Source organism: Ruegeria sp. HKCCD6647-2, from assembly GCF_057221075.1.
On the sequence record NZ_JBWVBD010000003.1, the window covers coordinates 457,750 to 498,317 of the forward strand.

The 40,568-nt window shown below is 53.6% G+C and carries 42 protein-coding genes (1 of these 42 running past the window's edge); 25 read left to right on the forward strand and 17 right to left on the reverse strand.

Features of this window, described 5'->3' with window-relative positions:
* The 4 genes in view from AC2TDJ_RS11205 to AC2TDJ_RS11220 are tightly spaced (at most 57 nt apart) and all read left to right on the forward strand, a layout consistent with a single transcriptional unit that may run on beyond the window.
* A protein-coding gene (locus AC2TDJ_RS11205; RefSeq protein ID WP_480842166.1) for an ArsR/SmtB family transcription factor crosses the window boundary here: on the forward strand, positions 1 to 303 show its 3' portion. It extends 21 nt beyond the left edge of the window; the window shows 303 of its 324 coding nt (coding positions 22–324); its start codon lies off the left edge, out of view; it ends in the stop codon at positions 301 to 303.
* Positions 293 to 763 (forward strand): SRPBCC family protein, encoded by a 471-nt coding sequence (locus AC2TDJ_RS11210; RefSeq protein WP_480842168.1) that lies wholly within the window; start codon positions 293 to 295, stop codon positions 761 to 763. Before AC2TDJ_RS11205 ends, AC2TDJ_RS11210 begins: the two co-directional genes overlap by 11 nt.
* On the forward strand, positions 756 to 1,157 hold the full coding sequence (locus tag AC2TDJ_RS11215) for a GFA family protein (protein WP_480842170.1): 402 nt from the start codon (positions 756 to 758) through the stop codon (positions 1,155 to 1,157). The genes AC2TDJ_RS11210 and AC2TDJ_RS11215 overlap by 8 nt, the downstream gene beginning before the upstream one ends.
* Positions 1,158 to 1,214: 57 nt before the next feature.
* A complete protein-coding gene (locus AC2TDJ_RS11220; RefSeq protein ID WP_480842172.1) occupies positions 1,215 to 1,595 on the forward strand; it encodes a YybH family protein in 381 nt (126 codons plus the stop codon).
* Positions 1,596 to 1,746: 151 nt separating this feature from the next.
* On the opposite strand, the gene pth2 is transcribed toward AC2TDJ_RS11220, so the two are convergent.
* From pth2 to AC2TDJ_RS11245, 5 genes are all read right to left on the reverse strand, one after another.
* Positions 1,747 to 2,085, reverse strand: a complete 339-nt coding sequence (gene pth2, locus AC2TDJ_RS11225; protein ID WP_480842174.1) for a peptidyl-tRNA hydrolase Pth2 — start codon at positions 2,083 to 2,085, stop codon at positions 1,747 to 1,749.
* 280 nt (positions 2,086 to 2,365) lie between these two features.
* Positions 2,366 to 3,010: a hypothetical protein gene (locus tag AC2TDJ_RS11230; protein ID WP_480842176.1), complete on the reverse strand. Its 645-nt coding sequence runs from the start codon at positions 3,008 to 3,010 to the stop codon at positions 2,366 to 2,368.
* A gap of 197 nt (positions 3,011 to 3,207) precedes the next feature.
* Positions 3,208 to 3,954 (reverse strand): hypothetical protein, encoded by a 747-nt coding sequence (locus AC2TDJ_RS11235; RefSeq protein WP_480842178.1) that lies wholly within the window; start codon positions 3,952 to 3,954, stop codon positions 3,208 to 3,210.
* A 68-nt stretch (positions 3,955 to 4,022) separates the two neighbouring features.
* Positions 4,023 to 5,663, reverse strand: a complete 1,641-nt coding sequence (locus tag AC2TDJ_RS11240) for a sulfatase-like hydrolase/transferase (RefSeq protein ID WP_480842180.1) — start codon at positions 5,661 to 5,663, stop codon at positions 4,023 to 4,025.
* A gap of 23 nt (positions 5,664 to 5,686) precedes the next feature.
* Positions 5,687 to 5,929 carry a hypothetical protein gene (locus AC2TDJ_RS11245; RefSeq protein ID WP_480842182.1) on the reverse strand — a complete coding sequence of 81 codons (243 nt, stop codon included), beginning with the start codon at positions 5,927 to 5,929 and terminating at the stop codon, positions 5,687 to 5,689.
* A 116-nt stretch (positions 5,930 to 6,045) separates the two neighbouring features.
* On the opposite strand from AC2TDJ_RS11245, the gene AC2TDJ_RS11250 reads away from it, so the two are divergent.
* Entirely contained in the window at positions 6,046 to 7,410 is a 1,365-nt protein-coding gene (locus tag AC2TDJ_RS11250) for a tetratricopeptide repeat protein (protein ID WP_480842184.1), read from the forward strand.
* A gap of 254 nt (positions 7,411 to 7,664) precedes the next feature.
* Here AC2TDJ_RS11250 and AC2TDJ_RS11255 read toward each other — a convergent pair whose 3' ends face one another.
* The 3 genes from AC2TDJ_RS11255 to AC2TDJ_RS11265 all read right to left on the reverse strand — a co-directional run bounded on the left by AC2TDJ_RS11255 (position 7,665) and on the right by AC2TDJ_RS11265 (position 11,987).
* Positions 7,665 to 10,217 carry a vWA domain-containing protein gene (locus AC2TDJ_RS11255; RefSeq protein WP_480842186.1) on the reverse strand — a complete coding sequence of 851 codons (2,553 nt, stop codon included), beginning with the start codon at positions 10,215 to 10,217 and terminating at the stop codon, positions 7,665 to 7,667.
* A gap of 139 nt (positions 10,218 to 10,356) precedes the next feature.
* A complete protein-coding gene (locus AC2TDJ_RS11260; RefSeq protein WP_480842188.1) occupies positions 10,357 to 10,812 on the reverse strand; it encodes a hypothetical protein in 456 nt (151 codons plus the stop codon).
* Between the two features lie 92 nt (positions 10,813 to 10,904).
* Positions 10,905 to 11,987 (reverse strand): class I SAM-dependent methyltransferase, encoded by a 1,083-nt coding sequence (locus AC2TDJ_RS11265; RefSeq protein ID WP_480842190.1) that lies wholly within the window; start codon positions 11,985 to 11,987, stop codon positions 10,905 to 10,907.
* Positions 11,988 to 12,275: 288 nt separating this feature from the next.
* Here AC2TDJ_RS11265 and AC2TDJ_RS11270 point away from each other — a divergent pair, with 288 nt between their 5' ends.
* A complete protein-coding gene (locus AC2TDJ_RS11270; RefSeq protein ID WP_480842191.1) occupies positions 12,276 to 12,605 on the forward strand; it encodes a hypothetical protein in 330 nt (109 codons plus the stop codon).
* Between the two features lie 293 nt (positions 12,606 to 12,898).
* Here AC2TDJ_RS11270 and AC2TDJ_RS11275 read toward each other — a convergent pair whose 3' ends face one another.
* Together AC2TDJ_RS11275 and AC2TDJ_RS11280 are read right to left on the reverse strand one after the other, a co-directional pair.
* Positions 12,899 to 13,312 (reverse strand): VOC family protein, encoded by a 414-nt coding sequence (locus tag AC2TDJ_RS11275; protein ID WP_480842192.1) that lies wholly within the window; start codon positions 13,310 to 13,312, stop codon positions 12,899 to 12,901.
* 181 nt (positions 13,313 to 13,493) lie between these two features.
* Positions 13,494 to 13,874, reverse strand: coding sequence for a VOC family protein (locus AC2TDJ_RS11280; protein WP_480842194.1), 381 nt, complete (start codon positions 13,872 to 13,874; stop codon positions 13,494 to 13,496).
* 583 nt (positions 13,875 to 14,457) lie between these two features.
* On the opposite strand from AC2TDJ_RS11280, the gene AC2TDJ_RS11285 reads away from it, so the two are divergent.
* Positions 14,458 to 15,801, forward strand: coding sequence for a multidrug effflux MFS transporter (locus AC2TDJ_RS11285; RefSeq protein WP_480842196.1), 1,344 nt, complete (start codon positions 14,458 to 14,460; stop codon positions 15,799 to 15,801).
* 422 nt (positions 15,802 to 16,223) lie between these two features.
* On the opposite strand, the gene AC2TDJ_RS11290 is transcribed toward AC2TDJ_RS11285, so the two are convergent.
* Positions 16,224 to 16,403, reverse strand: coding sequence for a hypothetical protein (locus AC2TDJ_RS11290; RefSeq protein WP_480842198.1), 180 nt, complete (start codon positions 16,401 to 16,403; stop codon positions 16,224 to 16,226).
* A gap of 36 nt (positions 16,404 to 16,439) precedes the next feature.
* Here AC2TDJ_RS11290 and AC2TDJ_RS11295 point away from each other — a divergent pair, with 36 nt between their 5' ends.
* The 9 genes from AC2TDJ_RS11295 to AC2TDJ_RS11335 all read left to right on the forward strand — a co-directional run bounded on the left by AC2TDJ_RS11295 (position 16,440) and on the right by AC2TDJ_RS11335 (position 26,762).
* A complete protein-coding gene (locus tag AC2TDJ_RS11295) occupies positions 16,440 to 16,742 on the forward strand; it encodes a hypothetical protein (protein WP_480842200.1) in 303 nt (100 codons plus the stop codon).
* Between the two features lie 515 nt (positions 16,743 to 17,257).
* On the forward strand, positions 17,258 to 17,923 hold the full coding sequence (locus AC2TDJ_RS11300; RefSeq protein ID WP_480842202.1) for a hypothetical protein: 666 nt from the start codon (positions 17,258 to 17,260) through the stop codon (positions 17,921 to 17,923).
* A 160-nt stretch (positions 17,924 to 18,083) separates the two neighbouring features.
* Positions 18,084 to 18,764 carry a hypothetical protein gene (locus AC2TDJ_RS11305; protein ID WP_480842204.1) on the forward strand — a complete coding sequence of 227 codons (681 nt, stop codon included), beginning with the start codon at positions 18,084 to 18,086 and terminating at the stop codon, positions 18,762 to 18,764.
* Complete coding sequence (locus AC2TDJ_RS11310; protein ID WP_480842206.1) at positions 18,751 to 19,074, forward strand: DUF5983 family protein; 324 nt, start codon at positions 18,751 to 18,753, stop codon at positions 19,072 to 19,074. The genes AC2TDJ_RS11305 and AC2TDJ_RS11310 overlap by 14 nt, the downstream gene beginning before the upstream one ends.
* Before the next feature lie 635 nt (positions 19,075 to 19,709).
* Complete coding sequence (locus tag AC2TDJ_RS11315; RefSeq protein ID WP_480842208.1) at positions 19,710 to 21,248, forward strand: hypothetical protein; 1,539 nt, start codon at positions 19,710 to 19,712, stop codon at positions 21,246 to 21,248.
* Complete coding sequence (locus tag AC2TDJ_RS11320) at positions 21,215 to 21,745, forward strand: hypothetical protein (RefSeq protein WP_480842210.1); 531 nt, start codon at positions 21,215 to 21,217, stop codon at positions 21,743 to 21,745. Before AC2TDJ_RS11315 ends, AC2TDJ_RS11320 begins: the two co-directional genes overlap by 34 nt.
* Positions 21,746 to 21,834: 89 nt before the next feature.
* The gene (locus tag AC2TDJ_RS11325) at positions 21,835 to 23,706 is read left to right on the forward strand and encodes an Eco57I restriction-modification methylase domain-containing protein (protein WP_480842212.1); all 1,872 of its coding nucleotides are present in this window, start codon (positions 21,835 to 21,837) and stop codon (positions 23,704 to 23,706) included.
* A 2,043-nt stretch (positions 23,707 to 25,749) separates the two neighbouring features.
* The gene (locus tag AC2TDJ_RS11330; protein ID WP_170670427.1) at positions 25,750 to 26,439 is read left to right on the forward strand and encodes a hypothetical protein; all 690 of its coding nucleotides are present in this window, start codon (positions 25,750 to 25,752) and stop codon (positions 26,437 to 26,439) included.
* A gap of 74 nt (positions 26,440 to 26,513) precedes the next feature.
* Positions 26,514 to 26,762 carry a ParB N-terminal domain-containing protein gene (locus tag AC2TDJ_RS11335; RefSeq protein WP_480473583.1) on the forward strand — a complete coding sequence of 83 codons (249 nt, stop codon included), beginning with the start codon at positions 26,514 to 26,516 and terminating at the stop codon, positions 26,760 to 26,762.
* On the opposite strand, the gene AC2TDJ_RS11340 is transcribed toward AC2TDJ_RS11335, so the two are convergent.
* The gene (locus AC2TDJ_RS11340) at positions 26,754 to 27,767 is read right to left on the reverse strand and encodes a fatty acid desaturase (protein WP_480731923.1); all 1,014 of its coding nucleotides are present in this window, start codon (positions 27,765 to 27,767) and stop codon (positions 26,754 to 26,756) included. The genes AC2TDJ_RS11335 and AC2TDJ_RS11340 overlap by 9 nt on opposite strands.
* A gap of 72 nt (positions 27,768 to 27,839) precedes the next feature.
* Entirely contained in the window at positions 27,840 to 28,046 is a 207-nt protein-coding gene (locus AC2TDJ_RS11345) for a cold-shock protein (protein WP_170328727.1), read from the reverse strand.
* Positions 28,047 to 28,381: 335 nt separating this feature from the next.
* On the opposite strand from AC2TDJ_RS11345, the gene AC2TDJ_RS11350 reads away from it, so the two are divergent.
* From AC2TDJ_RS11350 to AC2TDJ_RS11375, 6 genes are all read left to right on the forward strand, one after another.
* Positions 28,382 to 29,014 carry a tyrosine-type recombinase/integrase gene (locus AC2TDJ_RS11350; RefSeq protein WP_480534992.1) on the forward strand — a complete coding sequence of 211 codons (633 nt, stop codon included), beginning with the start codon at positions 28,382 to 28,384 and terminating at the stop codon, positions 29,012 to 29,014.
* 163 nt (positions 29,015 to 29,177) lie between these two features.
* Complete coding sequence (locus AC2TDJ_RS11355; RefSeq protein ID WP_480534990.1) at positions 29,178 to 30,221, forward strand: NAD-dependent epimerase/dehydratase family protein; 1,044 nt, start codon at positions 29,178 to 29,180, stop codon at positions 30,219 to 30,221.
* Positions 30,222 to 30,850: 629 nt separating this feature from the next.
* Positions 30,851 to 31,618, forward strand: a complete 768-nt coding sequence (locus tag AC2TDJ_RS11360) for a hypothetical protein (RefSeq protein ID WP_480842215.1) — start codon at positions 30,851 to 30,853, stop codon at positions 31,616 to 31,618.
* Positions 31,619 to 31,773: 155 nt separating this feature from the next.
* Entirely contained in the window at positions 31,774 to 32,568 is a 795-nt protein-coding gene (locus AC2TDJ_RS11365; protein WP_480842217.1) for an HNH endonuclease, read from the forward strand.
* Positions 32,569 to 33,186: 618 nt separating this feature from the next.
* On the forward strand, positions 33,187 to 34,299 hold the full coding sequence (locus AC2TDJ_RS11370) for a hypothetical protein (protein ID WP_480842219.1): 1,113 nt from the start codon (positions 33,187 to 33,189) through the stop codon (positions 34,297 to 34,299).
* A 172-nt stretch (positions 34,300 to 34,471) separates the two neighbouring features.
* Entirely contained in the window at positions 34,472 to 35,248 is a 777-nt protein-coding gene (locus tag AC2TDJ_RS11375; RefSeq protein WP_480842221.1) for a hypothetical protein, read from the forward strand.
* 188 nt (positions 35,249 to 35,436) lie between these two features.
* On the opposite strand, the gene AC2TDJ_RS11380 is transcribed toward AC2TDJ_RS11375, so the two are convergent.
* Complete coding sequence (locus AC2TDJ_RS11380) at positions 35,437 to 35,649, reverse strand: hypothetical protein (RefSeq protein WP_480842223.1); 213 nt, start codon at positions 35,647 to 35,649, stop codon at positions 35,437 to 35,439.
* A gap of 70 nt (positions 35,650 to 35,719) precedes the next feature.
* Between AC2TDJ_RS11380 and AC2TDJ_RS11385 the strand changes: the two genes are divergently transcribed.
* Positions 35,720 to 35,995 carry a hypothetical protein gene (locus tag AC2TDJ_RS11385; protein WP_480842225.1) on the forward strand — a complete coding sequence of 92 codons (276 nt, stop codon included), beginning with the start codon at positions 35,720 to 35,722 and terminating at the stop codon, positions 35,993 to 35,995.
* A 411-nt stretch (positions 35,996 to 36,406) separates the two neighbouring features.
* Here the strand turns inward: AC2TDJ_RS11385 and AC2TDJ_RS11390 are convergent, their stop codons facing one another.
* The 3 genes from AC2TDJ_RS11390 to AC2TDJ_RS11400 all read right to left on the reverse strand — a co-directional run bounded on the left by AC2TDJ_RS11390 (position 36,407) and on the right by AC2TDJ_RS11400 (position 39,030).
* Positions 36,407 to 37,273 carry a replication initiation protein gene (locus AC2TDJ_RS11390; protein WP_170378670.1) on the reverse strand — a complete coding sequence of 289 codons (867 nt, stop codon included), beginning with the start codon at positions 37,271 to 37,273 and terminating at the stop codon, positions 36,407 to 36,409.
* A 708-nt stretch (positions 37,274 to 37,981) separates the two neighbouring features.
* Complete coding sequence (locus AC2TDJ_RS11395) at positions 37,982 to 38,359, reverse strand: hypothetical protein (protein WP_480842227.1); 378 nt, start codon at positions 38,357 to 38,359, stop codon at positions 37,982 to 37,984.
* Positions 38,356 to 39,030, reverse strand: coding sequence for a ParA family protein (locus AC2TDJ_RS11400; RefSeq protein ID WP_480842230.1), 675 nt, complete (start codon positions 39,028 to 39,030; stop codon positions 38,356 to 38,358). Before AC2TDJ_RS11400 ends, AC2TDJ_RS11395 begins: the two co-directional genes overlap by 4 nt.
* A gap of 343 nt (positions 39,031 to 39,373) precedes the next feature.
* On the opposite strand from AC2TDJ_RS11400, the gene AC2TDJ_RS11405 reads away from it, so the two are divergent.
* Both AC2TDJ_RS11405 and AC2TDJ_RS11410 read left to right on the forward strand, forming a co-directional pair.
* The gene (locus AC2TDJ_RS11405) at positions 39,374 to 39,625 is read left to right on the forward strand and encodes a type II toxin-antitoxin system Phd/YefM family antitoxin (protein ID WP_480842232.1); all 252 of its coding nucleotides are present in this window, start codon (positions 39,374 to 39,376) and stop codon (positions 39,623 to 39,625) included.
* Positions 39,622 to 39,888 carry a Txe/YoeB family addiction module toxin gene (locus AC2TDJ_RS11410; RefSeq protein ID WP_480842234.1) on the forward strand — a complete coding sequence of 89 codons (267 nt, stop codon included), beginning with the start codon at positions 39,622 to 39,624 and terminating at the stop codon, positions 39,886 to 39,888. Before AC2TDJ_RS11405 ends, AC2TDJ_RS11410 begins: the two co-directional genes overlap by 4 nt.
* Positions 39,889 to 40,568 lie beyond the last annotated feature (680 nt).

Sequence of the window (40,568 nt, forward strand, 5' to 3'; positions counted from 1 at the left end):
TCAGCACTCGCACACCCTGTCAGGCGTCAGATGCTGGATAGACTTCTGGATGGGCCATCTACGGTGGGTCAGCTCGGCGAAAATCATGGCATATCTCCGGGAGCGATTTCCCAACACCTAAGAGTGCTTGAGCAGGCAGCCATGATCCGAAGAACGTTGAAGGGTCGGCAGCACCACATCGAACTGGACGAACGAGGCTTCCAACCCGTTTTAACTTGGGCAGAACGGTATGGAGCTTTCTGGGGTGCCAATCTGGAGTCGTTGGGAGAGTTCCTAATGCGCGAGAAGTCCGATGAGCAGTGACGCTGCATCTGATGTCGATGAGGTCAAAGTATCAGCCTGGTACGCGGTGGGTGTTCGCCAGGCATTCTCTGCTTGGGCTAACCCCGGCAAAATTGAGAAATGGTTTGGCCCCGAAGGTTTTCGCGCCGAAGTCCTTGAGATGGATTTCAAGATTGGCGGTCGCTGGCGCTTCAAGATGATCTCGCAGTCCGGAGATGTCTCACATCATCACGGTCGATATCTGGCGATTGAACCTGGCAAACTGCTGTCGTTCACTTGTGAAAGCGAAGAAGACGGTGACCTGACAGAAGGGTGCGAAACGCGCGTTAGTGTTCGTTTCCGCGCCGAGGCGGGTGGCTCGCGAGTGACGTTGGTGCACGAACGACTTCCCACGCTCAAGGCAAAGCAGGTTCTCCAATCTGGATGGTCAAGTGGCATGCCGAAACTTCGACGACTTTTGGAAGGGAAGCGGGATGACTGATGTTATTCGCGGAGGCTGTGCCTGTGGCGCCGTCAGGTATGAAGTTCGCGCTGAAATTGAGTTCGCGTTCAATTGTCATTGTCGCAAGTGCCAGAGAGCAACTGGCGCTGGTCATTCTTCAGCATTCGCGGTCCCGAAGGATGCGTTCAAATGCTCGGGGACGATTAGGGAATTTGCTTCCTCAAGTGACAACGGTGCAATCACCCACGCCGGTTTCTGTCCAAAATGCGGTTCGCCGATGACCAGCCGCACCGAGAGGTTTCCTGAGCGCATATACATACATGCTGCCACAATGGACGAACCTTCCAGTTTTAAACCGGCGTTCGTTGTTTTTGGTGATGCGGCGCAACCTTGGGACCTACCGGATGATCAACTGGCGAATGCCCCACAATAGCTCGAGCAAATTGAAGCAAAAAAAACAGTAATCGACAGCGGATCAGGATGACTAGCATTGGAAGCAACAGTGTGCGCCAAATCCTTTGTGAGAGAATATGAACAAGCTCTCGGCACTCAAGATTGGAGCGCCATTGCGCCGCTCATCAGCGACGACGCGATAGTGATCTTTTCGAATGGCTCCTTGCATGCGGGGAAAGAGGCGATCAGGGTGGCGTACCAACACAACTTCAATACGATAAAGGGTGAAGAGTACCGGATCGAGAACGTTCACTGGCTGGCGGACACGGCGGACGCCGCCGCTTACAGTTTCGAATTTCATTGGACTGGCGAAATTGAAGGAAGGGAAGCTTCAGGTTCGGGACGTGGCACTGCGGTATTGGTTCGCAATGATGACCGTTGGCTGCTCGCTAGAGAGCAGTTGGGGCCAAAGTCGTAGCAGCGGAGAGCTTTCTTCAGCTTTGCAGCATTTGATAAGTCTAGGCTCGCTGCCGACCTTAGCTGCACGGCGTTCGGATGGCGAAAGGGCGGACAAAGCGGACACATGCACGTGACGCACAATCTGTCGTTCTGGCGAAGTCTTGACTGGATCAAAGAAGGGCCATGTCACCAGTTAGAGTGTCAATTTCAGCGTCCGTCGCCGGGCCAATACCCAAGCAAGTGATTGTTCCTTGTGCAAGAAGCGTCTTACCCGCATCTCGAATGAGGCAGACAGGCAATGACTTGGTTTGCGCTTCGGAATGCAATTCCTCCAACTCCAGTTCCGAAGCGCATTTGAGCACAATTTTTGGCATTCCGCGTTCAAGCCATTCTTCCCGCATACTTTCAGTTGCTGCAAGAAAAGCCGATACTGAGGCATGCGCAACCTGTGCCGAGAGCTTGCCTTTAGGCAATCTCAGCGCATTGTTCACGACAATAACCTGTTTCATTGAAACACAGTGCCCGCATTCCAGAGGCGCGACAACTCGATTGACCGCTTTGGAGTCGATAGGTCACTATCAGACTTTCAATGACCACTGGGGGCTCCCTACAGACCTCGACGCAGACGCAGCATTGGCCCCTGCCCAACTTGCCACTACCTTGCCATCGGCCCATTCCGGACTTTCACCGACCAACCAAAATGCCGCGGTCGCAGCCGGCTTTGCGGTCATTCGCCGCATGTGCAAAGTTACGTGCACGCTGGTGGCCAGGAGCGCAATAAAGCTGAGCTTAGAAGAAAAACTTGATGCCAAAGTAAGGCCCGTGCTGGTCGACGTCATAGGCGAATTCTCCGGAACTCAGCGTATCGCTATAGTCGACGCTGAAATAGCGATACCCAAATGTGAGCGCAGTATTCTCCCAAGGTTGGTAATCGAACCCTACATTCGCACCAATCTGGAGGTCATTCCCGCCTGCTCCGAACCCACCAAGCTCCAAAGAAGCAATCCCATTCCATTTATTGTTCAATCGCCACATTCCACGTGCGCCGACTACAGGTTCGATCCAATCCTGATCACCGCCTAGTGCAGGTGGATTTCCCGGACCTGTAGTTGTTATGTCGATTTCCTGACGAATGGAATTGTACCTCAGACCGCCTTGAAGATCGATTGCGTATCGCTGGCTGCTGCCGCCATATACGCCATCTGCAACACGGTAAGCACCCAGCACACCAAACCATTTTTGACGAACGTCGACGTTAACCCCGGCACCCAGAGTGCCGGGCAAAGTAGTATCTTGTTCGATGCCGACATAATTCGCATCCACGATGATCCCAAAATCCCCGTTCCATACCTCGTACCGGCCGGCTGCCGCAAAATCGAGCACATCAAGTACGTCACCAAGGGCCAGATCCAGATCTGCGGATTGTCCAGCCACGGTTGACGTTCCCTTGGTTCGCAGGGGTGTGAACAGATAGAAGGAGGCTCCATGACGCCAACCGGTTTCGTCTTGACCAGGCGCCGGTAATGATTGAGCAAATACAAACGCTGGCAGAGCCGCAAGGCTTATCGCAGGTATCATGACCCTGCGTGATGCGGTATGGGGCATGACTGCTTCCTTTAGGAAATCGCGACTTAATAATTGAACCTAAGACCGACCCCGGCGCCTTGGTCATAGGGGCGATCAGCACCAATCCCGATCAACACATCTGCATAGAGGGCTACTCCGGGGCTCAGGTTCTTTCCGATCTGGAATTCTGCGGTCGCGGGCCAGTCGTCATTCTCCCAATCATAGGGCGCTTTAATATCTGCTTTGACCCAATACCCCTCACCAAATGGCTGAAGCGCAATTAGGCGCATCGCGGTTTGACTGACATCGGTCGGTCCATTGTAAGATGCGAAATGCTGGATCAGAGGGATCAGTGTCAGCCCACTGTTTGTGTTTGCAAAGGCGAAGCCTCCGAAAGGAGCGATTTGATCAGACCCGGTGCCAATGCCTTCATCGGGGTCACCGAAATCAAGTATCCACTCCAAACCAAGCGCGGACTTGACGCTCCATGTGTCATTCAAGGGTTTTTGGGATGGGAAGTAGATCAGCTTGAAGCTGGTCTTTTCGAACCCATTGAACCTCTCTCCGGTCGCATCAGTCGAATTGTAGTGTAGCTCGTACTTTAGTTTAAGATCGGGGCGCAGCATGTATGCACCATCAATGAACATGTCCTGACGGTCTGCCCCCCCTTCCAGATCAAAATACTGATAGCGAATGTCCGTGTTGTTAACTGCCGCTAGCGGATTTGACGCGTTTTCTTCGGCTTTGGTGGCAGAAGCCATCACAAGCAACGCCAAGGTTAAGACTGTGAGATGAAGCGAGGTACGGGTCATAGTACACCTTGGAAAAATTCATGCGATCATTGAGACGGCGGCGTCTCGGCACCGCCGTCTCAAGTTCGTCATTGCCAGCTAGAAAAGACTTCTCGGGCCAATTCGCTTTCGGGCCTTAGATTTTCAATCCCCTCATAGGGGACGCCCTTGCCGAGCGGTTTGTGAGGGTGCTTTTCGATGGACTTCTGGTGGCGCTTCAACATGTCCTGGAATGACGCCCCGGACCACAGCGAATACCCGACAAGCGGATGTTCTTCACGGGGATCGCGATAGACATTGAAGACAGGGGCGGCCGCGCCGGGCTGACCGGGAGCTGGCAGATGCATCTTGAATTCTTGCTTTACCACCGAGCGCAAAACCGGCCCTTCGTACACATAGACGTAGTCACGGCGCGAATTGCCTTCACCCTCAAGCAATAGTGCCGTCTGGTCGATGCCATCAATGACACGGTCGCGTGGAATGTGGTCCGTCGCGCCTGCGAGCCGGGCAAACGTGGAAAACAGATCTGAGACATGAACGATGTCACCTGCTGCACTGCCCGCCTCGATCGCGCCGGGCCACCGGATGAACGCGTCAGTTCTCACACCGCCTTCGAGATGCTGTGTCTTGCCGCCGCGATAAATCAGCTGATTTAGGCCTGACGTTCCTTCGTAGTGGTACATCAAACCATTGTCAGCCATGATCATAACGACAGTATTATCTGCCTTGCCGGTTTCATCCAGTTTGGCCAGAACCTCGCCGATCCAACCGTCCAGAACCTGCAATTTGTCTGCATGAAAACCACCGTTGCGAGATACAGCCTGATCAGGATAAGCAAAGTTCAGCGGATAGAGCGGCCAGTATTGCATAAAGAATGGCGCGTCCTGTGAAGCCAGCCGCTCTAGCTGCTCCAATGCTTGGCGCTGATAGCGCAAGTTCATTTCCTCGTATTTCGCTTGGGTCCATTCTTCGCCCGGCGCCATGTAGACTTCGCGAGCCAGGCCGCCCGATTCACCTTCAACGCCGGTCACAAGGCCATAGGGTTTGAACCGCTCGTCCAATTGAAACTGGTTGGACTGCCCCGACGGATGGTAACCAAGCATATTGTTGGCGACCATCGCATCCCGTGTCATCAAGCTCAGCTGAACCTGCTGATGCAGGGGAAAAGCAGCCCAGTCGAAGCCCTGATTGTGTGGATAGGCCTGTTCAATATCACCCTGATGCCATTTTCCAACATGCGCAGTGTTGTACCCTTCTTCCTTCAGAATTTCGGCAATCGTTACCTCTTCTGACGAAAGACCTTCGCCAACCAGGGCAACCTTGACCTCTTCAACGCCCGCACGCACGGGGTGACGACCGGTCAGCATCGCCGTTCGTGTCGGCGTACAGGAAGGCTCAGTGTACATCCGCATCAAAGACATGCCTTCCGCGGCGAAATCGTTGATGTTTGGCGTATCGAAACCGGTGACGTAATTCATCGTCCGGTTGCCCATCTGACCAAAGCTAACATCGTCGATCAAAATGTAGAGGATGTTGGGTGGTTTGCCGTCATTTGCATCCCGGATCTCGGAAAGCTTCTGTTCAATCTCCGTGTCTTGAGCGTCCCATTGCTCGCCAAACTGTGCGCGTAGAAACTCAAACTCTCCATCATGAATTATCGGCGCATCCTGCGCAAAACCCGCGCTTGCCATCAGCACCATGACTGAGGCTTGTTTCAGTGTTAATCTCATCGGTATCCCTTCCCCTATTTGAATTACATCTTCCCTGCACGCCGCAGCGATTGAGCAATTTCTTCCTGAAGACCTTTCAGCGTTTCGCGGATGTCGCAGGCAATATTGAGCGATTGGCATTCGGACTCAGTGTTCAAGGCAAGGTACTCGTCACTGAGAAGCAGATAGTCCCGGCAAATTTCATCGAAAGTAATGTCTTCACGCCGTAAGTCCGCAATTGCGGCTTGGTGGTCAGGAAACAGGGTATCAAGGACGATACCTTTCATTTCGGAGCTCGTTCGATGGATCAGCAGGCTTAAGGGAGTGTTCGCCGAATTCACTTCTCACAAAAGGTTTATCGGGGCATAATACGGTATAATCAGAGATGTAACTTGCTGAAAAAATGGAATTATCCAAATGCACATCGACTATTATTAGTGATGGCAGAACGCCTGACGCCAAAGATGTGCGGGCCGCGCTTCAGCGACTTGTCGGGTCCCAGACTTTCGCTGGATCACAGCGACTGCAGGATTTTCTTATCTACGTCGTCGAGGAGTCGCTCAGCGGTCGAGCCGATGACATTCGTGCCAAAACAATCGCTATGGATGTCTACGGCGCGAGCATGTCCGAGATGGCGCGAAGAGAAAATGTGGTTCGGGTGGATGCTGGGCGCCTGCGTCGCAAGCTGGCCGAATATTATGCAGAAGATGGCCACGACGAAGGCACAGTGTTCGACCTTCCTAAGGGTGGGTATGCACCTGAGATATCGATTAGATCGCCCGGGGCGGATCAGCCCAAAACACCCGAGACGGAAACCAAGACGTACACCTGGCCGCGCCGGTTCATTGGGATTGCAGGGGTTTTTCTTATTATCTGTATTGCTGTGGCAATTGCGTTGATGTCGACAAATCGTAGGGTTCCAGTCAGCCTGCCAGTCGATAGCCTGAGCCAAGCTGAGCGCAGCGCAATATTTGATGCATCCCCTATGCGGCTTCAGGCCGTGAACCTGGCCAACTCGGGCCGCGATTTGATCTTTCCGGCCTTGGAGCCCGCGCGACTAAACGGAGCCCTGACAATATTCAAGGGGGCGATCGAAAACGACGACAGCTATTTCGGAGGCCATGCAGGGGCAGCGCAGGTTGCAGCAACAATAGCGCTGGTTACACCGGACGCTGATCCGACCGGGGACCTGCTGCGTTACGCGGACACTCAGGCCAGTCGAGCGATTGAATTGGCACCCGAAACGGGTTGGAGCCAATCTGCAAAGGCCTGGGTCGAATTTACCAAGGGAAATTGGCCGGAAGCTATGGAGTTCTCGTACAGGGCGCAGCGGTTGGCACCAAACGACGTGCACGTGCTGGAGTTCGTGTCATTGATCCTGTTGTACTCAGGTGAGTTCGAAAAAGTCGTGGCGATCAGCGAAGATGCACTGTCGAAAATAGATTTGGACCGGGGTTATGTGTTTCAGAACGCGATGGGGTCTGCAAAGTTCCATCTGAAGGATTTCGAAGGTGCCGTTTCCGCCTTTGAGCAGGTGACCCAAAAGGGCGGCCCTGTCGGCCCTGTTTCTGTCGCCTATCTGATGGCGGCTCATCAGATGCTCGGGCACGAAAGTGAAGCTCAAGCCTTGTCGGATAAACTCTCGCGTGAATGGCCTGACAGTAGGGTGGATATTTTGTTTCAGAGACTATTTGCGAATCCAGAATACGGGGTGGAACTTGGTGACGCTATGAAACAAGCCAATTGGAAGCCAAAATTTAACGAATGAAGTTCGTGTCTGGGCTATCGAGGCCATTCCAGTGCGAACTGGCCACAGTAGTTGTTTATTCATGCATCATTCCCTGCCGCGAGGCGGTATTGGCCCCTTCCCCATTGCCGCTGGATTTCGGAGACGGCCCATAGCGGTCACTCGGCGTTATGCCGAAATGCTGCGGTTGCAGCCCGCTTTCCGGACATTCGCTGCTTTAGCAAAACCTCGAGCTAAACGAATTTATAGCAAACGGACGCAGTGGCCGAAAACGCTTACTTCACTTCGATCGTCTTCCGCGCAAGAACTGTCTGGTTCGAAAGGTCCAAAAAGCGTATCTCGTAGACACCCGGCTCTTGCGGGAGCGCCACGGAAATGGGTGGTTCACCGGTGATCTTCGTGGCCGAAATCCAAGTGAAGATCGCCTGATCACCGCGCGCAAGCGTTATTCTCTGATCCGCGCTATCGTTTTCGACGCTCCATCTAACTTCAATGGTCGAGCCAGGCGCCCCGGAATCAGGTGCGGAAATTTCCCCTCCGGTATTCAGTTGCGCATCTGCAGCCAAAACTTCCACCGTCTGCCGTGCCAAGACTCTACTCCCCTCTCGGAGCACATAGCGCACTTCGTATAGGCCCGTCTCGTCTGGTGCCGTCATGTCATGCTCTGCGTTGCCCCTGACCTGCGTGTAGACACCGAATTTGTCGTCCGGCGTTCCGAACGGCACAAGGTTTACGTAGTCGCGGCTGTTGACCGCGCCAGTCCATGTCACGCGCAGCCTATCCCCGGCACGAACCTCAGCCGCCGTTGCGATCGTCACTTTGGGTTCGGTGACCTCGACGGGCACGCTTGCGATGGTTTTTGCGCCTTCACGTAGAATGTAGCGCACTTCGTACATGCCTGGTGCCGACGGTGCCTGCACATTCCCGCTCGCAGCGTTCCGGACCACGATGTAGTTACCGAATTCGCCTTCATCGGACCCCATGGGCACGATACCGATATAATCCTGATTGCTGACAGTTCCGGTCCAGGAGACTTTGAATTCGCTGCCCGCGAGGATCATGTCCGGGGCGCTGAGGCTGACCTCAGGTTCGGTGATCTCTATTATCGCGGTCGCCATTGTTTTGGCTCCTTCGCGGAGGATGTAGCGCAATTCGTAGAGGCCGGGATCTGCCTGCGCCGTCAGAGTTCCAGACGTGCCATCGCGAACAACCAGGTAGTTTCCGTACACACCTTCATCTGAACCGGCGGGCACGATGGCAACATAGTCCTGCGTGTTGACGGTGCCCGTCCAGGTTACCTCGAATTTTTCACCGGTCGAAACGCTTTCCGGTCCAACGATGGTGACCTCCGGAGCCGCGACCTCGATTAACTCGCGCGCCAGCGTCCGCGCGCCTTCGCGTAGGACGTATCGCACTTCGTACATGCCGGTCTCAGCAGGTGCTTTTAGCGTTCCTTTGTTGGCGTCTCGGACAACGATGTAGTTGCCGAACTCGCTCTCGTCCGCGCCCATCGGAACGACGTTGATGTAATCATGCTGGCTGACAGCCGCCGACCACGAAACGTCGAAATTCGCCCCCGTCAGCGTCGAACCCGGCACCTGCAGCGTCACTTGCGGGGATGTGACCTCGATCTGGCGAGCGGCGACAGTTCGCTTGTCGATGTTCAGGATGTAACGCACTTCGTAAAGACCCGGATCAGCCTGTGCGGTCAGAGCGAGTTCGGTATTTGTGCCGATCCGCTGATAGTTGCCGAAAGTCCCGGGATCGGAGCCTGCTGGAACAATGGCGACATAGTCGGCCACATTGATCGTCGGCGTCCAGGACGCCACGAACCTTGCCCCCGTTTCCACGCTGTCAGGAGCGGTAAGGTCAACAGTCGCCTCGGTCACTTCGATGGTATCCTGGCCCAATACGTCTTTCGTCTGGTTGTGCAGGTAGCGCACTTCGTAGAAGCCTTTGTCGCCGGGTGCCATCAGGGTAACCTCGGTGGCGTTGCCGATCCGTACATAGATTCCAAAGACGTTGGCATCGGTGCCGACGGGTACGATGTTGATATAGTCGGCCTCGGCGACGGTTGGAGTCCAGGTCACGTTGATGTTCGAACCGGCGCTTGCGGTGTCGGGCGCATCGACCGCGACCTGCGGTGCTTCAGGTTCCGGCTCGGGTTCCGGTTCCGGCGCGACTTGGGGCTCGGCCAGAGCGACGGCGGTACTTACCGCACTAAAGGCCGCACCCAATTCGGTGGCATTGGTGGCCGTGACGTACTGACCGCCTGTATTCTCGGCGATGCACGACAGCGAGCTTGCGTCCTCATCGCTTCCAAGACCGAAGCCGACGACATGCACGGTGAAGCCGACACCGCTTTGCTCAAGCGTTTTCGCCAGAGCACAGGGATCGCGATCACAGCTTTCCAGACCATCCGATATTAGAACGACAGTTGCCGGGTTGTCAGCATAGGACAGCGCGATGGCCGCCTGCTCGACAGCATCGGTGAGAGGCGTTTTGCCGGTTGGTGTCACGTCTTGGATGCGGTTAAGGATGGTCTGACGTGACGCTTGGCCCGGTTCAACCAGCACCTCGATATCTCCACAATCGCCGCGGCGGCGATGGCCATAAGCCATTAGACCGACCCGCCTTTCATCCACCCACTCACCCAGGAGGCTACCCATCGCGTCGCGGGCAATTTCGACCTTTGCAATCCCTTCGATCTGGCCCCACATGGAATTCGACCCGTCGAAGACCACCATGACGTTTTCGTCGCCCCAAGCGGACGAACCCAGCGAAAGCGAGATACAGGTTACGATTCTATAGAGATAACGACGTCGCACGGCAGGTCTCCAAAGTTCAAAAACACAATGAGCGCTATAACTATGCACCGTCTTGTGGTACCAGCCAACGGTTCTCGCGCGTCCAAGCCACACTCGATTTCGGCCCCGACCGACCACCACCGGGGCTTGAAGGCCTTGGCTATCCCGAGCACGTGACATCAAACGCGGCGGCGCGCTTGTCGTCTTTTTTGAAGAATTTCACCTGACCACTTGCGCCTTTGAACACTCCAGTGCCTCCGACAACTGCCAATTGGGTTTCGAAGTGGGGCACAGTGTCGGGACTACTCGGGGCGAGGTAAGAACCAGAGTAGATCAGCTGGTTGCTGTCAATTGTCAAGTAAGCGTTAACGATAAGCTGGGTTTCACCCTCACTCGCACCAGGCGCTATCAGAGTCGAGACATTCTGCATGCCGATGACCTGTCCATCTTCATTGAAAACCGTGACGTGCCCAACCGCGATATCCCCGATACTGTCGCCACCAGACGTTATTTTGAGATCTTCCAAATAGATCGTAAATTGGCCGCATTCCGGTGCGTCGTCGGCTGCAGCCGTAAGGGCTTGGGTGAGAATAAGTATTACGGCGAGAAAACGCATTTTGACACTCCTATATGATAATGGGCTGAGCGACTCAGTTAGAAACGCGTTGCAATATCGTAAGGTTGAAACAGGCCCGCATAGATGTCCGCTCATTGTTTTCTAAGCTCAATCGTCAACAACAAGGTTTCAAAGGCGTATTTGCCCCTGTCTTCTTTGATAAGGGCTTCAAAACGGTCGTAAAACTCGTTCAGATGCGCTTCGGTCGTTTCACCTGTCTCACTACGCAACAAAGACTGCCTGAATGTGGACTCGGTAAAGGAACGAATAAACCCCGAATAGCTTTTTGCGTACTCTTGGGGCGCATTGATCTGGTCTGCGAAGATGTCTTCCGGGTTTTGTTGAGCCGGAACTACCTCTGCTCTTTCGATCAAAAATCCATCTGCCAATTCCTTGTTGCGTTGAAAGGGTTCAAGCGCCTCTTCTCTGGACATAAACCAGATTGGCATAATGAAGTCGCGAAGCGAGTGTTCGGAAATCAAGCCGTCATTCACCATCGTTTCTGCAACGTTGTTCATCGCACGATAGGTATGTCGCCCAGAACTGCAAATTCCGTTGACTTCGCTCGCATCAGGAACAGCTCCTAGTGTTGAGACCATAAGCCGGCCACCGCTACGCAACTCCCGCAATCTCAATGCCAGGAAGGTTTCCCAATCTCGCTGCGCTTGTCTTTTTAACTTCAGGCGAGTTTCGCCTTGCAAATCTGCGAACCAGAGCGTGCCTTTTGACGAGATTTTGGGCTGTGTGCTGAGCCAATGGCTCGCGCCAAACGAAGTTCCAACGTCAATAGACGATGCCGGTGCCACCATTGAGAAAAAACTACCCACACTTGCAACGGGGCGAATACTGGCAGAGAGGTTGTTGTAACCGTCTTGGTTCACAGCACATTCAAACAGAGTATTCCAATCGTTTTCCGCTTGATCGACATGGTGAACAAAGATGGAGCGATCTGGATAGCGGTCAGCAAAAGACTTTACGGCAGGCTTGACTGACAAAATCGCGTTTGATCCCGTGCCACAGCCATAGTCAGCAATGTGTATTTCGTCTGATGAGGCCAGAACCTTGTCGGCCATTTCCCGAACATCGTCTGCGCGAGATTGAATAGAGTGCTTCTGCGGGAGGGAATTCCCAACATAGTCAATCATTCCCTCAGTTGGGCTGCTCCTATCGTCCATTGGATCCTCCCACGTGCAGTTGGGTTGGCAGCTAGAGCTACAGTTTACACAATTCGCTGCCCAAAACCGATGAATTAATGGGTCGAGAACGACGTACTTCGGTCGTTGGCCACATACTTAAAACATGGAAACTGAGCTCACAGCCGGCACTGGAGCTTGCACAACTTCGTGTCGGTAAATCCTCCTCGCCGGTGTCTCGGCCCAAAGCATGCGTAATTGGGCTGACCCTGATCAGAGGTCGAGCTCCCGATATGATCACAGGAGATCAGTGTACATGGGAGATTTCGAATGGAGTTTTTTGCGGGCTTGGATGTTTCGCTGCGGTCCTGCGCGATCTGTGTTGTCGACGGCAAGGGCGCGGTTCTGCATGAGCGAGAGCTGCCTTGCGAGATTGAGGAGATAGCTGGATATCTGACTGCGCTTCGCTTTCCGATTGAGCGCGTTGGCTTTGAATCCGGTACGTTAAGCCAGCATCTCTACTACGGTTTGAAGGCAGAAGGGTTTGAAGTTGTCTGCATGGAAGCGCGTCAGGTGAGTGCCGCCCTATCCTTGGGCCCGGGCCTATGTCTGGGCGCGTGCAAGCGTGGATGGCCTGCCTCAGTTGCAGAAGTGGTTTGATCGGATCGGCGCGCGTCCTGCCGTGCAAAAAGCACTGGCCATTCCAAAGGCCAATCCGCAGTTCTGGGATGCAAGTGCTGATGCAAGTGCATTTGCGAAAGAGAACGCCGCGCGGTTTGCTGGTGATGTGAAATCTTGAAGGACACAGATGCAGACATTCACGCACTTCGCTGCATCGAGCACATAGGGCTCTCTCCAGACCTTCGTCGCCAGACGTCTAAATGGACGTAGCGCGAGGCTTTTCGGCAGTGTGTCAAATGTCCGGCTTTGTGGCTCGGCGATAAATTAATGTCTCAATTGCTTTCACCATCTTTATGGCAGACAACCTCAAGCTTAATGCCGTGTGGGTCGAGCCAATAGGCCGCAAAGTGCGTCCCGTATTGAGGAAACTCTTGGGGTTCGTCCAGAATATGTGACTTCCGCGAGAGCGCCCAATGATACGCCTCACGCACGACCTCACGCGTTTCCACCGAGAATGCCAAGTGCTGCAACCCGGTGGTATGGCGCGAATAGTGCCCCTCGTCCTTCGCCTGGTAAAAGAACAGCTGCGTCCCGAGTTTTCCATCCGGTCCGTAGTTGAATTCCGGAGCGGTCTTGAACCACTCCTTGAGGCCAAGGATCGGCATTAGCTCGTCATAGTAGGCCTGCGCCGCCGCAAAATCCGGCACCGCGATACCGATATGATCTATGAATCCCGTTCTGGGCATGACTGCTCTCCAGTTCTTAGAGCCTCATGGCCCCTACCTTAGCTGTGATCAACCAGCTGATTTGTGCTCTTGGTTTCGACATCGAGGCTACAGTGAGTACTCGCTACGATGCAAAATTCGAAAAGCTTGTGCTCGTTCCCGACCCTGGTTGCGTGGCTGACATTGTGTTGCACTCCGTTTATTACGTCAGCCTGTTGCTTACCTCGACCAGATTGTCATCTGGATCGCGGAAGTACACGGACATAAGCCTGCCGACGGCGCCCAGTTTCTCAGAAGGACCTTCCACGATAGTGACGTCATGCGCGCGAAGCTTCGCGGTGATTTCCTCAATTGGTGTGTCGGTCAGTAGGCAGAAATTACCGCTTCCCGGAACGGTTTTTTTCGCGAGATCCGGTGCTGTGCCTGCATCTTGAAGACTGATTTTGTTTGACCCGAAATGCAGGGACCATTTGCCGGGGCGTTCCTCTCGCGGGATCACACCTAGCACTTGTTGATAGAACTCAAGCGTTGCGTCGACATTATGGACGCAGAGCACGATGTGGTCGAAGCCGTAGATGTTCATGGACAAAGCATACCTTTGGTCAGTTTCGCCGCAAGCATTGGGCACCGCGATTTTGAACAGACAGACAGAGCTATCCGCCAATGCGGTTCTAAATTTGCTCTTTTGTCAGAGTCTCAATCGTCTTGCTCAGTATCCACGCATGTCCAAATGGATGGCGAACGCGGCATTCTCGCTTGCCATACGGTCGGTCCTCGATTCCGATGACAACTGGTTGTGAAGGTGTAGACGCCCCCGCTGGCCTCAATGTGCCATTGTGGGTTTGCAAACAATTGGTCGGCACGTTTTGGCTATCGTTACTTGAACGTCGACAATGACGAGGAAGACTTTCGGGCCGAACTCTCTGGTCCTGTGATCGGGGTATCTTACCAGTTTTGAAAGGTCGGCGCGTCGAGGGCGGACCATCGAGGGCCTTATCGGCCATGCTTTCCGAAATTTGCGGAAGGTACGGCCACTACGGTACAAAGCCGGTTTGTGAACTTTAAGGTCAGGATTTATTGAATTTTGCCGTACGGCGTGACCCAAGGCCCGAAAAAACAGACCGGATACATATCAGTGACTACCGCAAGCCTCGCAAAAATCTCAGTTGCGAACAGCAACCGGTACATACATTGGGCTCGGAACGATCGTTTGCCGCGCCGGTACAGGATTCAGCAGTGCGGGCAAAGGGGACTCTAGCTTGATGATTCCAATGTTTGCTCTGAACAGCTACAGCTTCAATACGATGAAGCCTTCAAAGAATCCCAACCTCCCTGAGTTTATCGCGATTGCGACCGTTCTCATGGCGACGATTGCACTGTCGATTGACGTCATGTTGCCTGCGCTTGGGGAGATGGCATCGGAGTTTGGCGTGGAGAACAATCGGCGTCAGCTCATCATTGTTGCCCTTTTTATGGGACTGGCGGCAGGTCAGCTGCTTTTCGGGCCGCTTTCAGACAGCATTGGCCGCCGACCCGCCATCGTCTTGGGTGCATCGCTTTTTGCTACAGGTGGGTTTGTCTGCGCCATGGCATCGACGTTTGATAGCTTGATTGCGGGTCGCCTTCTGCAAGGTGTTGGAGCTGCCGGGCCGAGAATCGTCACGGTTGCGCTGATCCGGGATCGTTTCGAGGGTGCCGCCATGGCGCGCGTCATGTCCATAATTATGGGTATTTTCATCATGGTGCCGGTTCTCGCTCCGTCTTTCGGGCAAGCGCTCTTGCTGGTAGTGCCTTGGCAGGGTCTGTTCACCCTTCTGTCAGTGATTTGCGTCGGTGGAGCCGCATGGCTACTGCACAGGCAACCCGAGACCCTGCCTGAGAAGCGCCCATTCAAGTTTGGCCAGTTCTCAACTGCCACAATTGAGGTCCTGGGCAACCAGCGCGCTATGGCGTTCACAACAGCTGGCGGCCTTTGCTACGGCGCGCTCATTGGATACATCAACTCGTCGCAGCAGCTGTTTCAGGATACCTACAAAGTGGGCAACCTCTATGCCATCCTGTTTGGCGGCGCGGCAATCTTCATATCTGCGGCAACGCTAACGAATGCACGGCTGGTCAAGCATGTCGCGATGGATCGTGTATGTGTTCTCGCGGTCAGCGCATTGATCGTCTGGTCGTTGGCATTCACGGCCGTGATGTTGGTGTTGGGAACCCTCCCGCCACTATGGCTGTTTATGGCCGCGAATTGTCCTGCGCTGTTTCTTCTGGGTCTGACCTTCGGGAACTTCAATGCCATCGCACTTGAGTACCTGGGCCATATCGCCGGTCTTGCTGCTGCCGTTACCGCCTCGGTCTTAACACTGGTGGGAGTCATCGCCGCGAGCGCAATCGGCCTTAGCTACAACTCGACGCTATACCCGATTTTCCTAGGCTACGTTTTCTGTGGAGCGGCCGCCCTCGTGCTCATGCTGTTGCCTTCAGCGAGACAAGGCGGAGGCGGCCGATCGTGAACTATACAGCATCTGGGGAGTCAGGGCTCAAAGCCGAGCTGGGATACAGCGCAGCATCCTGTGATATCGTCCCTCGTCAACGTCGGGTTGTCGGTGTGGGTGGGCATCGCGGATTGGAGGATCTGCTATGGAAACACCAAACTTACCTGCCATTCGCGCTCTTCGCCCAGGAGCGCGGAACGAAGCTGCCATCTGTTGTCCACGTTTCTACTTCTGCAAACTGCTCTTAGCGGACTCTTGGGCTTCACAGGCAAGCCGCCGTTAAATCGAGGTAATCGTCTCTGCAATGCAGACCGTCAAACAAGACATTCGCTGAGGAAGCAAATCTTGTTGATCTGAGATGTCGACTCTGAGGACGAAGCTGGCGTCCGACAAGTAGGGCAAGACACATTGCCAAGTGCATGATAGCTCTATCGAACGCATCACACCTGGCGGTGCGCTTCTTCAACCATGCGGCCAGCAATGCCGCTGAACTGATCGCGTTCATTTTGCCGAAAACATTTCGGAAAGTCAGCGTACAGGATCGGCTGGACAGACGGTTTCATCTGGAACTCGAACTGGACCTGCCAAGGAATGCCTTTCTGAGCAATGGCCACGAACATGATGTGCCGTGCGTTTTTCAGATCTGGAGAAAATCAATGTCTTTGCGCGCATCGCAAACCGTCAACTCTTCCCGATGGATCGAGTTCACGCGCCCAGAAGACGCCGAATATGCGATCCGCCGTGTTGGTCGGAACGCGGGGCAATTGCTTGAGGGCCTGAACCATAGCCCCTCCACGACGCTCTTCTTTCGAACCCGGCACGCCAGTGTTTTGAAGCTTCTGCGAAACAACCCAGAGCTCAAGCGGATGGGGGATAACACGGCGGGCATCAGATCCGTCTCCAAAAGCGAGATCCTACAGCTTATCGAAGATGCCATGGCCAGCCCCCTGCCCTTCTAACCAATCGACCGACGTCCGTGACCGAACCGTATCGCACAAGGTGTCCCAAGCGAAGCAAAGACGACTGCGTAGTCCCGAGTTAAACCCCTGCAAAAATACTTCGATCCGATTCGATTTTCTGTGCCTCAGAGACCTATCTCTCCCACGGCACGGGGTGTTTTGGATGGAGTTGGGCGCTTCGGATGACAGGTTAAGTAAAAATTCTCAAAAAAAGTGACAGGCCTCTGAAGGGCCATAGAAGCAAATTGAGCCAATTTCCGGGGTCCGATGACAGATTGCACCCCGAAGGATGAGATTGCTGCTCCAGAGGCTCACAAACGGCTTCCAGGGGTATTAATTTACGTTTGACCCCCAGACAGACAAAGCACTAGTCAACCTATTGTTGTAGAACGATTTTTTTCTTGATCCGATGAATCATGCCCGGGTATTCGGTCCTTGAGCGGTGCTCATCGAGAAGAATGGCACCCTCAAAACCAACCTGCGCCACACCCTGGCGCCAAGAAAAGGAGCAGCCCATGAGGCAGTTAAAAATCACAACGAAAGCGACAGACGCGCAGCTGGCAGGCTTGACGGCAAGCATAGAACAATTGTTGCAGAAAAGGTCCAAAGCCATGGCAGAGATCAGCCGTTTGGAGGAACAACGGCAAACCTCTGACCAATGCAACACGGATCAACCAGATGCCATTCAAGACAAGATTGACGGTGTACGGGCAGAGCTCCTGGACATCGAAACCAGCCTAAAACAATACCGTTCAGAACAGGCCGATCTGGAAAACACACTCCTTCGGCCACTGGCCGAATGCCTGGATCGCGTTAATGGAAAGGCCGCAACCTACACGCTGGGTGCAGGAGACATAATTCTGCTCGCAGTAGAAGCAGAGGATGTTCTCAACCAAAAAGGTGTGAAACAGAAAAACCGGGCCGGCACCGAGATTGAACTCCGCCCCGGTGGGAAACAGGCCTCCAACCGGTATGCGAGAATGGCAAGTGCAAGTATCACGACGCGGGTGAAACTGCGCCGAGTCAATGACGGCTGGCGACTGGTTGAAGCGGCCCGGGACCGGTGTTTTGTCAACCAGCCCGAGTTCAGGCAGATCCGCATTCGACCCGCCGCGCATGCTGACATTCTTCGAACCGCAACGGACGGCATCACGATACTGCCCGACGCGCGTGAAACCTGACGCCCCTGCTCTGTCTGCCGCCTGAATCAGACACCGACTGATCGGCTGCGCGACTTGGGCTCAGCCAGACAGGGCCTGACTTCCAAACCCTCAATACACACCAGGCACATCGTCCCAACGGATGGTGACGGGACAGCTGTGCCAAAATGAAAGAGATACCATGACGACTCAATCACCAAACCTCCCCACAATCCAAAACCCGATGCAGGAAGCAGGCGGGATCAACACACCCCAACTGAAGACGCTGGTTCTGGTGCATCCCGGCAGTATGTTCGGAAGCGGTGACTTCAATGTCGGGCCCATGGCCGCCGGAAGGTGCCGGGATCAAATCCGTGATCAACTACTGGCCCATGAAGGGCAATTGATCATCATCGACGGATTTTTGTCCGATGAAATCAACGAAGACTTTGAAGAGGCCATTCAAATCGGTCTGAACAATGCACTGGTTGCCGCACATCGCGCTGGGAAATTGGAACCCGTGTCTGCAATGCGCCTCTGGGGCTGCGACGCCGGCGAAGACCCTTTTGACGAATGGGAGAGTTTTGGCAGCGAATGCCTGCCCCGCGTGTTCTCGTGCCAGGAAGCAGCCGCGGAGTTCCTGTGCCAATATCTCATGGCAGATGAGATCGAGGTCACCGGCGCCTGGGCCACAGAGGATGGTCGTTGGGGATGTGTGAACTCCGTCGCCGAGGTGCTGCGGGATGGTTTGCCGGATACCAGGGTACGAATTTCCGAGACGGCACTGTTCGACGAGTATCGCTCGCGCACCGACACCATCCTTCCGCTCTTCAACCTTGAGCAAGACAACAGCAAAGTTGGAGTCAGCCATGGCCATTCTTGATATGAACATGATCCGGGCGTACTTCATGCTGGATCTTTCGACCGCACATCTGCCGCTCGAAACCGTGGAACAGATCAACCGCGGTGAGTTTTATCGCAAGGTCTATTTGCGCAGCGACTACGGGTTCGTATTTCATATCTCCGAGTATCGCGACCTGGGCGAGCGCGAACAGGAGCTCGAAAGATGCCCCTGCCCCGCGTTTCGCGCGGCACTCAAGATCGCATGGAAATTCAATTTGCGTTTCATCATGTACGATCAGGACGCCGAGCCTCACTATGATGTCGAGGAACTGCCCATATACGAGTGGTGAAAACCCCGGATCTTTCGATCCGGGGCGTATTAGGGCCGCGCATTGGTGCTCAAGCCCGAGCGAGTTCAGATGAGCACCCGATATTGGTGATGGGAAAACACCAACTGTGCCTTTCCAATATGGTTGGCCCCACGCCCTCTTCAATAGCCTGCCCGGTCGAACAAGAGGAACGTTAACCACTTGTTAAACAGTGTTAAAAACTCACAAACGTTCACCTCTTATAAACTTGAAGTGGGGTTTTCACCTCTCTACTTCCAATCCAAAGAGGCCTCCGATTGCGGGGCTCACTCTTCTCTGCTCAGACGCTCGGCCGCGCTTTGGACAGGGAGAAAACAAAAACGAGCGAGCAGTAGAATGCAAAACCAAACACAAGATACGTGCGACCGAAACGCCTCCGTTTTTGCGCCAGTTCCGGCTCAATCCTTCACTGTTGTCAGGCACCCTGATGACAGGGCTGGCCGGGAATTGGCAAGGCAGGTGTGGCAGCCCTAAGCACAGAAATCCTTTATCCAGGCGCTTTCCATGTCGAACAGTCAGCTGTTTCGCAGGCCTTGCCTGCGCCGCATCGGCTAGCGGGCAAACCCGCCCGTCAAAAAGCTATTGAGACCATCGAAGCCTTTGGCACCCCAAAGAACATGTATATCGGTGTCAACAAGGACACCATTTCGCGCGTTTCGGTTCGCCACGAAGCGCATTGGTGCTGTGAACACCAGAAATACATCAGCCTGAATATTGATTTTGCAGAGCATCGCAAGCGGCGCGTCATCGTGATCGACATCGATGACAGCTGGGAAGATGATGCCTGGTTGAAGATCACCGACCTCATACGTGAGGGTGAGATCCCGAAGCCGGCTTTTGCCTGTTTTCGCTGGGCCACAAAGATGAACAAGCCGCGGCGTGTTCGTGCGCATTTCGTCTTCCTTCTTCAGTTCCCGGTCAATGAAGGGGACGTCCGTCAGAAGTTTTTTATGAACGCGGTGCTCGAGCATTTCTACGACGTGCTGGAAAGCCATCGGATTCCAGTTGATCGGAACCAGGGTGTCACCTTCAAGAACCCCGCCGCCCGTGAATGGGATGTGTTTCACTTTGCCAACAACCGTCACAGCTTGCGCGATTGGGCGGAACTGCTCGGCATATCCGATTTGGAGAAAAGTGAGCAAAAGGCGATCAATATTGCGCGGCGCAACAGGAAGCGCGCCCGCCGTGCGGCCAGAAAGGCCGGCATAACCGGTGAGCGAAACCTCGACGTCTTCGAGATGGCCCGCCACAAATGCTACGCCGCCAAATTTCGCTGCGCGAGTTACGAGCAGTTCCACGGCATCGTCTCCGAGATTGTGCGGGAAACGCATGCCGCCATGGGATATGCAGTTGGACTGTCTGCCAAAGAGCTGGCCCAGATCGCGAAGTCGATTTCCAGGTGGACCTGGGAGAAATACGAGGGCAGCGGATACTGTGAACGTGACCGAGGCGCTTGTGCGGACCTCCTGGTCGACGGGATGGATCTAGAAGATCGGCAACGTATCGGTGCCGCTTACAGCCATGACAAGCGCGCGCAGAAGGTGATCCGGAAAATCAAGGACGCTTATGACACGCTGCTGGCCGAGGGAAAGAAAATCTCCGTACGCGTCCTGGCAGCTGCGGCCGAGGTGTCGGCAACAACGGCCCAGAAGTATCGCAAGATCGTCGAGGAGGGCGTCAAGCTTGCGTCCAAAGCTGGCACGGTCTCCCGGGAAATCAAAGAAAGATTGGCCGCAATGGTCTGCCCCACAGACGATACGGCATCCCCAATAGAACTGTGCCACGATGGTGTATCAGAGTATCCCCCCGTGGATCTGCCCCAGCGCCCTACAAAGAGACTAGCGCTGAGGAAGTGCAGATCATCCTACCCTCAGCATCGCAACATCGTCGGGGATTGGCCACAGTACAGGCCAAACCATTATCCCTCGGGACAAGTCCAGCCCCGGATCGACCGGGCCCGGCGACCCCGCAGGGTCAATCCAGAAGATCAGCCGGGCCTGGCACCGGCACATATCCTCGCTGCGGCTGGGCTCGTCACAGACCGGGAAATTCCACCAGCCGCTTCAGCAATACTTATCCCGTCCCGGCAAAACTCCACCCGTCCATCAAAAGGAAATCACGCATGGAAAAAACTCACAAAAACACATACATCCTGATCGGCGCCGGCCGGCTATGGATCCCGGACATCCGCTCTTTCGGCACCGCCGGTATTCGAGAACTCATCCTTGAAGAAATCGAAGCGCACAATGGCGATCTGTTTGTTGTGGACGACCTCTTCTCAGAAGGCATTGACGAGTGGTTTGATGATGCCCTTTTTGCCAGACTGAACAGGCTAAGCGAGCTCGGACACAATGTTGGCAGATACTGGGGCTGCGAATCCGATCCTTACCCCTACGACGATTGGCTGGGTTTTGGAGCGGAGGATGAGAAGGTCGTCTTTCCCACTATCGAAAGCGCCGTCCGGTATCTTGGCCAAATTGTCGTGCCCGGCCACATCCAGATTGCAGGCGCATGGCTGGGCGATTCCAGGGCGACGGGCCAGGTCAACGAAGTGCATGAGGCGTTGCGAGATGAATTCGGGCACACGGACTTCAAGATAGGCTACAGCGCTTTTGCGGATCCGCTTCGACGCTTCATACCAGCTGCGGAATAACGATGTATCTCGGGTTTGCCCCTCGCGTTAAACCCGAGATTTACACCGCGGCTGTAGGCTGAAACGCATTCACAAATGAGTTTCCCACCATGCAGCATTTCAAGCATTTCCCATTAGAATCCCAACGTGTCCTTGTTCCCCCAGAGGAGCTGACCGGCAACGACGACAACGCCCAAAGCGCGGAGTTTTCGGAGCTCCGCACCCGGTTGATTGCGGCAACACGTCAGCTTCGGACAGGGCAAGGCCAAGACATTGCCCGGGACGTTGTGTTTCAGGTGATCGAGAAATGGTGGAGCCGGCAAGCGCAGAACTGCCTGAGCGGCGCCGGGCTCCGAGACCCCGGGTTTCCATTTTCGACACATGCACTCCTGGAAGACCCGGCCCTCCAGGAGTGCATCACCCGATATGCGGGCCTCGCGGCAGCAGTTTCGGCCCCCATGACCGCCTACCAGATCGGCTTGCTCTACACGGCTCTTCTGCCAGGGGACATCAGATCGCGGCAAGGCTTGTTTTTCACGCCACCAGCGCTGGCCAAAAAGTTGGTTGAGATGTCCGGCAAGGCGGGCACCGACTGGTCGGAGGCCCGCGTGCTGGAACCGTCTTGTGGCAGCGGCGTTGTGCTGGTCACGGCCCTGGCGGAAACCCTGCGCTCGATGGAAGATCTCTCTCCCCAGGTCCTCTCCGGGCATCTGGCAGTCAGACTCCAGGCCTGCGACCATGACCCGTTCTGTGCCTGGATATCCCAGGTCATGGTCGAGGCATGTCTGTTGCCGCGTTTCCGTCATTGCCCGGATGACCTGCCGGAACTGGTCCGGTGCGGGAACACGCTGGAGATGCGTGAAGCCACAAAGTTTGATCTGATCATCGGCAATCCCCCCTTTGGAAAAACCCGGCTCAGCCAGGCACAAAAGAAAACCTACGGGCGCTCCGTTTATGGCCATCCAAACAGGTATGGGCTGTTCCTGGATCACGCCGTGGCAAACACCTCGGATACCGGCGTCATCTGTTTCATAACGCCGACCAGCTACGTGTCGGGACAGTCCTTCAGGAACCTCAGAACCCTCCTGCGCAGCGAGGCACAGCCTCACAGTATCTGCTTTCTCGATCAACGCAGTGGCGTATTTGACGGGGCCAACCAGGCCCTGGCGCTGTCCGTCTTCACCAGAACACGTAGCGAGGATCGCCCACGTGTCGAGCGAATTCACGTGACACCGAACGAAAGTCTTGATGTGACCGACCTCGGGGGTTTTCAGCTGCCCGAGGATATCGCCGCCCCCTGGCTCCTGCCGCGCCAGGACGAACATGTTTCCCTGGTTTCGGCCGCATCGAAACTGCCCTGCCGGATGAGGGATTGGGGATACGAAATCAGGACCGGGCCGATGATCTGGAACCGATACAAAAGGCGGCTGTCCGGCAGGCCCGGTGCGGCAGCATACCCCCTGATCTGGTCGGAGGCCGTACGCCCGGACGGCCGGTTTGAGTGGACGGCGGAGCGAAAGCAGGACCTCCGATGGTTCAGGCTGGAGACAGGAGAAGATCACCTGCGCCAATCGGATCCATGCATCCTGGTTCAGCGCACGACGTCACCGGAACAATCCAGGCGTCTGAATGCAGCCCTGCTGCCGCCAGCTTTTCTGGAAACTCATGGTTCTGTCGTCATCGAAAACCATCTGAACGTGATTTATCCCAACACCGGTTCGACAGCCGCCTCCCTCGAAGTGCTCAACACGTTTTTGAACAGCGACGTCATGGATCAGCTGTTGCGTTGCCTGTCTGGAAGCTGTGCAGTTTCGGCGGCCGAACTCCACGCCCTCCCCCTGCCCTGCCCATCGGCACTGGACCGGTTGCATGTGCTGGTCCGCAGAGGCGCGTCGAAGAGCGATATTGAAGCGGAATGCTGGCGGGTCGTCGCCGGGGAGCTCGCAACTTCAAACCAGTTTCCGTCAAAAATCGAAGCCTGATCACACTTCACTTGCCTGGATATCCTTACTGGCTGAATTAAGTACCCCTGTTTTACACAAAAGCAGTGATTTGTGTAAAACAGGGGTACTTAAATAATTGTTTTTATTGAGATTTACCCTTGCCCTCGGATTTCGGGCATGCGATATAGGACGTGTTCGGGTCGATAAAAGCGATGACTGACAAGCAATCCTTTCATGGGTGGCTACTACAGAAAGTCAGAGAAGCCAGCCGGCGAATATTGGCTGCACTTCAATTTCTGACCTGAAAGCCATGTCTTTGGACGTGGTTACGGGGTGGGTCTCATAGCTCACCCCTTACTTCTTTTATCTGCCAACCAATCGCGTGGCGGCGAACCCCAAAAGAGAAGACAAAATCAAAAGTCCGAGGAATCTTCACCGGTGGTGGCCGCCATTGTCTTTGTCCCGCGTCCGAGAAGCTGTGGATCGTGGAAGGAAACCACCGGGCATCGAATGCGTGTCGGTGCCCCTGCCCTACAGTGGGGTCGCTTAAGGCTGGGGGCGAAATAGTACGCTAGCGCTAGAACGGCCATTCGGAAAACGTGCAGAGAAGGTCTGCAACGAGCCCGACCTGTACCTTTGATTTTTGTGCTGCGCGCGCACGCAGCGGGAAAATCGCTGCAATTGCGAAGTTGCGGACGCCGCTGCGCGGCGGGCAAACCGGTCGTTGATGTTCGATGCGGCGAAGATGGACCGGCCAATAAACAGGTCGCGAACGAAGTCGCCTTTTGATTCTCCTCTAACAGTGTTCGGCTTCGTTGCGCGGCCGTGTCGTGACGAGGGTGCGTCCTTGACTCTTCACCGGCTAGGAACCACAAGTGTGCATTGGTAAGATTTTCTCGTCGCCGCGATGCTGCCGGTTGCGACAACCCAATGGCCTTCAGACTAATTGTAGCATGTGCCCCAGCATTGGAACGGGTTTCGCTGGGGTCTTCGCTATGAGCTCGTTCCTCGCAAGCATTCGCAACTGTCACCTGACATGCCCCTGTCACCGCGTGACCTAGGAAAGAAGGCGCCGTATGAACAGCACATGGCCCGTAAATTGCGTGCTTAATGACCGATAGATCAGGTCTCAGGCTCCGTTTCAATCAGTCTTTCATCGTGTTTACGCGCTGCATTCTTTGTTTGATCCCGACACTCTTGGTGTTGCTCTCAGGTACGCCGCTTACTGCCCAAGTTGCAGGCAATGCCGAAGGATCGGTTTGTGACGAAGGTTTCGAAAACAAGAACGGATCGTGTCAAAGAGCAAACGCACCTGAAAATGCGCATTTGACCGGCAGTTCCTATGGTCCAGGTTGGGAATGCAACCATGGATTCAAGCGTGTTGGAGATCTTTGTGAGGAAATAGCCGTTCCTAAAAACGCATATCTTGCATCGACCGGAGATCGATGGAAGTGCAATCGCTTGTTCCAACGTGTCGAAGATAGATGTGAAGAAGTGTTTGTGCCTGAAAACGGGTTCGTCGAAACACGATTTGGTGCTCAAGAAGCACATTGCCACTGGGGTTTTCGCAAAGAGGGCCGGGAGTGCGTTGCAATAGAAGTTCCCGAGAACGGGCGCTTATCTGACAGGCGAAGCGCTGACGGCTGGGTGTGTCTGAGAGGGTTCAAAGCGACGGAAGGTGGCTGTGACTTCGTGATCGTTCCCGATCACGCATACCTCGCGTCTGACACATATTCTGGATGGAAGTGTGAGCGTGGTTTTCGCGCGAACCAGGGCAGGTGTGTTGCGATCTTTGTCCCTTCCAACGCTCACTTAAATCGAAGAGGTGACGGTTGGGAATGCAATCGGCCGTTCACGAGACAGAATGACAAGTGCGCCGAAAATGTGCCGCGACAATAGGTTGGTGGAAATCAATACCGCCTGAAATATCCGGAAGGACCAAGCCGTGAACCATAACTCGATTGACGAAAACTTGGGTAAAATGCTCAAAGCCGAAAAGGCGCATCGCTGGTCCTACAGAGTAAAGATGATTATCGCGATAGTGGTGTTTGTTGCGGCGATAGTTGTTGTGGTGTTTCTCTGATGCGTAAAAATGCCCCTCAAGTAACCCTTCCCGGTTCAAAGGCATCAGCTCGTGGTCTGGAACAAAGAGCATTTCAGGACCGCAGTGTTCGAAAGGCGCGGAACGCTGACGTATCAGGAGTGGTCGAAGAAGAGTTCGGAAAGTACTTGATTAAGGCTGGTATTCTGAGCGGCAACAGCGTTGCGCGCGCATTTCCCAAGCCACCAGCCAAAACACAGGCAATGATTGCCGATGCAGTAGGTGAAACACCGGCATTGGCCATTGAAACCTTAAAGGAAATTCTCGAAGAACGGGACAGGAAGCGTAGCGGTCAACGCCGTTTGGAGGGAAACTCCGGCACACTCGTTCCCAGTGAAAGAGAATATGCCGAGGCATTGCGCCAGATCAGGTTGACCCCTGCGCAGGTCACAATGCTCAAAGCACTTACAATCGCAGGCAAGGACGGTCTGACCATTGGTCACTTGTCTCAGGCAGCCGGTTACAAATCGCGTGAGGCCTCCATCAAGGTCTTCAAGAAAATAGGACTAATGATCGCAGAATATCTGGAGCTCGAACTTCCCGAAGCCGGATCGGCACAGAATGATGGCGCCGCGCAGGTTCTGGCATTTTCTCACATCGAAAGTGACGATGAGCCAGCAACTTGGATTATGCATCAGGAACTGCGTGATGCTGTTCGTTCGGTCCTATGACGCAAAATCAAGCACCTGATTCCGAAGAGAGTTCCTGACCGTACCAAATGCACGAAAGGTTGCACACGTAGCTTATGCTGGAGAAGAAACCATACCCGCTCGACCTGATCTATGTACCTGTGAAGCGTGCAAAAACACTTGATCAGCAAAAAGTCCTGACGCTGGCCGAAGATATCCTGAAGAACGGTCAAAAGACCCCGATCCAGATACGCGCTGACAACAAAAGGTTCGTGCTGATTGAAGGTCTTCACCGACTAGAGGCCATCCGCGCCCTCGGCGGTGATACGGTCGAAGCCTATTTGGTCCGCGCCAGACTACACTAAACTCTTGTTGGAATTGGCATTCGACAAAGCCTCGGAAAATGTCAGCAGGCGCTGACTTTTTTCATCCCAAAGATGCAATCGTGTACAATGCAGGCTCTCATACAGAGTAATACGCTGGCAATTTTCCAACTCAGAATGGTCACGCAAAACCTCGTTTAACCGATAGAATGGTATGCGACTGGCGAGGTGGTGCACATGGTGCACACCGATATTGCCAGAGAACCAACGCAGGACGCCGGGCAGGGCATAGTGAGAACTTCCGTAGAATGCGGCGTTCTGAAGATTCCACCACTCTTCCCGTTCCCAGGTCGTGTGTTCAAACTGGTGTTGAATGTAGAAAAGCCAAATTCCAATTGACGACGCGACAACCACGGTTGGCAGGAAAACACACGCCAACACCTCAAAGCCTCCGGCCCACAAAATCAGAGCCAACAACCCTGCAATTGCGGCGTTTGTTCCCATCGCACTTGCCCAGTACAACCAGCCTGACCGCATGAAGCCAACAGGTAAGCGGTATTGAACAAAGAACGTATAGATCGGCGCAACACCGAAAAGGAAGACGGGACTCCGGGTCAGACGATAAGCGGCACGCCCGAACCAATTCCGCTCCAAGTATTCCTCAATGGTCAATGTAGGGATGTCACCCATACCGCGCCGATCAAGGTTACCGGTTGAGGCATGGTGAATCGCATGGCTTTGTCGCCAAACGTCATAGGGTGTCACGGTAAGAACACCCAGAACCCTGCCGGTCCAATTGCATGCGCTGCGGTTTTTGAAGAAAGATCCATGGCCACAATCATGCATAATGATGAAGATGCGGACCAGAAATCCGGCGTTCAGAACAGCCAGTAAAATTGCGATCCAGACGCTAAATGATAACGCAAACCACGTAAGGGCCCATAGCGTGAATAAGGGGACAACAGTGATCGCAAGTTCAAAAACACTGCGCTTCGCATCGGGCACACGGTATTGCGCGAGCACCCGCGTCCAGTCTTTAGGTTGCAACTTACTTGGTCTCCGACGGCTTATTGTCGCCCATTGTTCAAACGGGCACCCTTATGGGGTGCCCGTGAAAGGTTAGGCGAGTGCCAGGTTGGCGGCGCTTTCGCGTCCGTCACGGCCAGCTTCGACGTCGAAAGTGACCTTTTGGCCATCCTTCAATTCGCTTAGGCCGGAACGCTCAACTGCTGAGATATGCACGAACACGTCGCGCTTACCATCTTCAGGCTCAATAAAGCCAAAACCTTTGGTTGAGTTGAACCATTTTACTGTGCCATTTGCCATGGTGGAAGTCTCCAAATACTTGCCGCCCGCATCATTGCGGCGACTCGGCGTGGTCGGTCTGAATCGAAAGACTGAACGCCGAATTGAGGAGACAGCAGGTCGAAAAAGAAAAACGTAAGCCTCACGTATATGGACTTCGAGTACGCACGATACAAGCTTTGATACGATGATGATCTGAGTCTGCATATCCCAGTTTGGGCTCAGACCGGCCCAATGCTCGCGGCGTTTCTCAACAAAAAAGGCAATCGGACAACGGCCATTCAAACCGATGGTAAAATTCAGGCGTCGGCGCGGTGCTGATGTCTGGGCCTGGCGGGAGGATTGGAGGGACCACTATGCCAAGAGTCCAACTTCCCGCTATCACCTCGAAACGAAGAGCCTGGAACAAGGGCCGGATCATCGGCCAGAAACGACCGCTGTTGCCGAAACAGGTCTGGGCGATCCGCGCGCGGCTCGAACTGGCGGGCAACCTGCGCGATCTCGCATTGTTCAACGTGGCGATTGATAGCAAGCTTCGTGGATGCGATTTGGTGAAACTGGCCGTCATCGATTTGGTGAGGGATGATCGCGTTCGCGAGAGGGTGTCCGTAATCCAGAGCAAAACCAACCGGCCCGTTCAGTTCGAGCTCTCCGAAAACACGCGTGATACGATTGCGGCGTGGATCAAATCGCCGGAAATGATGGGCTGCCGTTTCATGTTTCCGAGCCGGTTTCATGACCGCCCGCATATCTCGACCCGCCAGTATGGCCGACTTGTGCGGGATTGGGTGACCGCGATTGGGCTGGAATCGAGCGGATACGGCACCCATTCGCTGCGCCGGACCAAGGCGGCAGAAATTTACCGGAAAACGGGAAATCTCAGAGCGGTTCAATTGCTGCTTGGACACACAAAGGTCGACAGCACTGTCCGATACCTTGGCGTCGAACTTGAAGACGCCCTGAGTATCGCCGAACAAATCGACATCTGAATTATGTTGGCGGGCGGCACATGCCGTTCGCCAATCCAGATCGGACCTACAGCCCATCCGCAGTAGTGGTTCGGATCGAGCCCATAGTCACCCGGCGTTGGCGGCGCAGCGAATGTCTCATATGGTGCGATTGATCGCTCAATAGACTTTCGGGAGATTGGTGGTGCAAAGCGATGCTCAAAGACTTGTGGTTGGTGGAACGGGTTTCCTTGGCGGTGCGATTGTTGACGCGCTTGTTGAGAGTGGTCATCGGGTCGCTGTGCTTTCTAGGGGTGTTACCGCGCGAACACTTTCGGAAGGTGTTGAAGTCATTAGTGCTGATCGCCATGGAAGCTTGAGCGCGCTTAAGGGGCGACATTTCGACTGGGTCTTCGATACCTGTGCATTCACGCCAGATGCGGTGTCAGCTTTGCTGGATGCACTGGACAATGAGCCCAAGCGTTACGTTCTCGCTTCATCACTTTCGACATATGGTTGTTACGACAAACCCGGACTGACTGAAGCCGCTGAAGTGCCAGAGGCGACCCAAGTTGATTTCGAACGGGCAGACACCGTGCTGCTTGAAGACCGTGGGTCTGCTGCTGCCTACGGACCATCGTATGGCCCGCTGAAACGCGCTTGCGAGATGGTTGCAGAACAGAAACTTGGAGACAGAGCAACTGCGCTGCGGATAGGTTTAATCGTCGGCACAGGAGACTATACCGACCGACTTACTTGGTGGGTTCGGCGAATTGATGAAGCCGGGCGCTCAAAAAGCCCAACAGTGTTTGCACCGCTGCCTACTGACCGCCCTGTTCAGGTGCTTGATGTGCGTGACGCAGCAAGGTTCGCAGTGCTCTGTGCCGAAGACGACCTCGGCGGCATCTGGAATGTGAACGGCGATGTCATGGCGATGCAGGATCTACTCAACGAGATTCATGAAACCACAGCATCAGCGGGTGAAATTCACTGGGTTTCTGCCAATGTATTCTTGGAAGCAGGCGCCGAGCCTTGGACAGATGTGCCTCTTATGGCTCCCGAGGCACCTGCTTTCCGCCATTTTCTCGAAGTGGATGCCGGTCGCGCCAGAAATGCAGGTCTCAAATCCCGGCCCCTGCGGGAAACACTCGAACCCCTCCTGAGATGGGATCGCACAAGGCGTGGGAAGGCTCTGATTTGCGGGCTGAGCGCCGAGCAAGAAAAACAGCTTTTGAATGTAGTATCCTAAGCTGCGGTCTCGAAATCGCGGTGAGGTTACTTCCTACGCCGAAATGCCTAGAGCTGAAGCTCGTTCACCCGCAGCGAGAGTCCGGTTCGTCCGCACCTCGATGGTCTGACTAGGTCGCGGTGAAAGGTCGATCTCGGTTCGAGCGGAATTGACACCCGCGAATGACCGGATCGGAGATTTTTGCCGCGCCGCAACGACAGGCGCGCCGCGCCTGCGAACAAATGCTGCGTCAGCAATAGCCGCGCGAACAAAAGGCGGGTTCGTCCGCATGTCGCAAGTTCACGCCGGTTGAGGCGAACGGCAAATGTACGAAATCGGCCCCAGCCGTAAGCGACCCCTACAGTCAGGCATCGCTTCGGGCTGTGCGACCTCAATTGAAATCTGCCCCAACCCACCACCGCATAGAGCCAGGTTTGCAACCAAGTTGAGCCCAAATGTCTGGCTTACCCGGCGTCGGCTCACCACTCGGATTACTCTATTCCTTAAACTCGCAAGAAACCTTGGGTCCCTACTCTGTTTCTGAATTTCAGAAGTAGAGTTTTATGACAACTAATAACGACCGGTACAGACAAGGCGGGCTGGACCGCTACTACACCAAACCAAATGTAGCCGAAGACCTTGTCCGCATATTGGCGGCGCATCTCAAAGAACAAAAACTGGACAAACACTTCGAGCTGGTGATCGAGCCTTCTGCAGGCGCGGGCGCTTTTGTCGATCCCCTGCGCACATTTGGACAACCAGTAACCGCTTTGGACATTGCGCCGGCTGGTCCAGATATCAGATCATTCGACTTTTTTGATTACACGAACGCCACGCCCGCACTCTATGTCGGCAATCCGCCCTTTGGAAATGCGGCCCATCTGGCCACACATTTCTTCAACCATGCCGCCAGTAATGGGGCGGAAGTTATCGCGTTTATTGTCCCAAGGACGTTTCGGAAAGCAAGTATCCAGGATCGCTTGCACCGGCTTTTTCACCTGTCACTAGACGTGGAGGTGACAGAAAATGCGTTTCTAGTCGATGGACAGGAACGTAATGTGCCTTGTGTTTTCCAAATATGGCAACGAATGGCAACGCCACGGCCAACAGCTACCCTAAAGTCCTCTCGCTGGATTGAGTTCACAGACTCCAATCAGGGTGACTACGCCATTCGGCGTATTGGCCGCGACGCGGGGCAACTGTTGGATGGGCTCGATCATAATCCTTCAACAACTCTGTTCTTCAGAGCGCACCACGAGAAGGTGGCTGCCATTCTGCGGAACAACCCCGACCTCAAGCGATTTGGTGACAATACCGCGGGCATCAGGTCGGTCTGCAAAAGCGACATCTTTACCGTCGTGGAAGCCGAGATGCCGCGTGTGCCGGACGATGGCGCGCGCCCGGGATCTGCTCCCTGAAGACTCCGCCTCTTCATGCCACACTGTGTGCCGGGCGAATTGTCTTTGATTTGGTGTTCAGGAACACAGTCTTCAGGCGTTTGAAACCCGGCCTCAATATAGTAGGCGATGTACTGACTGCGATGTGTTTCAGATGATCGTCGCACTTGAGACGAATGCCGTGGGGAGGAATTTCATTGAGCAGAAACCGGAAACGCTCCTTCAGCTACCAGGAGCGTTATGCTGTTTGGTCTTGCAATGATCAGAGATGCTGGATTTGTGGTCAGCCGCTGCGCCTGATTGACACCCATGTCGATCACGTATTGCCAGAATCCCTGCTCTGGAATGAAGAGGAGCGCATCCGTGTTTATGAGCTTTATAGCCTGTCAGAGGATTTCAATATCAACGGCTTCGAGAACTGGTTGCCGGCGTGCGCGCTGTGTAACTCAAAAAAGGGGAAGAACGTGCCCGAATTTATTCCCGGCCACGTAAATCGCCTTCGAAAGCTGATCCGCGATGCCGGTAAAACCCAACAGGTCGCTGCAGACGTCAAATCAAATGTCACGAAAGACAAAATTCTCTCGGTCGTGTTTTCGGCGCTGGAACAGCAGAAGATCACTATGAGTGATCTGGAGGAGTTCCTGATATCCATCATCAAAGAGCCCGAAAAAGCCGGTGTGCCGAAAGATGTGATCATCTTGGACAGCGGTGTCTGGAAAAAGAAGGGTGATATCGTTCGGGAAGGGTATTGCACCTGCGACCGCAATACCTGTGTCGGTAAGCAGAAAAAGGTCTATTGCTACTTCGATGCGCAACTCTCCGAATGGGTGGTGACCACCGGCCTGTTTTGGAGATGTTATGATGAGGTGATCGCCTGCCCCCGATGTGGAGACGAGCATATTCGCGGGCATATAGGTCGCCGCGATTATTGCGACAATCCCTATGTCGATCAGGTCAATCAAACTGACTGAATTCAGATCACGTAGGCCGGTTCCAAATTTATTCATGTGACCAAATGATGGGCTTTGGTGTCTGATATCAGCACCTGTGGGCCCGGTTGAGAGCTTTGCATAACGGAAGGTTTCTGACTCATCTGAGGGGAACAAACATTCACGGTTTTGAAGCAGCCTTTCGCGCGGATTGCGGCATCCCCCGTGGATCTGCCCCGGGGCCCTACAAAGAGGCTGACACCGAGGAAGCGCATATCATCCTACCCTCAGGATCGAGACTTGGCCGAGGATTGGTCACGGCATAGGGCAAATCAACATCTCCCAAGACAAAAACCGGCCCAGGATCAAAAGGGATCGGCGGCCTCCTATGGTCAATCAGGAAAAACCGTCGGATCTACCAATGGTAAACAATTGGCCAGCCTGCTCACGGTCCTGCCGGGAGTCAGAAGAGTACCATATATCGATTCTCGATTGACTCTGGTACCATATATGGTACCGTCATTGTGGGGCGTCGTTTCTGCCCTGACCCCTTGTCGGGCATGTCGAAGGCTAGGCTGAAACGTAAAAAGATAAACTTTGTAACCGCATCTGCTTCTTTGAGGTTAGGTGCCCGACCCTGGACCTCTGAGGAGACCAAAAATGTCAGTGTTGTTCACGCCCACGGCCAAACGCGTTCATGATCTGAAACGCGCTGCGAAACAAATGAGCAAGGAACAATCGCTTCCGATCAAGTCATGCCTTGATCAGGTCGCTTTCGGGGAGCTCAAACAGGTCGACAAGATGCTGTTGACCGACCACGTCACGCGCAAAGAGGGGGCAGGAAAGGACGCTCAAGTGGTATATGTCCAACCCAATGGCTGCTGGGAAATGCTCATGAGTGAGTGTTGGACACTGGATACGGAAGCACGGGAGCTACGCTCAAACCCGCAGCAAATAGACCGAGGTCAGGCTACCTACTTGCCGCCGGTGGTCATCACCTGGGCCTTGAGCCAACCTGACTCCGAAACAGTTCCTTTTTTGGATGCCGAACATGACGGGGATCTTAACCAGGATACGTTAAGTATCTTGCCAACCATCGAGCGGCGTGAACCGGGAGTTTACCCCGTCACCATCCATGTTGGAGACCATGACGATTGCTATGTTGTATTGACCGAAGCTGAGTCAGAACAGCTTCAATCTGATTGTGACATCGAACGTGCAGCGTGCCTCGTTGGCCTGGCCCGAGACATGAGACAACGCAGCAAAGACATTTCAGAAACACTTGTGGTCGACGAACGCGCCGCTCTCGAACTGCAATGTGCAGATCTCGACAGATGCAAAACTGTGACTTGCCTCTTCATGCAAGGGCCACTGGATGGCGTACATGGGTTTTTGGCAGCATATTTGACTGAACCTACACTTCGCCATGACGAGACCAGTGTGGATGTCCTCAGCCTCAATGACAGGGGTCTCTTTTCGATTTCCAAATTGTCGCTGGTAGCGTGGAACGGCATCGTCTCAGGCATATCCCCCTCGCCTGCTCTGCGCGAAGACAAGAACGGAAATACCGTGCAGATCCCGATCCGCGGGCAGGACTTCTGCCGTCTGCGGGAAGCGGTGTTTCACTCCAGATATACCGGGCCGCGATACATCTACGAAGAAGCCCCCTGGATCGTCGACCGCGTGCCCTCGCCGGTGATGAAGGAAGTCGCTGCAATCACTGATGGGAAGCGCCAGGGCTGGGTCTTGCCAAGCATGGCTGAGCTCGTCTGATCTACGGTGTTTTATCGGTTCTGCTGGATGTTCTAACCAACTGGTACACTCCTGAGGTCGAGGCGATCATGGACCGATACTGTGATCGCTCTGTCCAATTCTGCAAGTGCTGCGGATCGGGTGGCGACCGGCCGACAAAAGGGTTCTTCGCTACAAAGGGTTTGTACCGCACATGTCTCAAGCAGTAGTCGACTGGGACAACCCAGGTCCTGGCATCGAGAGGACCTTAGGAATCAATCGCCGAGGTTGGATCGATCAGCTGACATTTGCGTTGGAGGATATCCGACGTGATTATGAGCAAGGTCTGTATGTACGCTCCTCAGACGAGCCCAATCGTCTGCCGGAAATTTTCCAGGTGAAGCAGAAATGGGGTGCGTTGGTCGTGTACACGACCGGCCATCCCAAGGCCATCTGGAAAGATATCCAGTTAGCAACTGATCGGATTAGCCAGACGTGTGAATATTGCGGCAATGCTGCCGAGACCCAGCGCATTCTGGGTTACGCAACGACGCTATGTTGCTGGTGCTACAACGCTGTGATTGAACGAAGATTTGAGGACTCCGCTGCGAAATGGCCCGATGACCTGGAAATGGAAATCGCGGATCGATACCCGGACCTTGTAGGCCCGGAAATAGCGGAGCTCCGGCCAGCTATTGGCCAGGGCTGGCTCGTTATGCTTTCAAGGCATCTAAACGACATGGAGAGCGCTATTGAGGAGGCTGGCCTGGATCCAGGATCGGTTCAGATCTCAGATGTGAAGACTGACAGGGAAGGGAAAATCTCGATCAGTTTTCATCGTTTTCATGAATGTCTTGAGCCCGTCGAGCAACGGTTGATTTATGAGAGCACGCAAACATGCGCGAGATGCGGCCATCGAGGTGATATCGTCCGCGGGCGAGATAAATCTGACACGCTATGTGCATGTTGCACGACGAGAGCTAAAACATGACCGAATAAGACTACCACGAGCCACTGGCTCTGGGCTTGTATTCGACCAGGTTTGAAGGCTGGTCAGCAGAGGAACTGGAGGCGCTAAGAGGAGACTGCATTGAGACAGCCATCGAAGCTGAGCTGTTTGCAGAGGTAGATCGACGCCGAAGAACCGGTCTGTTGCGGCCTTATTTTACGTGAGAACTCTTACAGGCGCTTAGCTGTGCGTTCGGATTCAGTTTCGATCAGCTCTGCAAAAGTGTACAGAGCTTGCACGTGATCAAGATTGTCCGGCAGCATCGGAAACTCCACTCGGAGGGCGCCATACTTATTTTTAACCGATGCGTGAGCACCAACCGCTGCTGCCATAGTTTTTATCGCCTCTGCCATTTCATCCCAGGTCGGCGTATTCTCACTCATTCTAGGCTCCAAACGGTTACTCGCGCGATATTACTTATATAATACCAGAGCTGGCCGTGGGCGACAGAAGTTGAATGACACGGACGATCTGAAAACTCAGTGGAAAGCATTTGAAGAACGCGTTCTTAGTGCGGTCAATGAGAATGCTGAACTAACCTGGGCTATGGTCAGGCAATGGGTTGAGGCTGAACTGGCAACTCAAACCCCTGCCCCCGAGATTGAGCACGCTTCATCTGGCTTGGATGGCTTGCAGATCCTGTACTCCAGGCAAGATGAAGATGTCATGAGCCGTCTTCTTCGAACGATCCCTTTCGACCCTTTTTCTGATGCTGGTAGTCATCAATGAGCATTGCTCGGACCTTAGTGTCATCTTTGAATACTCTTTCAATTTCTTCGTCTGTAGCCGGAGTTGGTTCCTTGGGCAGATTTCGCCACGTCAACCAGCAAGCTACTAATCCACCGACACCAATGACGACTGTGAAGATTATGACGAAATGATCAAGATCCATGCGCGCATCTTATCACAACCAAACTGAGTGTAGAAAGCAAGTGCGTACGCGATGGGTGCTATAGCCTTCTTCAGCGGCGTAGTTGCAATGGGCCTATTCCTTGAGCGGGGCGAGTAGCGCCCTGCCCTATTCTTGATAAATGTGAAAGAATTAGGACTCACGCCAACTGTGAAGAATTTAGGACTATCCTTGTTAATTCTTGGAATCCCGCGAGTTGGCAAGGATAGTTCGAGTCAACTGTGAAGAATTTAGGAGTAGTCCTCAAGGATAGGCATTTGCGATTTGCTCAACTCGGCAACAGGTTCAACCGTCTCAACGGCGCCTGCGATCCTAGCCTTCCGACCTGATTTATGGCGGCTCAGTTCCTGATAAGCAGACTTCTTTTCATCGATGGATTTCTCGTGCCAGAAAATGTTGACATGAGTCACCTTCTTCCCTGTTTTGATCGGCATGATCTGAATGTTGAAGTCCGCCAAAGCGTTGATTTCACTAACCGCTTTCTTGATGACGTGCTTGTTCAGAGATCCAAAAGCCGGATACTTCTTTTCTTCGATGGCGATGATGCGACGGAACTCGTCGATGGGCATTTCTTCGTTGTGTTTGTACCGAAGTTTCACCCATTGGGACGCCTGCTCGTAGAGTGAGATTGCGTACTTAGACGACAGGTGCATCAGCACCGGAATCTCGATGCTGCCCCAGATTTCCGAGTCTTTGATGAACTCAAACATCTCATCTGTGAACCGGTACTCCAGCACACCGTTCCGCTTGGAGACCCCCTTCTCTATCGTTGAGCTCAGCAGTTGTGTGGAAACACGCGTATCGGTCGCTGGATTATACATTACAACCAACGTCTTCTGGAGGCGCTCCAGGACCTGCTTCATTTCAGATGAAGATGCGTTATAGCCCTGAGCTGCAAGATCACTGACGGGAATCGTATAGACCTTACCCTTCTTGATCTTCTGCTGATGTGCGTTGTGCCAAAGCACTGTCACAGCTCGCCTTTCAACAAGGCTAAGCTGTTGATCTGCTTTCATTTTAATCAACTCCGCCGGCTTCATGGCTTGGTCTGGAGTTGGCGTCAAATTGATGACAAGTTGCTTATCGTTGCTGCTCATACCAGCAGCTTAGAGTGAGTCGCATAAAAATGAAAACACAATATTCCATTTTCACAGTAGTCCTAAAAACCTCATAGTTAGGAGTCCTAAATCCTTCACAGAAAGTGGTTCCTAAATTCTTCATAGTTCGCATACAGCCTATGGATAACTCTTGGAGGTACTCCTGAAAACTTCACAGAAAGCTCCTAAAAGCCTCACAGAAAACGCCGGATTCTCCTAAATCCTTCACTCAACCACCTAAATCTCTCACATTTAAATCGATAAGCCTCTGAAAATATTTACGTATTCGCTCATGAATCTTGAATCTTAGAATAAGATTGAAGGGAGAGCTTTGAACGAAGACGAAAGTGGGACCGCCCCAAAGACTCCTAAATTCTTCACTTTTGCATTCTGCATTGACATGCTTGGAACATTGAGAGGGTATCCTCTCGTGACCAAGTGGCCAGCCAGAAACCCTCAAGATCAAAAAAATGAAACTCGGAAGCTCGCAAAACGTCACTATTCTGAATTTGGCCAAAATCGTTGAGCTGCATTCAAAGGATGGCTGGAGAGGCGCTCTGTCCACACGCCTAGACGGCTGCCAACAGCGCCTGAAATTCCCTCATGGCATAAACGGGCTAAAAAATGAAAACGCCGAGGAAATCTCAACCTAGGCGTCTTGCTGTGAAAAATGTAAGGCCCTGCCCTACTGAGCCGAGCATTTATCCATTACCTGCTCCGCTGAATTAGCTCCAAAAGGATATCCATCGGCTCCGCGTTGCGCCCACCAATTTCTAGCTCGAGCAATTTGTCTTCCAGGTCTAGAAGGCTCGCGATCTTGTCGTAGTATGAAAGTCGAGCGCGACCGACCTGACAGCTGCCTTTGAACCGCTCAATGATCTCGTGAGGGCCACGAATGGAGACCTGAGCTTCGAGAGAGACCTTTGGCTTACTTTGACGCTCCACAGGGGCCACAGGCGCCGATGCCGGGCTTCTTGACGGCCAGTGTTCAACTACGGCCCCCTGCCCTTCCGGTTTGACCGGTTTTGGTTTTGGTTTGACAGGGCCCTTCAGAGCTCCGAAATCGAGATCGTTGCGCTCGTTCATGCTACGGCCTCCTGCTGCGCCTGCTGGAAGGTCGCGATGATTTCTTTGGCGATCTCCCGGGCGTTTTCCTTTGCCTTATCTACGCCACTCACATCACTTGGCAGACTATCCAGGTTGCCGCCGCTATTGTGAATGCTGGAAAATGCTGTTCGTGTCTTAAGTTCAGCCTCGAAGCAATCGACATTGTCCCGCATTTGCCTATTCAGCTTCTTCTCCAGCCGCGATTTAACGGCTGCTTTTGTGCGTGCAAACAGTACTTTGGCTGGAATATCGCGTCGCGATGCCCGGCTATCCAGTTTGATTTGCTTCAGTGTTAGGATCGCGTCCTCGACATCCTGCTGCTCGTCACCTGTCGGTACGATCACAAGGTCAGACATAGAAAACACGTAGCTGTTTAGTTTAGATGCCACGCCTTCTAGATCGACCAGAACGACGTCCGATTTTGCCTGCTCCGCTTCGATCACATCCATGATCCTATTTTCGTCGGCGCATTTGATCACTGTAATACTTTTGGGATACGGACCCTTTTCGGCCCATCTGTTCACCCTGTGTGCGGGATCTGCGTCGATAATGCTGACTTTTAGTTGGTCTGCGAATGTCGTCCCCAAAACGATGCAAGCCGTTGTCTTGCCGGCACCACCTTTTGAAGTGGCGAAAGAGATTACGGACATTTTTTTGCTCCTGCTTTTACCTGCCTTTGGATCAATCTATGCAGAGAAATCTCGCTCTAGCTAGATGAAGATAGATAGATAAATAATGATCTACCTTTCTGTTGCTAGACAACCATACATCTAGCTAAGTCTAGCTAGGTCTAGACGTCACCACATAGGTACAAAATTGCCGTTAAAAAACAAATGTCAACAAGTCTACACTAATATTTATCTAGATATCTTTAGATACATCTAGCTTAGTCTAGACTAAAGCGAAGAGGCCAGAACTTTTGATAGAAGCACAAAACTTGACATTCAACTTAACACGTACAATATACTGTACAACGCAAGAGGAGCTTGAAACATGGATGTCATGACGTACACCGACGCTCGAAAAGAGCTCAAAGGTGTCATGGATCGCGTAATCAATGACGCTGAAGAAATTGTCGTGACACGCAAAAACCGTGAATCTGTCGTAATGGTGTCTTTGGAGACCTGGAACTCGATTCAAGAGACAATGCATCTTCTGTCGACGCCCAACAACGCGAAGCGCCTGCGTGCATCTATCACTCAGTTGGATGCCGGCAAGGGTGAAGAACGAGATCTCATCGAGTGAAGTTAGTTTTCTCGGACCAGGCCTGGGAAGACTACCTGCACTGGCAGGTGGCTGATCCAAAGACTCATCAGCGCATTAACGACATGATCAAGCAGACGATGCGAACGCCATTCCAAGGTGTTGGTAAGCCTGAGCCGCTAAAGGGTGACCTCAGCGGCTGGTGGTCACGCAGGATCACCAAAGAAGATCGAATGGTTTATCGCGTAAGCGGTAAGGGAGATGCCCAGGCACTCGAACTCGCACAGTTGCGGTTCCATTATTGAGAGGGCAGGGGGGTATTACCCCCTTTGTAAGCTCATTCCTTACATGATGGGGTATGTCCTCTATCCATGGCACGTAGAAAGGTCGCCGCTTCTGTTCTTGATGCTGCAAGATTGTGAAAAGCTGCTGTTTCCAATTTATGACCATCAGAAAGAAGCTCTTTGGACAAACCTTTCATGGAAACATCAGGATCTGGCACACTGTTATTGCACTCATTCAGCGATCGACGGGTTGGAACGCGCGGGCACCCATCTGGAAATATTTGGAAGAAAACTGAAAAGCTCTCCTCTCCCCATTACTTCCTCCAAAAGAAAACAATTTCCTCGGGGAGGTAACCAATTTGTGGCGCCGTGAAGTAAGAAAAATCCGTTGAAAGGTAAGAAAAGTCCGGCGCAATGTTTCAGGGAAGAAGAGGCACAATTCGGGCGCGGGGCAGGGGCCTGACGTCCGTTTTCTGAGCAAATTCTATTAATCCCGATAAGGGATACTTATCGAATATAATATCGCCCCCACAAAATGCGCTTGGTAAAACACAAAAAACCTGTATTTTGGTCGCCAATGAAACCAAACCCTGACGATACCGACCCGTTCGACGATCCAACCCGGTCGATCTACGATCCTGATCCGGTGCCCGAGGAGGATTTGTGGTTTCTGCCGCAAGCGCCCGAGCCGGGGGCGGCGC

Bases quoted from the DNA above. Each gene is read 5' to 3' on its own strand.
- AC2TDJ_RS11345 (WP_170328727.1), bottom strand. From the start codon at position 28,046: ATGGCAAATGGCACAGTAAAATGGTTCAACTCAACCAAAGGTTTTGGC.
- AC2TDJ_RS11310 (WP_480842206.1), top strand. From the start codon at position 18,751: ATGGCCATTCTTGATATGAACATGATCCGGGCGTACTTCATGCTGGAT.
- AC2TDJ_RS11210 (WP_480842168.1), top strand. From the start codon at position 293: ATGAGCAGTGACGCTGCATCTGATGTCGATGAGGTCAAAGTATCAGCC.
- AC2TDJ_RS11375 (WP_480842221.1), top strand. From the start codon at position 34,472: ATGTCTCAAGCAGTAGTCGACTGGGACAACCCAGGTCCTGGCATCGAG.
- AC2TDJ_RS11380 (WP_480842223.1), bottom strand. From the start codon at position 35,649: ATGAGTGAGAATACGCCGACCTGGGATGAAATGGCAGAGGCGATAAAA.
- AC2TDJ_RS11330 (WP_170670427.1), top strand. From the start codon at position 25,750: ATGCGTAAAAATGCCCCTCAAGTAACCCTTCCCGGTTCAAAGGCATCA.
- AC2TDJ_RS11240 (WP_480842180.1), bottom strand. From the start codon at position 5,663: ATGAGATTAACACTGAAACAAGCCTCAGTCATGGTGCTGATGGCAAGC.
- AC2TDJ_RS11350 (WP_480534992.1), top strand. From the start codon at position 28,382: ATGCCAAGAGTCCAACTTCCCGCTATCACCTCGAAACGAAGAGCCTGG.
- AC2TDJ_RS11270 (WP_480842191.1), top strand. From the start codon at position 12,276: ATGGAGTTTTTTGCGGGCTTGGATGTTTCGCTGCGGTCCTGCGCGATC.
- AC2TDJ_RS11315 (WP_480842208.1), top strand. From the start codon at position 19,710: ATGTATATCGGTGTCAACAAGGACACCATTTCGCGCGTTTCGGTTCGC.
- AC2TDJ_RS11390 (WP_170378670.1), bottom strand. From the start codon at position 37,273: ATGAGCAGCAACGATAAGCAACTTGTCATCAATTTGACGCCAACTCCA.
- AC2TDJ_RS11320 (WP_480842210.1), top strand. From the start codon at position 21,215: ATGGAAAAAACTCACAAAAACACATACATCCTGATCGGCGCCGGCCGG.
- pth2 (WP_480842174.1), bottom strand. From the start codon at position 2,085: ATGAAACAGGTTATTGTCGTGAACAATGCGCTGAGATTGCCTAAAGGC.
- AC2TDJ_RS11275 (WP_480842192.1), bottom strand. From the start codon at position 13,312: ATGCCCAGAACGGGATTCATAGATCATATCGGTATCGCGGTGCCGGAT.
- AC2TDJ_RS11265 (WP_480842190.1), bottom strand. From the start codon at position 11,987: ATGGACGATAGGAGCAGCCCAACTGAGGGAATGATTGACTATGTTGGG.
- AC2TDJ_RS11405 (WP_480842232.1), top strand. From the start codon at position 39,374: ATGGATGTCATGACGTACACCGACGCTCGAAAAGAGCTCAAAGGTGTC.
- AC2TDJ_RS11215 (WP_480842170.1), top strand. From the start codon at position 756: ATGACTGATGTTATTCGCGGAGGCTGTGCCTGTGGCGCCGTCAGGTAT.
- AC2TDJ_RS11300 (WP_480842202.1), top strand. From the start codon at position 17,258: ATGAGGCAGTTAAAAATCACAACGAAAGCGACAGACGCGCAGCTGGCA.
- AC2TDJ_RS11235 (WP_480842178.1), bottom strand. From the start codon at position 3,954: ATGACCCGTACCTCGCTTCATCTCACAGTCTTAACCTTGGCGTTGCTT.
- AC2TDJ_RS11295 (WP_480842200.1), top strand. From the start codon at position 16,440: ATGTCTTTGCGCGCATCGCAAACCGTCAACTCTTCCCGATGGATCGAG.
- AC2TDJ_RS11260 (WP_480842188.1), bottom strand. From the start codon at position 10,812: ATGCGTTTTCTCGCCGTAATACTTATTCTCACCCAAGCCCTTACGGCT.
- AC2TDJ_RS11400 (WP_480842230.1), bottom strand. From the start codon at position 39,030: ATGTCCGTAATCTCTTTCGCCACTTCAAAAGGTGGTGCCGGCAAGACA.
- AC2TDJ_RS11280 (WP_480842194.1), bottom strand. From the start codon at position 13,874: ATGAACATCTACGGCTTCGACCACATCGTGCTCTGCGTCCATAATGTC.
- AC2TDJ_RS11370 (WP_480842219.1), top strand. From the start codon at position 33,187: ATGTCAGTGTTGTTCACGCCCACGGCCAAACGCGTTCATGATCTGAAA.
- AC2TDJ_RS11305 (WP_480842204.1), top strand. From the start codon at position 18,084: ATGACGACTCAATCACCAAACCTCCCCACAATCCAAAACCCGATGCAG.
- AC2TDJ_RS11335 (WP_480473583.1), top strand. From the start codon at position 26,514: ATGCTGGAGAAGAAACCATACCCGCTCGACCTGATCTATGTACCTGTG.
- AC2TDJ_RS11395 (WP_480842227.1), bottom strand. From the start codon at position 38,359: ATGAACGAGCGCAACGATCTCGATTTCGGAGCTCTGAAGGGCCCTGTC.
- AC2TDJ_RS11245 (WP_480842182.1), bottom strand. From the start codon at position 5,929: ATGAAAGGTATCGTCCTTGATACCCTGTTTCCTGACCACCAAGCCGCA.
- AC2TDJ_RS11325 (WP_480842212.1), top strand. From the start codon at position 21,835: ATGCAGCATTTCAAGCATTTCCCATTAGAATCCCAACGTGTCCTTGTT.
- AC2TDJ_RS11250 (WP_480842184.1), top strand. From the start codon at position 6,046: ATGGAATTATCCAAATGCACATCGACTATTATTAGTGATGGCAGAACG.
- AC2TDJ_RS11365 (WP_480842217.1), top strand. From the start codon at position 31,774: ATGCCGTGGGGAGGAATTTCATTGAGCAGAAACCGGAAACGCTCCTTC.
- AC2TDJ_RS11290 (WP_480842198.1), bottom strand. From the start codon at position 16,403: ATGTTCGTGGCCATTGCTCAGAAAGGCATTCCTTGGCAGGTCCAGTTC.